This is a genomic window from Sphingomonas sp. SORGH_AS_0438 (assembly GCF_031453475.1).
Lineage (GTDB): Bacteria > Pseudomonadota > Alphaproteobacteria > Sphingomonadales > Sphingomonadaceae > Sphingomonas.
Genome location: NZ_JAVIZS010000001.1, coordinates 3,397,638 through 3,455,159 on the forward strand (window position 1 = coordinate 3,397,638; position 57,522 = coordinate 3,455,159).

Consider the following 57,522-nt stretch of genomic DNA (forward strand, 5'->3'; position numbering starts at 1 on the left):
GTCGCAATGGATGATCGGGATCGGCGTGCCCCAGTAGCGCTGGCGGCTGACGCCCCAGTCGCGCAGGCGATAGACGGTCGAGCCCTGGCCCCAGCCCTCCGCCTCGGCGCGCGCGATCACCTGGCGCTTCGCCTCCTCGATGGCGAGGCCGTCGAGGAAGTGCGAGTTGACGATCGTGCCCGCCCCGGTGAAGGCGGTGTCGCCCTCGAACAGCGCGGCGGTCGCCTCGCCATCGGCGACGACGCGCTGGACCGGCAGCGCGTATTTGCGCGCGAAATCCATGTCGCGCTGGTCGTGCGCGGGCACGCCGAACACCGCGCCGGTGCCATAGTCCATCAGCACGAAATTGGCGATGTAGACCGGCAGTTGCCAGTTCGGGTCGAGCGGATGCTGCGCGGTCAGGCCGGTGTCGAACCCCAGCTTCTCCTGCGTCTCCAGCTCGGCGGCGGTGGTGCCGCCCTGCTTGCAGCGGGCGACGAAGGCGGCGACCGCCTCATTGCCGGCCGCCAGCGCTTGCGCGATCGGATGGTCCGCCGCCACCGCGACGAAGCTGGCGCCGAAGATCGTGTCGGGGCGGGTGGTGAACACCTCCACCGACCCGCCATCGGACAGCCGGAACCGGAATTGCAGGCCCTGGCTGCGGCCGATCCAGTTCTCCTGCATCAGCTTCACCTTGTCGGGCCACTGGTCCAGGCTCTCCAGCCCCTCCAGCAGTTCGTCGGCGAAGTCGGTGATCTTCAGGAACCACTGGTTCAGCTTGCGCTTCTCGACCAGTGCGCCGGAGCGCCAGCCGCGCCCGTCGATCACCTGCTCATTGGCCAGCACGGTCATGTCGACCGGGTCCCAATTGACCGTCGACTCCTTGCGATAGACCAGGCCGGCGGCGAACAGGTCGAGGAACAGCGCCTGTTCGTGGCCGTAATAGTCCGGCTCGCAGGTGGCGAGTTCGCGGCTCCAATCGAGCGCGAAGCCCAGCCGCTTCAGCTGCGCCTTCATCGTCGCGATGTTGGCGCGGGTCCAGTTGCCCGGATGGACGCCCTTTTCCATCGCGGCATTCTCGGCCGGCATGCCGAACGCGTCCCAGCCCATCGGGTGGAGCACCTCATGCCCGGTCATCCGCCGATAGCGCGCCAGCACGTCGCCCATCGTATAGTTGCGGACATGGCCCATATGGATCTTCCCCGAGGGATAGGGGAACATCTCCAGCACATAGGCGCGCGGCTTGGTCGAGGCGGCATCGGCGGCGAAGCTCTGCCGCTCGTCCCAGACGCGCTGCCAATGGGCGTCGGCCTTCAGCGCGTTGAAGCGCGTATTGGTCATGAGGTGCGCCTTCAGCCCGCGATCGAGGTGCGGCGCAGGTCGCGGGCGCGGGTCAGGATCAAATCCTCCAGCTTCTGCGTGGTCGCGGCCTGGACGGGCGCGGCGACCCATTGGCCGCCCTGGTTCACCTGGCGCAGCGCCGCGACGCGCACCGCGTCGGCGCGCAGGTCCTGGTCCAGGATGGTGACGGTCACCTTCATCCGCTCGGTCGGCACCTGCGGGTTCACATACCAGTCGGTGACGATGACGCCGCCGTTCGAATCGGTCTGGACCAGCGGCATGAAGCTCAGCGTGTCGAGCGCGGCGCGCCACAGATAGGAATTGACGCCGATCGTCGTGACCTTGCTGGCCGCCAGGTCGCCGCTCGGCAACCCGCTCTTGCGGCCGCCGCAGGCGGTGAGCGACAGCGCGGCGGTGGCCGCGATCAAAAGGGCGGTACGGCGGAACATATACGATGAATCCTGCGCAGGAAGGGCGTGCCCTCCGGCCTGTACCGCCCGCCGCCATGCCTAGCAAGGCGCGCCCGAATCCGTCTGACCGGTCGTCCGGCGGGGGCGGGGCTGTGGGATGGATGCAACAGGCGGTATGAAATTGGTCTGACAAGGTGGCGACGCCGGATCAAACCATGCTACATAGAGTTGCCGGGCGATGGTTCGTCACGGGTCGATAAGGGAATGACATGAGGGCGGGGCGCTTCATCGTCGGGATCGCTGCGGGGGCGCTGGTCGCTCTCGGCGCCGTCGTTGCGCCCGCATTCGGCGCGTCCGAACGGACCGCGGCCAAGCCGATCAAGCGGTCGACCCTGCGCAGCGTCGGTGGCTTCACCCCCGCATCGGGCGATCCGCGACTCGCCGCGCTGCTGGCGCGCGGCGGCTTCGACCCCAACGGCTTCCACTTCACCCCCGCCGATACGCGTCGCGACACGCGCGCGGTGACGGTGGCGGTGCGGGCCCGCTCGATCCGCGCCACCGAAGGCGGGCGCACCGATCTCGCCAGCAACTCGACCGTCGTCGGCCTGGCGCCGATCGCCTATAATCTGGGCGCGGCGGTGGGCTGGAAGCGGTTCGCGCTGGCCGGCGACGTGACGCGCGTCGATCTGCAGGGCCTGCCGGGCGGGCGCGAGGGCGCGGACGTCGCGGTCAGCTATACCGGCAATCGCTGGTCCGGCCGGGTCAAGGCCGCCGCCGATCGCCCGATCGAGGGGACGCCGCGGGCGATCGCCGAGCTGCCCAGCTATTCGGTCGATCTGGGCGGGTCCTATTCGCTCACGCATAATCTCGATGTCACCGCCGGGCTGCGCTATCGCTCGGATCGCGAGCGCCTGACCCGCGTCGACGACCACCGCGACAGCCAGGCGGTCTATGTGGGCACCGCCTTCCGCTTCTGATCGGGGTTCCGGCTGGTCCGGGCGTTGGATCAAGTCTGCGAGGGTTTAGGCTTGTGGGCTGTGGCCTATGCCGCGTTCGAGTGAGATTCTCTTCAGAGCGCGCTACACCGTCCGGGCAAGGGCGGGGCCGTTGCAAAACTCGACGGTTCCCTCCCATCACGCTCCACCCCGGCGGAGGCCGAGGTCCAGTGACGGAGCCTTTCGAAAGAGTGGCCAGGCTCGCCCAACTGGATCCCGGCCTTCGCCGGGATGGCCCGGTGATGGGCTAAGGTCACGCTCTGTCCGAAGCGGAGCGTTGGCGGGGGGCGATCCTGCAAAGCTCCGGCGGCGTAAGCCAATCGCACGTCTATGGTAGATCGTCGCGGGCATGACGGCAGGACACACCGTCTGCGCCACACCAAGCGTCGCAGCGGGCAAGCCGGCCTTTCACCCCGCCGCCATCATCCCCGCGTGGCGTCGCTGACCTGTCCGGCTTCCTCGACCTGTCCGGCAAAGGCCTCGAAGTCCTTTGCCTCGCTGAAATCGCGATAGACGCTGGCGAAGCGGATATAGGCGACCGAATCCAGGCCCTTCAGCCCGTCCATCACCATCTCGCCGATCCGGGCGGAGGTCACCTCGGTATCGCCCAGCGTCTCCAGCCGGCGCTGGATGCCGGTGACCAGCTTCTCGATCCGCGCCGGCTCGATCGGCCGCTTGCGCGCGGCGATCGCGACCGAGCGCATCAGCTTCTCGCGGTCGAACGGCTCGCGCCGATCCTCGCTCTTCAGCACGGTCAGTTCGCGTAGCTGGATCCGCTCGAAGGTGGTGAAGCGCGCCGCGCAGCCCTCGCACTGCCGCCGGCGCCGGATCGCCGCCCCATCCTCGGTGGGGCGGCTGTCCTTCACCTGACTGTCGTCATGGCCGCAAAAGGGACAGCGCATTCAGGCCTTCTTCTTGTCACGTTTCCAATACGCATAGGTAGCACCGGCCACCGCGCCCAAAGGTACCGTGAATGGCAGCGGAATGGCAACCACGGCACCGATAGCCGCCCACTTCGCCATCGACTTGCCCAAGCCAGGCGTGTTCTTCACCGTTTCGGGAACCGCATTGATCTTGTCTTCGAAGCTGCTCATCCGGATCATCCTTGATAGATGGGGAAGCGTGCGCACAGCGCGCGCACACGCGTCCGAACGTCCGCCTCGACCTCCGGGTCCCCATGCTCGCCCTTCTTGGCCAGGCCGTCGAGCACGTCGGCGACCATATGGCCGATCTCGCGGAACTCGGCCGGGCCGAAGCCGCGCGTGGTGCCGGCGGGCGAGCCGACGCGGATGCCGCTGGTCTTGACCGGGGGCAGCGGATCGTTGGGGATGCCGTTCTTGTTGCAGGTGATGCCCGCCCGCTCCAGTGCCTCGTCCGCGTCGCGGCCGGTGATGCCGAGCGGACGCAGGTCGATCAGGGCCAGATGCGTGTCGGTGCCGCCCGCGATCACGTCCGCGCCGCGCTCCTTCAGCGTGGCGGCCAGCACCCGCGCATTCTCGACCACGGCGGCGATATAGCCCTTATAGTCGGGGCGCAGCGCCTCGCCGAACGCCACCGCCTTGGCGGCGATGACGTGCATCAGCGGGCCGCCCTGGAGGCCTGGGAACACCGCCGAGTTGATCTTCTTCGCCAGCGCCTCGTCATCGGTCATGATCATGCCGCCGCGCGGACCGCGCAGCGTCTTGTGCGTGGTGGTGGTGACGACATGCGCATGGCCGAACGGGGTCGGGTGCAGGCCGGCGGCGACGATGCCGGCGAAATGCGCCATGTCGACCATGAAATAGGCCCCGACCTTGTCCGCGATCTCACGGAAGCGGGCGAAGTCGATGACGCGCGGATAGGCGGAGCCGCCGGCGATGATGAGCTTGGGGCTATGCTCGACCGCCAGCGCCTCGACCTGGTCGTAATCGATCAGGTGGGTGACCGGGTCGACGCCATATTGCACGGCGTTGAACCACTTGCCCGACATCGCGGCGCGCGCGCCATGGGTCAGGTGGCCGCCCGCGTCCAGGCTCATGCCCAGGATCGTGTCGCCCGGCTTGACCAGCGCCAGCATCACCGCGCCGTTCGCCTGCGCGCCCGAATGCGGCTGGACGTTGACGAAGCCGCAGCCGAAGATCTGCTTGGCGCGGTCGATCGCCAGCTGCTCGACCACATCGGACGGGGCGCAGCCCTGGTAATAGCGCTTGCCCGGATAGCCCTCGGCATATTTGTTGGTGAAGACCGAGCCCTGCGCCTCCAGCACGGCGCGCGAGACGATGTTCTCCGAGGCGATCAGCTCGATCTGGGTCTGCTCGCGCTCCAGTTCCTGGGCGATGCCGGCGAAGACCGCCGCGTCGGCGTCCGCCAGGTCGCGGGTGAAGAAGCCCTCGGGCTGCGCGCTCACGGTATCAAGGGGCTGGCTGCTCATGCGGCATGGTCCTGTTGAGAGGGGGCGGCGAAGAGGGCGGCGCCCAGCTTCTCGACCCGGTGTTGGTGGCGACCGCCCTCGAAATCGGCGGTCAGGAAGGCGGTGATGCAGGCCTTGGCCATATCCTCGCCGGTCAGGCGCGCGCCCATGGCGATGGCGTTGGCGTCGTTGTGCTGGCGGGCGAGCGTCGCCGACAGCGGCTCGGACACCAGGGCGCAGCGACAGGCGGGATGGCGGTTGGCGGCGATCGAGATGCCGATGCCCGAGCCGCACAGCGCGACGCCGCGCTCGGCCCGGCCGTCGGCGATCGCCTCGGCCAGCGCATAGCCATAGTCGGGATAGTCGACGCGGCCGTCGCCATGCGTGCCCAGGTCGATCACCTCATGCCCCTGCTCCGCCAGCCAGGCGGCCAGCCCCGATTTGAGGGCGACGGCGGCATGATCGGCGGCGATGGCGATGCGCATGGGCGCTTCCTGGCGGCAAGGGGATGGGATGGGCGCGCCCATAGCCCGGTCGCATCCGAATGACCATAGACCTTGCCGCGCGAAGGGATGCGTCTATCGTCGCGTCTCGATGGTCCGCACCGCTTCCCCCGACGCCCGCGCATATCTCGCCGCGATGCTGATCGCCACCGGCAGTGAGGATCGCGCCGCCTTTCGCGAGGTCTATCGACTGACCTCCGCGAAGCTTTTCGGCATCTGCCTGCGTATCTGCGGCGACCGGAGCGCGGCGGAGGATGTGTTGCACGATGTCTATCTGACGATCTGGCGCCGGGCGGGCGCGTGGGAGCCGGGACGGGCCAGCCCGATCACCTGGCTGGCCACCGTCGCGCGCAACCGGGCGATCGACTGGCGCCGGGCGCAGGGCGGCCGCCAGACCCGCCCGATCGCCGAGGCGCCCGACATCGCCGATAGCGCGCCGGACGCGGAGGCGATGCTGGTCGCCGATGGCGAGCGGCACCGGCTGGTCGATTGCCTGGAGGAGCTGGAGGACCGGTCCCGCGCCGCGATCCGCACCGCCTTTTTCGACGGGCTGACCTATGCCGAGATCGCCGAGCGCGCCGCCGTGCCGCTCGGCACCGCCAAGAGCTGGATCCGCCGCGGCCTCGCCCGGCTGAAGGAGTGCCTGGACCGTGACGGATGAACCCGACCTCCAGGCCGCCGAACTGGCGCTGGGCGTGCTCGATGGTGAGGCGCGCGCGGCGGCGCTGCGCCGGGTATTGGCCGAACCGGATTTCGCGGCCGAGGTGGAGCGGTGGCGGCTCTATTTCGCGCAGCTCTTCGACCTGTGGCCCGAAGTGGAGCCACCTGAGGATCTGATCGAGCGGATCGACGCCAGCCTGGGCGGGCCCGGCCATGTCCGGACCCGCCGCGCCGCGCCCTGGCCGCTGATCGCCATCGCCTCCAGCGCGCTGGCGGCGTGCCTACTCGTCATCCTGCTGCTGCGGCCCGCGCCGGAGCCGGTCGCTCCGTCGCCGACGCCGCCCGCCCCGATCGCCAGCGCAACGCCCGCCCCGGCGAGCGGACCGACGCTGATCGCGATGCTGGGCGAGGGCAAGACGCCGATCGCCGCCGCCTATGACGGGGCGGCGGGGCGGTTGCGCGTCGCCAGCCAGCCGACGACGCCGAGCGGCCGGGTCGCGCAGCTCTGGGTGATCGGCGGCGACGCCACCCCGCATCCGCTGGGGCTGCTGGGGCCGGACGGGCTGGAGCTGGTGCTCGCCCCCGCCGACCGGGCGCGGATCGTGGCCGGCGCGACGCTCGCCATCTCGATCGAGCCGCCGGGCGGGTCGCCGACCGGCCTGCCGACCGGACCCGTGGTCGCGACGGGCGCGTTGTCCAGGGTATGAGGTCCCCTGCGTCGTCCCCCACCTTGTCCACCGTGTCGCCCGCCGCCCGGCTGCTGGGTTTCTCCGGTCTGCTGCCGCCGCTGGCGCTGCTGGGGCTGGCGCTGGTCCGGCCGGACGACGGGTGGCGGATGCTGGCCTTCGCCTATGCGGGGCTGATCTTCAGCTTCCTGGGCGGCATGTGGTGGGGCTTCGCGGTGCGGCGGCCGGCGGCGGCGCAGGCGCCGTTGCTGGTCGCCGCGGTGGTGCCGTCGCTGGTCGCCTTTGGGCTGCTGGGGGTGGGGCTGATGCTGCTCGACCTGCGCTGGCCGCTCGTCCTGCTGGGCGTGGCCATCCTGCTGACGCTGCCGGTCGACCGCCATCTGGCGACGACGGGCGATGCGCCCAAAGGCTGGATGGCCCTGCGCGTGCCGCTGTCGCTGGGCCTGGGTCTGCTGACCATCGCGATGGGCGTGGTATAGGGGAGCGCATGAACAGGCTGGCGACCCTCCCGACTCCGGAGTCGTTCAAGGCACGCTTCACTGCGTCGGAGTTCCTGCGCATGGCTGAGGCCGGCGCGTTCGAAGGAATGACGGTCGAACTGGTCGGGGGAGAATTGGAACGGATGAATCCACCGCAGACCGCCCATGCGGGGCGACAGGCGATGGTCGTGGGTCAGCTGTGGGCGATCTTCGCATCCAGTGAAATACGGGTGATGGGCGAAGTCGGATTGGAATTGGCCGACGACATGATCCTGTCCTGCGACGCGGCGCTGCTGAACGGGCCGGTCGCGGCGGGACGTCTGGCCCGGCCGGAGGAATTGCGGCTCGTCGTCGAGATCGCGGAGACGACGCGGCTGCGCGACCTGGGCATGAAACGCATCGCCTATGCCACGGCCGGCGTGCCGGTCTATTGGGTGGTGGACGGGCCGATGGCGGTGACCCATGTCCATGCCGAGCCGATGCGGGGCGATTACCGCCGCGTCGTCACTATCCCCTTTGGCGAGCCGGTGCCGGTGCCGGTGCCGGGCAGCGAGCGGACGATCGTCATCGCCTGAACGGGATGACGATCGTCCGGTACGCGATCAGGCCTCGGCGGTTTCCAGCGCCGGATAGTCGATATAGCCCTCCGGTCCCTGGCTGTACCAGGTCTTCGGATTGCTCTCGTTGAGCGGCGCGCCGGTACGCAGGCGTTCCGGCAGGTCGGGATTGGCCAGGAAGGTACGGCCGAAGCTGATCGCGTCGGCGACGCCCTCGTCCAGCTTGGCCTGTGCCGCCTCACGAGTGTCATAGTCGCTGTTCAGCACCAGCGGGCGCGAGAAGGCCTCGCGGATCTGCGGGCTGAGGGGCGGCACGTCGGTGCGGCCGAAGGTGCCGTCGGGGCCGGGCTCGCGCAATTCCAGGAAGCCGATGCCGATCGCGTCCAGCGCCTTCACCGCCGGCAGGAAGACGGCGGCCGGGTTGCTGTCGTCGACGCCCTGGCTGTCGCCATTGGGCGACAGGCGCACCGAGGTGCGGCCCTCGCCCGCCACCGCCGCGACGCGCTCGGTCACTTCGCGGAGCAGGCGGATGCGGTTTTCCGGGCTGCCGCCATAGCGGTCGTCGCGGAAATTGGCGTTGTCGCGCAGGAACTGGTCGATCAGATAACCATTGGCGGCGTGGATCTGCACGCCGTCGAAGCCGGCGGCGAGCGCGTTGCGAGTCGCGGTGGCGTAATCCTCGATGATGCCGGGAATCTCCTCCAGCGTCAGCGGACGGGCGACCTCGAAATCCTGCTTGCCGTCGAAGGTGTGGGCCTGCCCCTCGGTCCGCGTCGCGGAGCTGGAGACGGGCTGCGCGCCATAGACCGAGCTATGGCCCTGGCGACCGGTGTGCCAGAGCTGCGCGACGATACGGCCGCCGGCCTGATGGACCGCCGCGGTCACCGGCGTCCACGCCTCGACCTGCTCGTCCGACCACAGGCCCGGCGCATAGGGCCAGCCGAGACCGGTACGGCTGATCCCGGTCGCCTCGGAAATGATCAGGCCGGCGCTGGCGCGTTGCGCATAATAGTCCGCCATCATGGCGACCGGCACGCCGTCGCGGCCGGCGCGACCGCGGGTCAGCGGCGCCATCAGCAGGCGGTTGGCGGCGTGGATCGCCCCGAGATCGATGGGATCGAACAGGTTGGGCATTGGGACTCCTGACGGGATATGCATCACGAATGGCCCGGACGGGCCTGACGCGGACAAGATAGGGGGCTAGGGAGCCACATGCACCAAGCCGCTCGCCCAAGAAAAACTGAAGCCATACCAAGCTCTGGTCCGCCGCAGGCCACGGAACCGCTGGCCCTGCTGTGCGTGGCGGTGGCAAATATCGCGCTCGCCTTCGGTCCCTGGTTCGTGCGCGTCGCCGATACCGGGCCGGTCGCCTCGGCCTTCTGGCGGATCACGCTGGCCGCGCCGCTGATCTGCGTCATGGCCCTGGCCAGCGGCGCGCGGCCGCAGCGGCTGGGGGCGGGGCTGTGGATCACGCTGGCGCTGGCCGGCATCGCCTTCGCCGCCGATCTGGGCAGCTGGCATATGGGCATCCTGCGCACCACGCTGGCGAACGCGACCCTGTTCGGCAATTGCGCGGTGCTGATCTTCCCGCTCTACGGCTTCCTGGTCGCGCGGCGCTGGCCGGCGCGGGGGCAGGCCTATGCGCTGCTGCTGGCGCTGGCGGGCGGCGTGCTGCTGATGGGGCGGTCCTACGACCTCGATGCGCGCAACCTGGCGGGCGATCTGCTCTGCCTGTCCGCCGGCATCCTCTACACCGTCTATTTCATCCTGATGACCCATGCGCGCCGGGTGATGGCGCCGCTGTCGTCGCTGGCGCTGTCGACGCTCGCCAGCATCCTGCCGCTGCTCGGCTTCGCGCTGCTGCTCGGCGAGCGGGTGATGCCGCAGCATTGGACGCCGCTGATCGGGCTGGCGCTGGCCAGCCAGGTGCTGGGCCAGGGCTGCATGATCTATGCGCTGGGCCGGCTGTCGCCGCTGGTGATCGGCATCGCCCTGCTGATCCAGCCGATGGTGGCGGGCGCGATCGGCTGGATCGTCTATGGCGAGCGGCTGGGCGCACCCGACCTGATGGGTGCGGCGTTGGTGGCGGCGGCGCTGGTGATGGTCGCGCGTCGCCCGGCGGTTGCGCCGGTCGCCGCGGATGCGCATGTGCAGGGGTGAAGGAGTGGCCCAGGTGATGGCGACGGAACAGGACTTCACGCTCGAGGAGATTCGCCAGGCGCTGGCCCCGGCGATCGCGGCCAATGCCGCGTTCGACGGCTGGAGCGATCCGGCGCTGATGATGGCGGCGGAGGCGCACGGGATCGACGCGGATGTCGCGCGACTCGCCTTTGCCGGCGGCGCGGTGGCGATGATCGACGCCTGGTTCGAATCGATCGACCGGGCGATGGCCGCCGCGCTGCCCGCCGAGACGCTGGCGACGATGAAGATCCGCCAGCGGATCAGCGCGCTGATCGAGGAACGGCTGCGCCTGCTCGCCCCCGAGCGCGAATCGCTGCGCCGCGCCCGCGCGATCCTGGCGATGCCGCAGAATGTCACCACCGCGGCGCGGCTCGGCTGGCGATCAGCGGACCGGATGTGGCGGCTCGCCGGCGATACCGCCACCGACTATAACCATTATACCAAGCGGTCGCTGCTGCTCGCCATCTACACCGCCACGACGACGGTGCTGCTCGACGACGACAGCGAGGACCAGATGGAGACCCGCGCCTTCCTCCAGCGCCGGATCGACGGGCTGATGCGCTTCGAAAAGGCCAAGGCGGCGGCGCTCAAGCGGACCGAGCATCGCCCCAGCCTGTCGCGCTTCATCGGCCGGCTGCGCTACCCGGCGGTCTGAATGCGGCGGATCGGGTGGGACAATTTGTCCACCCGATCCGATCACCGTTACCGGCTTTATCCTCTTTCCCCTTGGGGTCGCGCGGATTACATCCCTGGTTATGGACAATATCGGCATTGGTTCAGAGGCGCGCGTCGACTACGCCCGGGTCTTCCATCAGGCGATCGACCGGCTCCATGCCGAGGGGCGCTACCGCGTCTTCATCGACATTCTGCGCAACAAGGGCGCCTTCCCCAATGCGCGCTGCTTCGCCGGGCATAACGGGCCGAAGCCGATCACCGTCTGGTGCTCCAACGACTATCTGGCGATGGGCCAGCATCCCAAGGTGATCGCGGCGATGGAGGAGGCGCTGCACGATGTCGGCGCCGGCTCCGGCGGCACGCGCAACATCGGCGGCAACACCCATTACCATGTCGACCTGGAGGCGGAGCTGGCCGACCTGCACGGCAAGGAAGCGGCACTGCTGTTCACGTCGGGCTATGTCTCCAACGAGGCGACGCTGGCGACGATCGCCAAGATCCTGCCGGGCTGCATCATCTTCTCCGACGAGCTGAACCACGCCTCGATGATCGCGGGTATCCGCAATGCCGGGTGCGAGAAGCGCGTGTTCCGCCACAACGACCTGGCGCATCTGGAGGAATTGCTGGCGGAGGCGGACCCCGCCGCGCCCAAGCTGATCGCGTTCGAGAGCGTCTATTCGATGGAGGGCGACATCGCCCCGATCGCCGCCATCTGCGACCTGGCGGACCGCTACAACGCGCTGACCTATCTGGACGAGGTCCATGCGGTCGGCATGTACGGCGCGCGCGGCGGCGGCATTTCGGAACGCGACGCGGTGGCGCACCGGCTGACGATCATCGAGGGGACGCTGGGCAAGGCGTTCGGCGTGATGGGCGGCTATATAGCCGCCGACCGGACGATCATCGACGTGATCCGCTCCTATGCGCCGGGCTTCATCTTCACCACCTCGCTGTCGCCGGTGCTGGTCGCGGGCGTGCTGGCGAGCGTGCGCCACCTGAAAAGCTCCACCGCCGAGCGCGAGGGACAGCAGGCCGCCGCCGCCACGCTCAAGGCGATGCTGCGCGATGCCGGCCTGCCGGTGATGCCGGGCGACACGCATATCGTGCCGGTGATGGTCGGCGATCCGGTCAAGGCCAAGAAGATCAGCGACATCCTGCTCGCCGAATATGGCGTGTACGTGCAGCCGATCAATTATCCCACGGTGCCGCGCGGCACCGAGCGGCTGCGCTTCACCCCCGGTCCCGCGCATGACGAAGCGATGATGCGCGACCTGACCCGGGCGCTGGTGGAGATCTGGGACCGGCTGGACCTGCGCATGGCGGCATGAGCCGTTATGGGCGGGGGGACGCAGTCCGGCCCGCCAAGGGATGGTGGTGAGTGAATCCGCGTCGCTCCTGACTCGCACCATCCCGGAGGAGGCGAAACCTCCACGAAAGTCGCTACCGTGCTCCTGCGAAGGCAGGAGTCCAGGGTTTTGCATGCTGTAAGGCGTTGTTTTGTTTGGCTTTAAAGCCCGATGACACGACCTTGACCTAAAATCGTCATTGCGAGCGCAGCGAAGCAATCCAGGGCGTCACGCGCGGGGCCCTGGATTGCTTCGCTGCGCTCGCAATGACGGCTTGGGTCAACTCGATGTCATCTGCTCCAGGCTCCTGCTTTCGCAGGAGCATAAGTCTGTCCGACCTGGAGCACGATCCAAGCACGATAGGCGGTCGCCGACGGCAGCCTCGAATGCTCCGCAACCCCGTATGGTATCCTATACGGTAACCATATCTTCGTACCTGATCGTCTAGCGCCTCCCCGGTTCAATCCGGGGATTCGATCAGGTGGCGCACGAACGGCAGATTTTTCACGACCCCAGCGGCCGTCGCCGTCGGTGGACGATGCTGGTCGCGGGGATGGCGGCGGCGCTGACCCTGGTCTTCGCAGTGGCGCTGACCCTGTCGCTGACCCGCACCCCGCCGCTCGCCCCCCTGCGCTTCGCCGGGGACGGCGGCGCGCCGGTCGGGCTGACGGCCCCCGTCACCCATGCACCCGTTCACGCCGCCGCCTGGCTGCCTGCCGAGCCCGCCACCGTCACCGCCCGCGCGCCCGAAGTCGTCGGCTTCTACATGGGATGGGACATGGCCTCGCGCGCCTCGCTGGAGGCGCATATCGGCTCGCTCGACTGGGTGGTGCCGGGCCTCGCCAACGTCACCGGGCCGAATCACCGCTTCACCTATGAATCGGACGCGCATCTGACCGATGTGCTGGCGCGCGCCAGCGACCGGCCCGGCGTGCTGCCGATGGTGCAGAATGCGATGGAATCGGGCGAGTGGGACGGGCGGGGCACCGCCGCGCTGCTCGCCGACCCGGCCGCGCGCACGGCGCTGCTCGACTCGATCGAGCGGATGATTCGGGCCGAGCGCGGACGCGGCGTGGTGTTCGACCTGGAGAATTTGCCCGACACCGCGCAGGCCGATTACCGGACCTTCCTGGGCGAGGCGCGCCGCCGCTTCGCGCCCAGGGGCTGGCTGGTGACGCTGGCGGTGCCGGTCGCCGATCCCGCCTGGGACCTGGCCGCCTATGCCAAGGTCGCGGACCGCATGTTCATCATGGCCTATGACCAGCATTGGCCGGGCGGCGAGCCGGGACCGATCGCCGCACAGACCTGGTTCGCGCAGACCGTCGCGGCGGCGGTGCGCGCGATGGGGCCGGGCAAGGCGATCGTGGCGCTGGGCAATTACGCCTATGACTGGCCCCGCTCCGGGCCGGGCACGACCTCCGCCGCGATCCTGACCGTGGCCGAGGCCTGGGCCCGCGCCCGCGCCGCCGGCGTCACGCCGCATTTCGACCCGGCCAGCGGCAACAGCAGCTTCGCCTACCGCGCGCAGGGCGTCGACCACCATGTGTGGATGCTCGACGCCGCCAGCGCCGCCAACGAGATGAAGGCGGTGGCCCGCACCGGCGCGACCGGCATCGCATTGTGGCGGCTGGGCAGCGAGGATCCCGGCTTCTGGACCGCGCTGACCCGCCCGGCCGGGCTCGCCGCCGTCACTGTGCCGCCGGACGCCGCGGTCGAATCGCGGGGGCTGGGCGAGATCTTGCGCCTCGACCGCCCCGCCAGCGACGGCGCGCGCAGCGTGGTCGCGGATGGCGAAGGGCTGATCCGCGCCGCGACCTGGACCAGCCTGCCGAGCCCCGCCATCGTCCGCCATGTCGGTGCCGAGCGGCGGATGGTCGCGCTGACCTTCGACGACGGGCCCGACCCGCGCTGGACGCCGCGCATCCTCGACAGCCTGCGCCGCCTCCACGCGCCCGCCACCTTCTTCGTCACCGGCACCAATGCGCTGGGCGAGCCGGACCTGCTCCGCCGCATCGTCGAGGAGGGGCATGAGCTGGGCAATCACAGCACCACCCATCCCGACCTGACCGGCCTGCCGGTCGCGGCGATGCGGCTGGAACTGCTCGCCACGCAGCGGCTGGTCGAGGCCTATACCGGCCGCTCGCTGCGCCTGTTCCGGGCGCCCTATCTGGGCGACGCCGATCCCGATACGGCGGCCGAGATCGCGCCGATCCAGACGGCGGCGGAACTGGGCTATGTCTCGGTCGGACTGCACGTCGACCCGCTCGACTGGAGCCAGCCCAAGGCGGAGCAGATCGTCCGCCGCACCATCGACCAGGTCGCGGCCGGCAGCGCGGCGCGGCCGGCGCAGATCGTGCTGCTCCACGATTCGGGCGGCAATCGCGAGGCGACGATCCGCGCGCTGCCGGGGATCGTCCAGGGCCTGCGCGCGCGCGGCTATGAGATCGTGCCCGTGTCGCGACTCGCGCATCTCCGCTCGCATGACGTGATGCCGCCGGTCCTGGGCGGGCAGGGCGCGCTGGCGCTGGTCAATCGCGGCCTGTTCCAGGGGCTGGCGGGGATGCGCAGCGGCTTCGGCCTGCTGTTCGCGCTCGCCATCGGCCTGGGCATGGCGCGCTCGATCGGGCTGACCGCGCTGGCGCTCGCCCGCCGGCCCGCCGTGCCGGACGCGCGACCGCATCTGGTGCCGCGCTTCGTCTCGGTGCTGATCCCCGCCTTCAACGAGGCGCGGGTGATCGAGGCGTCGGTGCGCCGCATCCTGGCGACCGAGGATATCCGCGTCGAGGTGATCGTGATCGACGACGGCTCGACCGACGGCACCTCCGCCGTGATCGACCGCGCCTTCGCGCTCGATCCGCGCGTGCAGCTGCTGACGCTGGAGAATGGCGGCAAGGCGCGCGCGCTGAACGAGGGGCTGAAGCTGGCCAAGGGCGCGATCGTCATCGCGCTCGACGCCGATACCCAGTTCGAGCCGCAGACGATCGCGCGGCTGGCGCGCTGGTTCGCCGATCCGGCGATCGGCGCGGTCGCCGGCAATGCCAAGATCGGCAATGCCGTGAACCTCATCACCCGCTGGCAGGCGGTGGAATATGTCACCGCCCAGAATCTGGAGCGGCGCGCGCTCGACCGGCTGGGCGCGATCACCGTGGTGCCGGGCGCGGTCGGCGCATGGCGGCGCACCGCGCTCGATTCGGTCGGCGGCTATCCCGAGGATACGCTGGCCGAGGACCAGGACCTGACGATCAGCGTCCAGCGCGCCGGCTGGCGCGTCGCCTGCGACATCGATGCGATCGCCTGGACCGAGGCGCCGGAGACGGCGCGCGCGCTCTATCGCCAGCGGCATCGCTGGGCCTATGGCACGCTCCAGGCGCTGTGGAAGCATCGCGGCCTGTTCCGCGAGCATCATGCGCGCGGGCTGGCGCGGGTCGGCCTGCCCCAGGCCTGGGCCTTCCAGATCGGCTTCACGCTGCTCGCGCCGCTGATCGACCTGGCGCTGATCGCCAGCATCGCCGGCACCGCCTTCCGCGTCGTCAATCATGGCTGGGCGGAGGCGGGCGGCGACGTGCAGTGGATGGCGCTGTTCTGGGCGCTGTTCACGGCGGTCGACCTGGCCTGTGGCTGGGTCGCCTTCCGCCTCGACCCGCGGGAGGCGCGCTTCCCGGCGCTCCGCCTGCTGGCGCAGCGCTTCGGCTATCGCCAGCTCATGTACTGGGTGGTAGTGCGGGCCTGTCTCGCCGCGATCACCGGCCCGCGCGTCACCTGGGGCAAGCTGGAACGCTCCGGCCGGGTGACCGCGCCGTCGCTGGCGGAAGCGGCGACCAGCTTCGCGGTACCGATGGCCACGCAGGAAACCGCGCCGGTCCGCCACCTGCCCGAGGCGGCGTGAGGGGGCGCTTCTAGCGCTCGGCGCGCGCCTCCAGCGCGTCGAGCCAGCGGGTGATCGCGCCGCGGCCATGCTGGCCCACCGCGCCCAGCGCGATGCCGAGCACGCCCAGCGCCGGCAGGCCGCCGCCCGCCAGCGACCAGCTCACCGCCATCACCAGCCCGATCGTGGCCAGGCTGATCGCGGTGAGCATCGTCCGCCAGCTGGCCGCATCGAGCGGGATGACGCGCGGGGCCTTCTCGTCGAACAGCGACAGGGTGCGCAGCGTCGTGCCGGGCATAGGCACGCCATCGCCCCCGGCGAGCGGCCGCAGCAACGGGGCAAGCGGCCGGATCTTCAACAATGGCAGGCCGCGCGACCGCGTCTTGGCGGCCGTGGGCGGACGGGGACGCGCATCGGCGCCGATCTTGCGCGGCACCAGCGCCGGCGGCGCGGCGGCGGGGTCGCGCCATGTGTCCACCACCTCCAGCCGCCGGCCGCGCTCGATCACGCGGTAGCGGGGCGGCGGCGGGGTCCGCATTACCGCGCCATCCGCTCGCGCAGGTCGAGCAGCGCCAGCGCCGCCTTGGCCGCCTCGCCGCCCTTGTCCTTCTCGGTCAGGCGGGCGCGGGTCAGGGCCTGCGCCTCGTTCTCGACGGTCAGGATGCCGTTGCCGATCGCCAGTCCGTCGATGGTCAGCGCCATGATGCCGCGCGCGCTCTCGCCCGCGACGATTTCGAAATGATAGGTCTCGCCCCGGATCACGACGCCGAGCGCGACATAGGCGTCGAACCGCTCGCTCTGGTCGGCCAGCGCGATCGCGGCGGGCACCTCCAGCGCGCCGGGCACGGTCAGCGTCTCGTGCGTGTGGCCGGCGGCCTCGATCGCGGCGCGCGCACCGTCGATCAGCAGGTCGTTGAGATGGTCGTAGAAGCGCGCCTCGACGATCAGCAGATGGGCCATGGGATCAATCCTCGATTCGACGCTCGCCGACGATCGACAGGCCATAGCCGTCGAGCCCGACCAGCGTGTGGTGGGTGTTGGTGAGCAGCACCATGTCGTGCACGCCCAGTTCGGCCAGGATCATCGCGCCGACGCCATAGTCGCGCAGTTCCTCCATCGGCACTTCGATATCCTCGCCGGCCTGGCGGCGGACGGCGGTGGTGAAGGCGTCGGCGCGCTGGCGGTTGATCAGGACGATGACGCCCGCGCCCTCCTCGGCGATCGCCTCCATCGAGCGTTGCAGCAGTCGGCCGCGCGCACTGTCCTCGCCGAACACGTCGGCGAAGGGCGACAGCGCGTGCATTCGCACCAGCACCGGCTGGGTCGGATCGATCCGCCCCTTGACCAAGGCGACCTGCTCGGTGCCCGTCGCGGTGTTGCGATAGGCGCGCACGCTCCATTCGCCGCCCCAGCGGCTCTGGAAGGTCGATTCCGCCTCCAGCCGGACCAGATGATCGTAGCGGCGGCGATAGGCGATCAGGTCGCGGATCGTGCCGATCTTCAGGCCGTGCAGCTGCGCGAACGACACCAGGTCGTCCATCCGCGCCATGGTGCCGTCCTCGTTCATGATCTCGCAGATCACGCCCGAGGGGTTGAGCCCGGCGAGGCGCGACACGTCGACCGCCGCCTCGGTATGGCCGGCGCGGACCAGCACGCCGCCGTCGCGCGCGACCAGCGGGAAGACATGGCCGGGAGTGACGATGTCGTCGCGGCCCTTGGTCGAATCGATCGCGGCGGCGATGGTGCAGGCGCGGTCGGCGGCGGAGATGCCGGTCGTCACCCCCTCGCGCGCCTCGATCGAGACGGTGAAGGCGGTCTCGTGGCGGGTGCCGTTGTTGCGGCTCATCAGGTCGAGCCCCAGCTCCGCGACGCGCTCGCGGGTCATCGCCAGGCAGATCAGCCCGCGCCCGTGCCGCGCCATGAAGTTGATCTTCTCCGGCGTCGCCATCTGCGCGGGGATGACCAGGTCGCCCTCATTCTCGCGATCCTCGTCATCGACCAGGATGAACATCCGGCCGTTGCGCGCCTCGTCGATGATCTCCTCGGGACTGGACAGGAAGCCACGGCGCAGCGGCGCCAGTTCAGCCAAGTCAGCGGGCACGATATTGCTCCATGCGTTGCAGGTAACGGGCGAGCACGTCGATCTCGATATTGACGCGCGCGCCCGGCGTCAGCGTGCCGATCGTCGTCACCGCCTGGGTATGCGGGATGACGTTGATGCCGAAGACGGTGCCGTCGGCCCCATCCTCCGTATCGTCGGTCACACTGTTGACGGTCAGCGACACGCCGTCGATCGTCACCGATCCCTTGGTCGCCAGATAGGGGCCGATGGCGGCGGGGACGCGGATCGCGATCCGCTTCGAATCGCCCTCGGGCGTCACCTCGGTGACATGGCCGACGCCGTCGACATGGCCGGTGACGATATGGCCGCCCAGCTCGTCGCCCAGCTTCAGCGCGCGCTCCAGGTTGAGCGGGTGGCCAGCCTGCCACTGGTCGGCGGTCTTGGCCAGCGTCTCGGCGGAGACGTCGACCGCGAACCAGCCGCCCTCGGCATCGCGGCCCTTGTCGACCACGGTCAGGCAGACGCCGGAACAGGCGATCGATGCGCCCAGGTCGATGGTGGCGGGATCATAGGCGGTGCCGATTACGACGCGCGTGTCGCCGCGCGACTCGACGCTGCGGATGGTGCCTAGATCGCTGACGATACCGGTGAACATGGATCGCGCTCGTAGACCTCCAGCCGGTCGCTGCCAAGCGCGCGCGCATCGACCAGCCGCCAGCGGCCATGCGCCGCCGCCAGCGCCGTCAGGCCGATGTCGCCAAGTGCCGGCACGCCGCCGCCGATCAGGATCGGCGCGCGGTAGAGCAGCAGCCGGTCGACCAGGTCGGCGCGCAGGAATGCGGCGGCGGTCCGCGCGCCGCCCTCGACCAACAGATGGTCGCCGGGCAGCGTCGCGATCGCCCCGGGCGTGTCGATCGCCGTCCATCCCTGCGGCGCGGGACCGGTGGTCGACAGCAGCACGCGGGCGGGGCTGCGCGCCTCCAGGCCGGGCAGCCGCACGTCGAGCGTCGGCGCGTCGGTCGCGAAGGTGCCGCGCCCGACCAGGATCGCCTCGTGCCGCGCGCGTTCGAGATGGGCGTGGGCGCGCGATTCGGGGCCGGTGATCCAGCGGCTCTCGCCATCCGCCCGGGCGATGCACCCGTCGAGCGAGGTGGCGAGCTTGAGCGTCACGGCCGGCCGGCCGAGCGCGCGGCGGGTCAGGAACCCGGCCATGGCGCGCCGCGCCGCCGCCGCGCCCGGTCCGACCGTCACGGCGATGCCGGCCTCGCGCAGCCGCGCGAACCCCTGGCCGGCGGTGCGCGGATCGGGGTCCTCGATCGCCGCGACGATGCGCGCGACGCCGCTGGCGACCAGCAGGTCGCTGCACGCCGGCCCCCGCGTCGAGCGATGCGCACAGGGTTCCAGCGTCACATAGGCGGTCGCCCCCCGCGCCCGCTCACCGGCCTGGGCCAGCGCCATCGCCTCGGCATGGGGACGGCCGCCGGGCTGCGTCCAGCCGCGCCCGACCATGCGCCCCCGGGCGACCAGCACGCAGCCGACATTGGGATTGGGCGCGGTCGCCCCCCTCGTCCGTTCGGACAGGGACAGCGCCACGCCCATCCAGCGCGCATCCTCGTCCCGCGCCATGGCGGGGATCAGAGGCCGTATCTGGTCAGCTGGTCGTCCAGCTTCTTGAACGCGGCGCGGTTCTTGGCCTCGCGCTCCTCCTGCGCCTTGATCTGGGCGGCCTTGATCGGCGCGTCGATCGCCTGTTGCGCCTTGATCTGCGCATCGGTGCGGTCGAGCGTCCATTGCTGGACATAGACGATGTCGCGCTTGTACGCCGGCTCTTCATAGCTGTCGTGCGCGAAGGCGTAGACGAAGAACCCCGTCACCAGCATCGCCAGCGCCAGGAACCCCAGTTCATAGGGTTGGCGCGTGGCGAGGAAGAGGCGCAGATCCTTGTAGGCGCGCACCGGCGACATGCGAGAAAAGAAGCCCATGGGCGTAAAATAGGGAAGCGGGGCGGCACATGCCAGCCCCGTTCCCTTCGGCACGGCCGCGGCCGGCCGGATCATTCCTGCAGCACGAAGGTGACGGTCATCACCCGCCAGGCCTCCTGCGCCACGCCGTCGCGCGTGCCGGGGGTGAAGCGCCAGCGCCGCTTCGCCTGGTCGGTGGTGGCGCGCAGGAAGGCGTCGCTGGTGGCGGAGACCGGCTCGACCTGCTTGACCCGGCCGTCGGTGCCGATCAGCACCCGCACCGTCACCTTGCCCGACCGGCCCATCCGCTGTTCGCCGGCGGGATAGAGCGGCTGGAAGTCGCCGGCATAGCGCGGGTCGATGCCCGGCGCGACGATCACCGGCGCGGCTGGGGTGGGGATGGCGCGCGGCTCCACCCCCGTGCCGGTGCCGCCCAGCATGCCGCCATCGGCGGGCAGGGCGGGGACCAGCGATTCGGGCACCGTCACCTGTCCCGCCGCCGCCGGATGCTCGACGATCGTGCGCGGCGCATCGATCGGCAGGGTCGGGCGCGGCTCGACCCGCGCCTCCGTCCGGGGCGGCGGTGTCGGTTCGGGCGGCAGGGGTTGCAGCTCGATGGCTTCGCCGATCAGCGGGGGGGGCGGCGGCTTGTGGGTGACATAGGGCGCCACCAGCATCAGCGCGGCGACGACGCCGCCATTGATCCCGATCGCAGCGACCAGACCACCCGGATTGAACCGGGACGAGCCGGTATAACGAGGCGCGTACATGCTTTCCGTCTCCTGTTCCGTCACAAAGAAACGCAAATCGGCCAAACTGCGAATCGGATGTTACATCATAACGGAAGTGGCGCAAGTCTGTTGCGTGGCCGGAATGAAGGCGAAAAGCTTGAGCGAAATCAAGGGGTCACGCCGAGCATGGCGCAGTCACCCAAAGCCCGGGGCGGCCGGTGGGATCTAGCGCGAGAACCAGTGGCGCTGGACGAAATAGATCGTCACCCCCGCCGCGATCGCCGCGCAGGCCCCCATGATCGCGTCGAACGCCCAGGGTTCCTGCGCATAGGGCAGATGCGCGACGTTCATCCCGTACAGTCCGGTGATGAAGGTGAGCGGCAGGAAGATCATCGCCACGATCGAGATGACCAGCGAGCGGCTGTCGATCTGCTCGGCGCGCAGGTCGGACAGCGTCTCGTGCATCAGCGCGGAGCGTTCGCGGATCGATTCCAGCTCCTCCGCCATGCGCGCGGCGCGATCGGCGGCGGCGGCGAGGTGGAGCCGGTCGTCGTCGCCCAGCCAGTCGCCGGGCAGCGCCGCCAGCTTCTCCAGCGCCGCACGCTGCGGCTGGAGGAAGCGGCGATAGGCGATGGCGGCGATCCGCACCCGGCTGACCGTGCGGCGCAGCTCGAAGATGCGGGAGGCGTCCAGCTGCTCCTCGCAATCGTCCAGCCGGTCGCCCAGCGTCGCGACATCGGGGTCGAGATCCTCGGTGATCGCGGTGGCGAAGGCGGTGATCAGGTCGCCGGGATCGCGCACCGCGTCCGCCTCCACCTTGGCCTGGACCAGGGCGACCGCGATCATCGGCTTGCGCGTGACCGAGAAGACCCGCCCCTTGACCGCCCAGATGCGGACCGAAGCGAGCAGGTCGCTATTGTGCAATTCCTCGCGCGAGCGGCCGCGCAGGTTGAGGAACGCGCCATGGCCCAATGCCTCGCAGCGCGGCCGCGTCTCGGTCGCGGTCAGCGCATCGACCAGATAGGGATCGAGCCCGCCCGTCTCGCGCAGCCAGTCGGCGGTCGAGTCGTCGATGCCGGCAAGATGCACCCAGACCAGGCCGCCGCCGTCCTGCATCGCCTCGGTCAGCGCGATCTTCCGCGCCGTGCCGTCCGTGATCCGATAGGCGCAGGGGTTCATGATGCGGCACCCGGCGCGATCAGGGTGACGACCAGCCCGGCCGCCTCGGCCGGTGGCGTGGCGCTGCGCCCGGCATCGGCGCGGGCGCGGGCGAGGATCGCGGGCGGGGCGTCCGGTCCCGCCACCAGCCAGTCGGCATCGGCCAGCCAGCGCGCCTCGCGCAGGGTCAGGTCGTCGGGGTCGGCGGAGCGCAGCCGGATCGTGCGGCGGCTCGCGATCACGGCCGCGCCGATCGTCGCGGCGATCCCGTCCAGATCGCCCTCCGGCAGGGCGAGCGGATCGAGCGCGCCACCTGGGGCGAGCGCGCCGCTGATCGCGCGTCGACGATCGGCCATGTCGGGGAAGCGTCGGCGCAGCGCGCCGCGCGCCGCGTTGAGCGCCTGCGCCAGCGCACCGAGCCGGGCGGGGAGCAATGTCTCCAGCCGCTGGCGCAGCGCCGCCGCCAGTCCGGCGGAGACGCCGCCGGTGCCGATCGCGACGATCACCGGATCGCGGTCGACGATCGCGGGCAGGGTGAAGTCGCATTGCGCCGGCCGGTCGACCGCATTGACCAGCACGCCACGCGCCTTGAGCCGGGCGATGGCGGCGAGCGCCTCCGCCTCGTCCTCGATCGCGACGATGGCGAGCGCGGCCTCCGCCGCCTCGCCGACCGGCACCGCGCCGGCGCGGGCGAGCAGCCGGCCCTTGGCGGCGGCGGGTTCGCCTTCGCCGAGCAGGATGACCGGGCGACCGTCCAGCCGGACGAACAGCGGCAGGCTGTGGAGCGTCATGCCGCGGCGCTTGCGCCGGAGGAGCGTCGCGCGCCCTTCCCCGACCGGCCGGTGACGACGCTGCGCGGTCGCCACCCATTCCCCGTCTCCGTGCCCCAGGGGGAACTTGGGACACCGGGCGAAACAGGTCCGTGGGACGACGCGGTCGGTGAACGAGCGGCGGCGTTCCGCAACCGGGCCCCGGCCATCGCCGGGAAACGGAGGAGGGGAAACGCCACCGGCATCGCCCTCAGCCCGCCAGCCAGTCCGGCACGCGCTCGGCGGCGATCAGCGCCTCGGCCGCGACGCGGTCGGCGACCACGGCGAAACGGTCGCCATCGACCAGCACCTCGGGCACCAGCGGGCGGCTGTTATAGGTGGAGGCCATGGTCGCGCCATAGGCCCCGGCGGTGCGGAACACCGCCAGGTCGCCCGATTCGACCCGGTCGACCTCGCGTCCCATCGCGAAGGTGTCGCCCGTCTCGCACACCGGCCCGGCGATATTGGCGATGAAATGATCGCCGCGCGGGGTCACCGCCTGGAAGTCGTGCCAGGCATCGTAGAGCGCGACGCGCGCCAGGTCGTTCATCGCCGCGTCGACGATGACATAGGGGTGGAGCACGCCCGGCTTCACCCACACCACCTCGGTCATCAGCACGCCGGCATTGCCCGCGATCACCCGGCCGGGCTCGAACATCAGCTCGACGTCCCAGTCGGCGGTGACGCGCGCGACCATCGCGCCGTAATCGGCCGGGCTCGGCGGCACGTCGGTCGCCTTGTAGGGGACGCCCAGCCCGCCGCCCAGATCGACATGGGTGATGCGGTGGCCCGCGTCGCGCAGCTCGGCGACCAGCGCGCCGATCCGCGTATAGGCGGCCTCCAGCGGGCTGAGGTCGAGCAACTGGCTGCCGATATGCGTGGCGATGCCGCGCAGGTCGAGCCCGTCGAGCGGGGCCAGCCGGTCGAACATGGCCGGGGCCTGGTCGATCGGCACGCCGAACTTGTTCTCCTTGCGGCCCGTGGAGATCTTGGCATGGGTGCGCGCATCGACGTCCGGATTGACGCGCAGCGTCGCCGGCGCGCGCAGGCCGCGCTCGGCCGCCAGCGCGGCGAGCACCACGCCCTCCTCCTCCAGCTCCAGGTTGAACTGGCCGATCCCGGCGTCGAGCGCGGCGGACAGCTCGGCGCGCGTCTTGCCGACGCCGGAGAAGACGATGTCCTTCGCCGGGATGCCGGCCGCCAGCGCGCGCTTCATCTCGCCGACCGAGACGACGTCCGCGCCATATCCTTCGTTCGCCAGCACGCGCAGCACGGCGAGGTTGGGATTGGCCTTGATCGCATAGGCGATATGCTTGCGCGGCACGCCCGCCAGCCCGTCCTTGAAGACGCGGGCATGGCGGCGCAGCGTGCCGGCCGAATAGACATAGACGGGGGTGCCGACCGCTTCGGCGATGGCGGGCAGGGGAACGTCCTCGACGTGGAGGACGCCGTCACGATAGGCGAAATAATCCATGGTGTTCAGCCCGACGGGGGGAGATCGAACTCGTCCGAGCGACGCTCGTCCGAACGGCGGAGCAGCTCGTCGCTGCGTTGCGGGCGCTCTTGGCTGGTGGGGGTCAGCAGCTCCTGCGGGGTGGGCGTCGCCGCCGCGCCCAGCGGCGCGACCGGCAGATTCGCGCCCGGCGCCGGTTTCAATCCCGCCGCCGATCCACAGCCAGCCAGCAGCAGCGGCACCAGAAGGATGGCGGGACGCCGGGTCATGCGGTCTCTCCTTCCCGCGCGGCGGCGATCGCGGCGCGGACATTGGCGGGCGCGGTGCCGCCGAAGCTGGTCCGGCTGGCGACCGAGGCATCGACCGACAGCACGTCATAGACGCGCGCGTCGATCCGCGCGTCGATCGCCTGCAACTGCGCCAGCGACAGTTCGTGCAGGCCCAGCCCGGCCTCCTCGGCGGCGGCGACGGCGCGGCCGGTGACGTGATGCGCCTCGCGGAAGGGCAGGCCCCCCTCGCGCACCAGCCAGTCGGCCAGGTCGGTCGCGGTGCTGAACCCGGCCTCCGCCACCTGGCGCATCCGCTGGGTGCGGAAGCTGGCCGATTCGACCATGCCGGTCATCGCCGCGATCGACAGGCCGAGCAGGTCGTGCGCCTCGAAGGTCGGCGGCTTGTCGTCCTGCATGTCCTTGGAATAGGCGAGCGGCAGGCCCTTCATCGTCATCATCAGCGAGACGAGCGCGCCGGTGATCCGGCCGCTATGGCCGCGCACCAGCTCGGCGGCGTCGGGGTTGCGCTTCTGCGGCATGATCGAGCTGCCGGTCGACCATTGGTCGGACAGCGCGACGAAGCCGAAGGGCTGCGACGCCCAGAGCACGAACTCCTCCGCCAGCCGCGACAGGTGCAGCGCGCATTGCGCCGCCGCCGTCAGGTAATCGAGCGCGAAGTCGCGGTCGCTGACCGAATCGAGCGAGTTGCGCGTCGGCCCGTCGAAGCCCAGCGCGGCGGCGGTCGCGTGCCGGTCGATCGGGAAGCCGGTGCCGGCCAGCGCGGCCGACCCCAGCGGGCACAGGTTCATCCGCGCCCGCGCGTCGCGGAAGCGCGACACGTCGCGCGCGATCATCTCGTAATAGGCCATCAGGTGATGGCCGAGCGTCACCGGCTGCGCCGATTGCAGATGGGTGAAGCCGGGCATGACGCTGTCGGCATGCTCCTCGGCGCGGGCGAGCAGCGCCGCCTGGAACCCGGCCAGCGCCTCCAGCACCTGGTCGATCGAGTCGCGCACCCACAGGCGGAAATCGGTCGCGACCTGGTCGTTGCGCGAGCGGGCGGTGTGGAGCCGGCCGGCGGCGGGGCCGATCGCCTCGGCCAGCCGCGCCTCGGTCAGCATGTGGATGTCTTCGAGCGACAGGTCCTCGGGCACGCCGTCCGCCTCGTAACCGGCGGCGACCCGCGCCAGACCGGCCGAAATCGCGGCGGCATCGTCGGCGGCGATGATGCCTTTTTCGCCCAGCATCGCGACATGTGCCTGCGATCCGCGAACATCCTGTTGCCACAAGCGCTTGTCGAACGGCAGCGATGCGTTAATCTCGCGCATCACGGCCGAGGGCCCGGCGGCGAAACGGCCGCCCCACATGGAATTGGAGGATGTCATGCGCTGGTTGTTCGTCCCGGTCCTGCTGACGGCCGTCCTGGCCGGTTGCGGCGATAGGACTTCGCAGGGCGCGGAGCAAGGCGCTGGCAATGCCGCCGCTGCTGCCCCGTCCGCCGATGAAGTCGCCTCGCCCGACGAGGCCGCCCCCGCCGGCGCATCCGCGCCCAAGGCCGGCGCGATCGACCGCAGCCATGCCGGCCAGCCCGCGCCGACGCTCGGCTTCGTCGACCCGACCGGCAAGGCGGTGACGCTTGCCGATTATCGCGGCAAGCCGGTGCTGCTCAACCTGTGGGCGACCTGGTGCGGGCCGTGCGTGAAGGAGCTGCCGACGCTCGATGCGCTGGCGGCGCGCGAGGCGGGCAAGCTGACGGTGATCCCGCTCAGCCAGGACATGGACCCGGCCAAGGTCGCGCCCTTCTTCGCCACGAAGAAGTTCCGCGCCCTGAAGGCGTTCACCGATCCCAAGATGGCCTGGGTGCCGGGGGTGGCCGCCAACCTGCCGACCAGCATCCTGTTCGATTCGCAAGGTCGCGAGGTGTTGCGGACGGTCGGCGACCTCGACTGGTCCGGCCCGGTCGCGGCCCAGGCGATCGCCGAGGCGCGGTAGCCGGGGGCGGAGGGCGCCTTTTGGGGAGCCGCAACGGCATCGTGGGGGAACGGGAGCGATCCCCGCGGGTGCGGGGGAGCCCTCGGTGCCGGCGGCAATAAGTCGGAAATCTACGGTCGATCCCCGCAGGTGCGGGGGAGCCGCGTGGCCGAAGAGGTGCTGCCGACCATCATGGGGTCGATCCCCGCAGGTGCGGGGGAGCCTTGCGGAGAGCGGTGAGGGCGGCTCGGGCGAGGGGTCGATCCCCGCAGGTGCGGGGGAGCCTCTTCGATGAAAGCCGTCACGGCATTGCGATCGGGTCGATCCCCGCAGGTGCGGGGGAGCCCGCGCTGACCTTGCCGCTCAGGCTCGCGACGGGGGTCGATCCCCGCAGGTGCGGGGGAGCCGAGGCGCGGCCAGAAATGATGCGGCGACCCGAGGGTCGATCCCCGCAGGTGCGGGGGAGCCGAAGAACAGCCGTCGGGGATCGGCTTCGCTCAAGGTCGATCCCCGCAGGTGCGGGGGAGCCACGATAGAGCCGAACAGGCTGTTACGCTCGGCGGGTCGATCCCCGCAGGTGCGGGGGAGCCTCTCGTAGCCCCATCCGTTGTCGGGCATACGAGGGTCGATCCCCGCAGGTGCGGGGGAGCCTTCGGCGCGCGGCCGAGGAAGGCTGTCTCTACGGGTCGATCCCCGCAGGTGCGGGGGAGCCGATCTGGTCACGCACGGCGTCCGGCTCCTCTGGGGTCGATCCCCGCAGGTGCGGGGGAGCCGAGAAACCCCGGCAGAATCTAAGTCAAACTTTGGGTCGATCCCCGCAGGTGCGGGGGAGCCCCTCGAAGGCGTCGACGATCGCCGCCAGTACAGGGTCGATCCCCGCAGGTGCGGGGGAGCCGTCCTCATGTCCCTTCATCAACTGGAAACGCAGGGTCGATCCCCGCAGGTGCGGGGGAGCCTCTGGCCGGCAGGTGCCTGAGTTCATGGACGATGTCAAAGACGCGCCGTCATGCGCCCGGTCAGGCGGGCGTGCCGGCGACCGTGCGGGAGGAGAGTGCGCGGCGGACGAGGAGGATGCCGTCATGGGCGACGACGTCCTTGGGCGGGTCGCCCAGCACCGACAGGCCCAGCCCCCCGGCGGAGGCGGGTTCGGCCCAGCACATCACGATGCTGCCCCGGCGCAGGCGGCCGTGCCATTCCTCCACCACCGCCCAGAGGCGGCCGCGCACGCCGGCGCTCATGCGGGGCTGCGCATAGACGCCGGGCGCCAGTTCCAGCATCGCCGAGCCCAGGAAGCCGCGATAGCGATCCTCCACGTCGCGGGTGATGACGACGGTCAGCGGCATCCGTTCGCCTCCCCACCCGCGATCGGCGCGACCGTGCCGGGCGATGCCGGATCACCCTCCGCCCCGGCCGCGCCGGGCATCAGCAAGGTCTTGATCCGGTCGATCATGCCCGGGATCACCGAACGCTGGCGGAAGAGCAGCGCGGCGCGCTTGCGCACCAGCCGCTCGATCGGCGCGGCGCCGCGGGCCCGCGCCTCACGCACCGCGCCGAACGCGATGTCAAGCAGCACGTCGTGGCGATACAGGTCGGCGATGTCGAGCACGAAGCTCTGCCCCGAATCCTCATGCACGAAGCCCAGTTGCGGGATCGCGCCGGTCGCCGCCACCGCCACGGCGGCGGCGGCCGTCATCGCCGAGCCGGCATGATTGATCGCCTGGTTCGCCAGGTCGCCGGCCTCCGGATTCTCGCGGTCATACCGGCGGCCGTTCCAGGCGATGCCGTGGCGCTCGGCCGCCAGCACATAGGCGCGCTTGATCCGCGCGCCCTCCTGCCCGCGCAGCACGGTGATGTCGCGCGTCCGCACGATCTCGCCGAAGCGCATCGCGTACATGGCGCGCGCCGTCTCCATCCGGAGCTTGGGATCGGCCCAGCGGCGCACCTGCGCGCGCGCCAGCGCCGAACTGTCCGGCATCAGGGGCGGCGCGGTATAGAAGCGGACCGCGCCGTCGCCGATCGCCGCCAGCGCGCAGCCATGCCGCGCCAGCAGCCGCAGCGCGTCGTGCGTGACGCTGGAGCCGGGGCCGAGCAGCACGATCGAGATCGCATGATAGGGGATCTGGTAATCCCCCGCCGCCAGCGCGCCGCCGCCCGCCGTGACGAAGCGCAGGCAGCCATCCTCCACCTCCAGCCGCCCGCGATCCAGCCAGACCAGCCCCTGCCGGTCGGCATGGGGGATGCGCGCCTTTTCCAGCCCCAGGCGGCCGGACAGCATCTAGCGCTCGCGGCCCGGCACGGGGGACGGCGGCGAGAGCAGCATCATGCCATATCCGAACGCCGCGTGACGGCCGACGCCGCGCGCCAGCGCCGTGGCGAAGGCGGCGGGATCGGTGACGGTCAGGGTGCCCGTCATCACCGCATCCGGCCCCTCGACCGGGCTGGTCCGCGCGCCCCCCGCCCCGGGGCCAGAGCCATGCGTGCTGCGCCGGGTGCGCGAGCGCCGGAACAGGCGCAGCGCCACCCGGTCGAGCGTCGCGGCCTCCTTCAGGCGGGCGGCGAGCCACTCGGCATAGACCGCCTCGCGATCGACGCTGCCGGTATCGCCATGCGTCGCGACGGCGCGCTCGCAGGCATGGACATAGGCGTCGATCTCGCCCGCCTTGGGTTGCCACGCGCCGTCGCGGTCCTGGCGCGCGGCGCGGACGCGCCCGCCGAAGCGCACCACCGGCCGCACGCGCAGGTCGAAGTCATAGCGTGCGCCTTCGCGCCACGTCTCCGGCATCGGCTGTGCCTGGGGCGGGCCGTCGAACAGGTCGCGCAGCGCATCGTCGGTCACCGGCAGCGCGGCGGCCTCCTGCATCGCCGGCCAGTCGCTGGCATAGCCGAGCAGATGCGGCCCCCGGCCGTGATCGGGCAGGAAGCGGAACGGGCGCGGCGCGGCGGCGCCGAACCGGGCGATCAGCGCGCAGTGCAGCGCATAGCCGCCATCATCGTCACCGATCCGCCGCGCCGCCGCCAAGCGGGCCAGCGCGCGCGGGTCCACCCCCAGCCGGACGAGATGCAGCGTCACGCCGCCGCCTCCACCCGCGCCAGCCGCCCCTCGACCACGCGGCGCAGGCCGGCATGGACGCCGGCGGGCCAGTGGCGTTCGTCGGTCAGCTCCGTCTCGCGGGCGCCGACGGCGAAGGGATGGCCGCTCGCCTCGCCGACCGGCCATTGCGCGCGCACCGGCGGGGCATCGGCGGCGCGCTCCGCCAGCCCCGCCACCAGCGCGTCGGGGATGCTCGCCGCCTCGACGAACCCACGGATCAGCGGGCGCGAGGGGAGGAAGGGCTTGCGGCCGATGAACAGGGGCCGCTCCGGCCGGTCGAGCGCCGCCGCCAGCCGGTCGAGATCGGGATCGTCCGCCACTGGATCGAGCCGGCAGGCAATCAGCACGCGCGCATCGGCATCCATGTCGCGATAGCGGATATGCGGCGACTTATAGGTGTCGGCCCCGCCCGCGCGGCCCTCGACCCGGCCGCGCGTGGTCCAGCCGCGATCATTCGCCTCCAGCTTGGCGGTCTGGAATTCCTGCTGGCGCTGCCCCTCGGCGAGGCGCGCCGACCCCATCACCAGCCGGGCCTGGAGCGCCGCGTGCAAGTCGACGTCATGGCGCTCCCAGCCGAGTGCATTGGCGAACAGGCCGGCCAGCATCGACTTGGCCGGGAAGTCGCGCACCACGCCATAGGCGTCGACCAGGTCGCCGCCGAAGCTCATCAGCGGCGCGTCGAGATCCAGCAGCAGGTGCCTCACGGTTGCGCCCGCGCATCGCGGACCAGCGCGCCCGCCCAACCCGCGAGTTCGCGCAGGCTGGCATCACCGATTCCGTCTAGCTTCAGATTGCCCATGGCGGCCTGGCGACGGACCTCGCCGGTTTCGTACACCCGGTCCATCTCGGCCAGGTGACCGTGCAGCGCCGCGGCGGTGCGATGGCTGAGCGACTCGTTGGATTGGCGGTCGGTGAGCGCCACCGCCTCGCGGAACGCATTGGCCAGCGTGCGCGGCTGGCGGTCGCCCGCCTCGACCAGCACCAGTTCGGCGCGGCCATAGGGGGCGGTCGAGCCCTTCTTCGCGCCGGGCGAAACCTCGGCGATCAGATGGACCAGATGCTCGACCACCTGCGCGGCCAGCGCCCGGTCGTGATCCCCCGCCCAGTCGGCCCGCGCGCAGCCGGTCAGGTTCGACACCAAGAGCGGCACGTCGACCACGACATAGCCATAATAGAGGCCGGAGGTCAGCTCGGTGTCGAACACGCCGGCCGCACCGGCATCGTCGCCCTGTTCGCGGTCGCGCAGGTCGTCGACGACGGTGAAGTAATCGAGTTCGGCTTCTTCCGAATGCACGGTGAAGGCATGGGCGACATGGATGGCGGCATCGCGATTGGCGCGCGTGTCGCTGGTCACCATCCGCCCGAACAGCGCCGCCTCCAGCGAGGCGGCGAGCACGCTCTGGTCGCGCAACTGGTTGAGATTGGCCTTGTCGGTCTTGAACCAGGCCTCCGCCGCCGCCTTCACGGCCTTGGCATCGGCCTGATCGGAGAGCAGGCGCTCGGCCTGTTCCCGCATCCAGGCGATTTCGGGATGGCCGAACAGCAGGGCCTGGCGCTGCTGCTTGTCCTTGGCGTTCTTGCCGTAGAATTTGGCGAGGAACGCCTCTTCGACCGCATCGACCATGTCGTCGGGAAAGCGGCCGCGCAACGGCTTGGTCACCTGACGTTCGATCGTGATCTTGGAACGGACGCCCTCGACGCCGTTCCGCTTCGCCAGTGCATGCAGCGCACGGGGATCGTCGGCCATACGCCAGTGGCGCTTGAGGCATTGCGAGGAGATGCGGGTGCGCGTCGCCCCGCCGAAGGGCAGCCGCTTGGCAAGCCCGGCATCGTCGCGATTGAGCAGCGCACCGGGCCAGGCGGCGAGGAAATGGATCTGGATGAACTTCGGCGTCACGCCGCCAGCCGCGTCAGTCGTCACTGGAAACCCCCTTATCGGACCGCGCTTGGGCGGCATAATAGTCATGGGCGATGCGGAGGCGCGCGGCCTCCGCCGTGTCGGGATCGTCGCCGGTCAGGTCGAACAGCGTGTGCAGGTTGACCGGCACCGCGCCCCGCTGCGCCACCATCCGCATCGCGCGGATCAGCTGCGCCTCCAGCCCCGCCCCGCGCGCGGCGGTGAGGCGCAGCAGGCGATTCTCGGACAGCCCCGCCTCGTGCAGCGCCGCCCCCAGCCGCCGCCCGGCGGCATGGGGCTGGAGCTCGCCGGTGCCCGACAGCAGCGCCGCGCAATGCGCCAGCAACCGCCACCGCGCGAAGGCCCGCAGGTCTGTCGGTACGGTGACGCCCGCGCGGTGCATCAGGCCGATCACGACCCCGTCGGCCTCATGCCGTCCGGTCAGGTACAGGCCGCAACTGCGCCCGGTCGCCGCTGGACAGATGCGCGATCTGCCCGGCGATCGACTCGACCGGAGTCTTGGACCTGATCGGGGGTGCGGCGACCGTTCCGCCGCTCGGGTTACTCGCCATGGCGCACCTCCTGCATCCACTTCCCCATCTGTCCGTCGAAGAAAGCGCGGGCGCGAACCCTGGCGCGGATGCGTCGGATTTCGGTGCGCGGCGCGGCCTCCGCCGCCGTCTCGAACACATCGCTGGCGGTGGCGCGCAACCAGGTCCGCCACGCGACGCGGTGATCGCCCGAGGGGGCCGCCACTTCCGCCCAGAAGGATGTGTCGAAGAACGCGGCGTCCACCGTCCGATCGAACGCATTGAGCCAGCGATTGGTTTTCTTCTTGGCGGCATCGTCGTCCAGTCGCGCCGTCTCCGGCCCGCCTCGTTCGCCTCGCCCGCCCGGACCCCGGCGACCGCGCCGATCCGGTCGAGCGGCACCTGGTCGCCGAACGCGTCCTCCACCTGCCGGCTGATCGCCACGGCGCGGCGGTGCAGCCCTTCGGTCTTGCCCTGTCCCCGCACCAGCGCCGCCGCCACGATCGACAGGCCGGTCGCGGCGTCATCGCCATGCGGCACGGCGAGCAGGGGCAGGGTGATCTTCGCGGGATCGAGCAAGGTCGCCATCTGGCGATAGCCGAAGCCCGCGCCCGTCGGCGTGTGGCTGGACGATCCGTCCGCCTTCAGCGGGGCCCAGGGATCGTCCGTCCGTCCCTTGATCTCGCCGGCGGCGACGCGCGCGGCCTTGGAGCCGGCCGCCAGCGCTGCGATGGCGCCGCCCTCGTCGCGGCGCAGCCGGATGCGACGGCAGATCTCGACATAGAGTTCGTCCAGCTCGTTGAAGTCGAGCGACCGCGTACCGTCCCACGGCACCGTCCATAGCAGCGCGGTGCCGGTGCGCCGGTCGGTCCGCGCCCGCGCATTCGCAACCAGACGTGGCACGTCCCGGCGGAAACCGGACGCCGCCCCGCCACTGTCCGGCCGAACGCCCAGGCTCATCCGGCTGGCGAAGCCGCCGTTCATCCGGGAAATCCCGTAATTACCGGCGCCTAGAAAGCCTTCGCTGGTCTGGAGCGTCACCAGCGCGAACAGCCAGTCCTCGTCGCCGGCTCCGATCATCCGCTCCTGCTTCAGATCGTGATTCTTCGCTGTCACCAGCATGTCGAGCGCATCGGGCGTGCCCAGCCGGTTCTTGTACGCGGCCTTGTCCCCCGGCGCGACGATCGGCGGCTGGAGCAATGCCGGCCTGGTCCAGTCGTCGACCACCAGTTGCCATGCCTCAGGCTGTCCGGGCGTCAGGCCGAGCAGCAGGTCGCGCCACGCCGCCTCGTTTTCCGGCAACGTATCGACCCCCGCGCGGATCAGCGCCAGCGCCGCCACCTGCACGGTGAAGGCGTGCCACGGCTCGCGCTGGTGCGGGCGCAGCGCCGGGAAGCTCCATGCCGCGCCCCGCGCCAGTGCCGCGAAGGCCGCGAACAGCGAGCCGCGATGCACTTGGTCGGTCTCGTCACGCCATCCGATCATTCACCCCTCCCGCTGTCCAAGAGAACGGCAGGACAAGTTTGGGTCAAGGCGAATGCGGGGCTTGCGTCCATCATGGTGCAATCTTCTGTCCGGTCGCGGGAACCAGCGTCACCCGAACAACGCCGCATCCCCCGCCAGCACGGTCGGCACCGCCAGCGCGCGGTCGAGATACAGGTTGCGCGCCTCGCAACTCGTCTCCGCGACCAGCAGGCAATGGTGGCAGGCCGCGCCGCTCAGCGCGCGTTCGTCGCCATGGGCGGCGGGGTCGTGTTCGGCGCAGATCGGGTCGCCGCTGCACAGGGCCAGCCGGTCGAGCGCACGCTCGGCGATCGCGCCCAGTCGGGGCAGCACCGCGACCAGCCCGCCCAGCGTCCCCTGCGCCCCGGTCGAGGCAGTGTAGAGGAGCAGGCCGAACCGCTCGCCCTCGTCGTCCACGATCGCATAGAGCCGCTCCTTCAACGCCGTGGCGGGATAGCCGCAGTCGAGCGCGATCTCGTTCATCAGCGCGTGCGAGAAGCTGTGCAGCGCATAATAGGCCAGCCGGGGAAAGCGCAGCCGGTCGGCATAGGCTTGGGCCGTGCGCCACCGCTCCCAGCCGCTGAGCAGCGCCTCGCCCCGCGCCTGCACCGCCGGGCGGACCAGCCAGTCGTGGAGCGCCTGCGGGTCGAAGCGCAGGAACAGCCCCTCGCCGCGCTGCTCCACCGCCGGCAGCCAGTCGAGCTCGGTCGCCAGCGCCGCGCCCTCCACCGCCAGATGGAGGTCCTCCAGATCGCCGTCGATCGCGGTCGGCGCGGCTTCGAACCGGGTGAAGCCATAGAGGCAGGCGACCTCGCGCAGCCGATGCACCGCCACCGCCGATGCGATCGACGACAGGCGGGGGCGCTCGCCGTCCCACTGGTCGCGGGTCAGGGTCCGGGCATGGAGCCGCGCATCGGGTGCGTCGGAACCGATCTCGGCATCGCCGCACGCCAGCAGGTCGAACTCGGCGACCTTGGGCGCCTTGGCCAGCGTCTGGTGACCGGTGCGGCGCAGCTGCGCGATGCGGGCGACGATCTCGGCATCGCTCCATCCCGCCAGCGTCGCGCGCAGCGCCGGATTGGCGCGCCGCGCCATCGCCATCTCCGCCTCCGTCGTCACCCAGTCGATCGCGTCCAGATGCGCTTCGACCAGCCGCGACAGCTCGTCCTCGGCGGCGGGGAGCGAGATCACGGTCAGCACCTGCGGGAAATAGGCGTTGGTCGCGGTGCGGGTAAGGAAGCGGAGCTGTTCGCCGCAATCGCCCGGCTCGTTGGTGCGCAGCCAGGGGCGGCGGCCCAGGCATCTGCCGAACCGCCCGTCCGCCTGCGCGTCGCGCAGCGACAGCGCCCGCGCCGCAGCCGCACACCACCCGCGTCGAGGCGGGATCGCCCGACGTCCCGCGCTCCTCCAGCCAGAGCGGCTGCGCGCAGCGGTTGGCGGGCGGAGCATGATGGTCGCGGACATGGACGACATTGTGCCAGTCGATATCCTGCAAATGCCCCTTGCGGCATCCCGCGACGAAGCGGATCGGCGTCACCGCGACGCGGCGGCCGTCATCGTCGACGAACTCGGCGCGACCGCGCGGATTGAGGTCGCGCCAGCGGACCAGCCGGCGACGGCGCAGGTCGCCCGTCTCCTCCGCGTCGCGCGTGACGAACCAGGCGGGGAAGATCCGCGCCTCCACCCCCGGCAGCTCGCCCGCGCCCGTGGCGACGCGGTTCTCGTCATCGGCGGGCGGGGTGCGCAGGGTCAGCCTGGCATCCTCCGCCAGCCGGCCATTGCCGCGCAGCAGCGTCTCCAGCACCGCCACCGCGCGCGGTTCGTGGACCGGCCGCCAGCTGCCCCGCTCGCGCATGTGCCACAGGTCGAGCCCGCCGATCACCACCGATCGTGTCGGCAGGTCGACCATCGCGCCGGGGCCGAAGCCCAGCACCAGTTGCGATTGGCGCAGCGTGATGCGCTTGCCCGTCATGCCCCCATCCTCACATCAGGTCTCCCGCGCCCGCGACCCGTTCGCCATCCGGCCCGCGCGGCTTGATCAGCACGCCCGGCTCGACGTCCCGCATGCTCCACCCCGCCTGGAAGCGGGCATGGCCGGGCCGCAACTGGTCGAGCGCCGGGTTGAGCGGCGGATGCAGCAAGCGGTGCGGCCGGTCCGCATAGGTGAAGCGGCCGCCGGTCGCGCCCTGTTCGTCGGCCGTGGCGGTCCAGTCGTCGAGCAGCGTCGCGATCGTCGCGGCCAGCCGGTCGCGCCCGCCCTCGATATCGGGCGGCGCGCGCTCGACCAGATGGCGGACCACCTCGGCACGGGTGTCGGGCGCGTCGCGCAAGCGCGCGACCGCGTCGGCGGGCGTCAGCGCCGGGTCGAGATGCCGCGCGATCGCGACCACCACCGCCGCCAGCGACCGATCGAGCGCGGGCGGTGACCAGGGGGTGACGCTGGTCGCCTCCACCGCGCGGTAGAAGGTGTCGTGGAACGGCCCGAACTGCTCGAAATGCATCCGGTCGCGGGGGCGGTGGACGTTGAGCACCACCACGACCAGTCCGGGCCGGGCCGGATTGCGGCCGACGCGGCTGGTCGCCTGGATATATTCGGCCGCCGTCTTGGGCTGGCCCTGGACCAGCATCAGCCCCAGCCGGTCGATGTCGAGCCCGACCGAGATCATGTTGGTGGCCAGCGCCACATCGACCGGCGCATCGCCGCCCGGCTGGTCGAACCGCGCCTCCAGCCGCCGCTTCGCCGCCGCGACCTGATCGGTCGAGACGCGCGAGGTCAGCTCGACCGGTTCGGTGAGGAGGCGGTCGCCGAACGGCCGGTCCACCGGCTCCAGCCGCCGCCGGCGCGCGCCATAATGGGCCAGCCGCGCCGCCACCTCGTCCTCGACGATCCGGCGCGCGCCGCCCAGTTCGCGCAGCGCGTTGAAATAGCAGAGCGCGGTGCGATAGGCGTCGGCCTCGCCGCCGTGTTCCGCCAGCCCCTGCGCCGCGCCGAGCAGCGTCACCAGCGCCTGGAGGAACACCAGTTTCGGCCCGCGCCCGGCCGCCGCGATGCCGACATACCAGCGCGCCGGGTTCGCGGCGCTTTCCACTTCGGTCCGCGCGAAGAAGCTGTCGCGCGGGGACAGGCCGGGCGGCGGGAAGATGCGCGTCTCGTCCCGGTCGAACAGCGCGCGGATCTGGTCGCGCGCGCGCCGCACCGTGGCGGTCGAGGCGATGATCTTGGGCCGCACCCGCTGCCCGCCGACGATGCGCGTCGCCAGCCGGTCGATCGCCGCCTCGTACAGGGCGGCGACGGTGCCGAGCGGGCCGGAGATCAGGTGCAGCTCGTCCTGCACCACCAGGTCGGGCGGCGCGAGCCGATGGCCGCCGCCGAGCGCGCGGCCCTGGCCCGGCTCGCTCGCGCCGTAGAAGCCGGCCTCGTCCGCCCGGTCGACATGCCCGAAAAAGGCGCCCGCCGGTCCGTTCCAGGGCAGGGCGGCGAACTTGTCGATCGTCGCGATCAGAAAGGCGGGCAGGCGGCGGTAGATCGCCTCGTCCACCGTCACCACCGGCAGCGCGCGGTCGCCGGTGAAGGGGCAGGCGTGGTTGACGCAGCGCAGCTCCAGATTGGTCGGCGCATCGGCGTTGGGCACGCAGCGGAAGCTGTGCGACGTGAAGGCGGTGTCGCACCACGGGCACGCCTTGATCGGGGCCGGCGCGCGGGGATCGCGGCCGGTGGCATAGGCGCGGACGCGCTTGACGGCACTGCCCTCGCTCCTGTCGCCCTTGCCGCCCAGGCGGTTGGGGCTGGCGTCGGAGCCGACCCATAATCCGATCTCGATCGGCCAGGTGCCGAGCCGCGGCCGGCCCCCTTCGTCGCGATAGTCCGGCCCGGTGCGCAGCAGCTCCAGCGCGCAGACCAGCCCGGCGGCGCGATCCAGCTGGTCGAGCGTCAGCAGCCGCAGCGTGTAGCGCATGATCACCGCCACGCCCGCGCCCAGCAGTCCGTCCGCCCCCAGCCGGCGCAGCGCGATGGTGAAGGCGGCGAGGCCCAGATAGGCCTCGGTCTTGCCGCCGCCGGTCGGGAAGAAGAGCAGGTCGGCCGTGTCGCGATCGGGATGGCGCGGATCGGCCATGGCGGCCAGGTTGAGCAGTAGGAAGGCGAGCTGGAACGGCCGCCAGGCCGGGGCGGTGTCGGCGGGCCGGCGCGCGCGGGTGGCATCGGCGACCGCGCGATTGGCGATGGCGAAGGCGGTGCGGACGCGCGCGTCGTCCGCCAGCAGGGCCAGCCCCTCGGCGATGCGGGCGCGCGCCTCGTCCTGCGCGGCGAGCAGGGCGGCGGCGGTGCGGACCCGCTGCGCCGCCCCGGCGATGTCGGGCGCGGCGGCGGCGGCATGCTGCGCGACCGACCAGTCCGCATAGGCCGCAACCAGCGGGGCGAGCGCGGCGTGCAGCGCATGCCCATCGCCGCCCGCCAGTTCGGCCAGCCGGTCCATCCCGAAGGTGACGCCCGCCACCGGGGCGGCGACGGTGCGCTCGACGGCGGCGCGGGGCAGGTGGGTGGTATGGACCCGGCGCACCACCCCGTCCGCGTCCGTTTCATGCGCGGCGGCGCAACCCAGGCCGGCGGCATAGGCGGCGCTGTTGCGATAATGGAGGTCGGCGAGCTGGTCGTCCCAATCGTCGCGGGCAATGCGCGACAGGTCGCCCTGCGCGACGAAGCCCGCCGCGCAGTCCAGCGTGAGGCGCACCTGATAGGCATAGGCCAGGTCGCGGTAGCGCGAGGCCGGCTCCTGCCGCTTGTTGACCAGGAAGAGCGTGACGACCTGCACCGCGCGCGTGCCCCCCGTCGCCAGCGGCAGGGCGAAGGGGCGGGCGCGCACCGCCAGTTCCAGCCCGCCGCCGGGCCGGGCGGTCGCGCCCGTGCCGGGCAGCGCGTGATAGGCGATCCCCGCCTCCCGGGGCAGCGCCAGGGTGAGGCGGTGGCGACAGGCGACGCGCCGCCAGCCGATCGGGGCGCCGCGCGGTTCGCCACCGCTGTCGAGCAGGTCGATCGGCAGCGGCGGCTCGGGCACATAGTCGCCCCAGTCGATCGTCACGTCCAGCGCCTGCACCATGGCCCCGACCATGGTCGACAGGCCGATCGCGCTCGGCAGGAAGCGGCGGCGGGCGGGTGGCGGTTCGGGATCGTCGTCCAGTTCGCCGGCCGCGCCGCCCGCGCCGAAGCCGGGGTCGAGGATCGGGTCCACCTCGTCCCAGTCGCCGTCCGCGATCGGATCGGCCTCAATGGTGGGTTCGCCCGACGGCGCGATGAAGCCGGCCAGATACCAGCGCGACGGACTCTCCCCCTCGGGCAGGCGTTCGGCGGCGAGGTCGTGATCCTCCGGCTCGCTCGGGCCGATCAGGTTGCAGCGCAACCGCCGCACCAGCTCGGCGCGGACGCCGCTCGCGTCCATGCTCACAACATGCGCTCCATCCGTGCCCGATCCTCGTTCAGCCTGAGCAGGCGCGCCAGCACCGCGTCGCGGAACGGCGCGGGCCAGAACAGCCGGCCCTGGTAGCGATGGTCGTCCTCGCTCTCGGCATCGAGGAAGACGGGGGCGGCGGCCTCGGCCAGATCGTCCCAGCCATAGGCCGACAGCACGGCGCGATCCATCGCGTGGTGGAGCGCGCGCAGGCGTTCGATATCCTCGGCCATGTCGGTCGCGCGGTGGAAGCGGTTATAGGTCGGCGTCATTCCCTGATCGCGCGCGATCATCAGCGCGGCGCGGTGGTCGTGATAGGCGCATCCCGCCGCTTCCAGCACGGGCGCGTCGTCATGGCCGGGCGGCAGGGGGAAGGTCTCGAAAACCTGCGTGGGATTATAGGTCGGTGCGTCGCCGAAGGTGCTGCCGAAGGTGCGGTTCCATATCTCATGCAGTCGGGATTGCAGGATCGCAAAATGCGACAGACGGGGCAGCGCGAACACGATCAGCTTATGCGAATAGATCAGGTTTGCCGGCAGGCGGGCAAAGGCATGGTGCGCCAGTGCCGCGGCCCCGATGGCCAAGACATGATCGCACGGCGCAATACTGCGGTAGAGGTCGACACGACGCTCCGCATATTGCCACCAACGTTGCCGATAGACGGCCCTGTTGTCCTGTGCACGAACTGGCTTCACCAGCCGCTCGATGATCGAGAGCGCTTCTGGCCAGTCCTGTGCGACAGGATCGGGGTAGTCCCGTGCCACGATGCCGCGACGTAGCTGGTCGGCGCGTTGGACTGCGGTCAGTGCCTGCCACGACTCTCCGCTCGCGCGACGCTCAAGCGGGAAATCCCGAAAGTTGATGGAATAGCGGCTATGAGCATGACGAGGTGAATTGTTGATCTCATCAGCGCCGAGGAAGGGGAAGATTACCTGATCAGTTGCGGGACTCTCCGCCATCAAGGTATTCAGATCGGCAAGGCTGGATGATTTTCCTTTCGCCGCGTTTCCATCATCGAAGGTGAAACCCATGCCTAGCAGGATGGAACCCTGGAACGCCTTCCCCGCATTCGCCCGCAACACCGCCGGCGACCCGTCCAGATCCCCCTCCATCAGATAGGCGGAGATGCGCCGCACCGGGCGGCCGTCCAGCATCGCCGGCGGCGGGGCGTCCGCGCCGGGCTTGTGCACGAACACCTGCGCCACCACCACCGCCGCCTCGCCCTCCCAGGGCTGGCGGCTGATCGCATGATAGATGGTGCCGCCGTCCCGCAGGATGCGGGTCAGGCCGGTGTCGCGCGTATCGCCCTGGCGGATGGTGTTGGTCGCGATCAGCCCGAACGCGCCGCCCGGCCGCAGCAGGTCGAAGGCGCGGCGGAAGAAATGCGCGGCGAGATCGGCATTGCCGTGCGCGCCGTCGTGCAGCGTTTTCAGCCAGTCGGGATAGGCGGGCGGATGGCCCGCCGCGATCGTGTTCTTGCCGGCATAGGGCGGATTGCCGATGATCACGTCGAAGCCGGGGCGGGACCGGCTGAACACGTCGTCGAATTCCAGCTCCCAGTGGAAGCAGGTGATGCCGATCGGCGCAGCGTGCAGTTCAGCGCGCCATGCCGCCAGCCGCGCCCAGCTGTCCGCGCCCCCGGCCAGGACGCAGTGCTGCACCTCCGCCAGCCGCGTCGCCCGGTCGCGCGCGCCGCTGCCCGACAGATAGGCCCAGATCACCGCATCGGCGACCAGATGCGCGTGTTGCAGACGCTCGGTCGCGGCACGGTGGCGCGCCTCCTGCACGGCATAGGACGCGATCTCCGCCTCGGCGCGGATCAGCCGGCGCAGATGCGCGGCCGCCTCGATCCCCTCGCGCACGATCGTCCCGACGAAACCGTGCTGCCCGGAGACCTGGCCCCAGGTGACGGCGGCGATCTTGGGATTGGGCAGGCCGACCAGGCTGTCGCCACAGCGCAGCACATCGTCGAGGAAGGTGAACTCATGTTTGCTCGCCAGCGTCTCCAGCCACAGCGACAGCTTGGCGATGTCGATCGCCAGCGGGTTGCGGTCGACGCCGTGCAGGCAATGCTGCGCCACCAGCCGCTTGGCGTGGAGCAGTTCGTCCTCGTCGGCGGGAATGGTCGGGCGCTCGGCGGGCCAGCGGGTCCAGGCCGCGACCAGCCGCTCGGCGAGCTGGCGACATGCCTCGACCAGCAGTGCGCCCGATCCGGCGGCGGGATCGCACAGCTTCAGGTCCAGCACCGCCGCCGGCCGCGCCGCCGCGCCGATCCGTGCGAGCGCGGGGGCGAGCGCATGGGCGACGATCGGGCGCGAGATGGCGGGCGGGGTATAGTGGCTGCCGGTGCGCCGCCGCTCGTCGGTCGGTTGCAGGATCGGCGTGCCCGCCGCGACCGGCTGGCCGAGCGGGCAGGCGCGCAGATCCGCCACCGGGGCCAGCGCCGCCGCCAGCGTATCAGCATCGATCGCGGCGCGAAGCGCGCGTGTGACGGCGACCGGGAAGGTGCCGCGCCCCGTCTCCGCCTTCAGCCATTTCTCGCGATCGCTGCCCCTGGTCGCGGCGAGCGCAGCTAGGTCGACCCAGACCGGCACCCGATTGCCCTTGCCCGCGCGGATCGCCAGCATCGGCCCGCGCGCGCATTGGACGGTGAAGCCCATCACGGTCTCATAGACCGAGCCGATCTGCTCGACGCTGAGCGCGCGATAGGCGATGCGCTCGCCCTTCAGCATCAACAGCTTGTCGAGCACGCGCCGCACGCAGCCATCGCCGACCGCCAGCACCCGCTCCGGATCGTCGGACGTGTCGCGGCCGAGCAGGAAGGGGAACCGGCGCTCGTCGAACAGCTTGCCGCCGCGCTTCTGCATGAAGCCGGAGGGGTGGCCCTGATCGACCAGCCGGAACAGCGCCATCAACCGGCCCCAGGCCCCGCGCCGCTCGTCCATCGTGTCCGGATAGAGCGCGGCATCGTCGCACAGCCGCAGATGCAGGCCGCCCAGGGCGAAGCCCTGTTCGTAGAGCGTCACCGCCGCCGCATCCGTTTGCGACGGCATCAGCCCGCGATCCTCCGCATAGAGGATGAAGACTAGCCGCAGCAGCACGGTCAGCACACCTTCGTACAGATGCTGCGGATCGCGTGCGGCCAGCGCCCGGATGCGGGGGCGATTGGCCGCGTCCAGCCCGCGCAGCAATTCGTGCAGGCTGGCCAGCACCTGCCCCGCCAGCCGGCTCGACACGTCCGCCTGCGCGGCGCGGCTTTCCGCCAGCATGGTGGACAGACGGTGCGAGGGCGGGCCGGTGAACAGCGCATGATCGTCGAGCAGCAGCTTCAGCCCCGCCAGCATCGCCCGTGCGGGGACGTGGGGGAGGGCGTCGAGCGGCCAGCTCATATGGCCCGACGCGGCGCCGCGCGGCGCGACGACCAGCCGCAATATCGGCTCGGTCACGGGGCCGTCGCGTCGCCCCGTTTCGCGCGCGCCGACGATCACCCCGGCGGCGATGCCGGTTTCGCGGAGCAGCCGCTCGAACCGTTGCTGCGCGGTCGCCTCCCAGCCGTCCAGCGTGCCGCGTCGGTCGAGCACCAGCCCGTCCGCCTCGATCCGCACCAGCAGCTGGATCGATCCGTCGGGGGCCAGCACGGCCCAGTCCGGCGCCAGCACCACATCCTGTTCGGGAAGGGCGAAGCGGGTGTCCGGGGGCAGCGGCGGCCCGCCCGGCGCGCCCGCCACCCGTTCCGCGGGCCAGCCCAGCACGTCGCGGAAGAACGGCCAGGGATCGCTGGCCAGCATCTCCAGCGCCCGCGCCACCACCGCGCCGTCCGCCGCGCCCTGCGGTGACGGCCACAGCCCGATCCGTGCCAGCGCCGCGGGGGCGACGACCAGCCCGACCGGCTGGAGATAGCCGATCCAGTCCTGCTGCCCGCCGGGGATCGGGCCGCTCATGCGGCGGGCCAGAGATAGACGAGGCCGATCGGTTCCAGCCGCTGCGCCTGGACGCGCGCGGCGGCGCGCAGCCGTTCGGGTTCGCGCACCAGCTCGTCGTCCAGCCGGGTCGCGGCCCGGTCCCAGGAGCGGCGGTCGGCGGCGCGCTGGCGGGCCTCCAGCGGATCGAGCAGCAAGGCGAGCTGCCCGTCGTCCGCGCCGCGCTCGCGCCGGATGCGGGCGATCCGCTGTTCGAGCAACTGCTCCAGGCTTCGCGCCTCGGCGGCGGCGCGACGGGTGAGTTCGGCCTGCACCTTGTCCAGGCGCTGCGCCGCGCGCGCCTCCAGCACCGGGCGCAGGTCGGCCACGTCCGCCGCCGCCGCCGCCGTCGCGCGGCGGGCGGTGTCGGGATCGGCATCCCGGGCGGTCTTCAGGGCGGCGATCAGGTCGTCGAGCACGCGCGCCTCCGCCTCGCGACCCTCGGCCAGCGCGCGCAACGGACCCTCGCCCCGAGCCCGGTCGCGCCAGTCGGCGGCGACGCCCAGCACTTCCTCATGCAGGCGCGCCGCCTGTTCGCCGTAAAGCGCCAGCCGGCCGAGCAGCACGACGCGCGGCGCGCTGGTGGCGTCGGTGCGGATCACGCAGGCGCGCTCCAACCCCTCGCGGAAGCCGGCGGAGAGGAAGCGGCCGAGCAGCCGCCGCACCAGCCGATGCTCCAGATGCAGTTGCACCACGTCGCCGGCATCGCGGCCATCGGGCAGGATGGCGGGCGCGAAGCTGACGCGGCGGACGGCGGCGTCGGCGCTGGCGCGCCATTCGCCGGGCCGCTCGCCCGGTCGGGCGGGGCGGGCGCGCAGGTCGTCGAGCAGGGGCTGCCAGCTCGGATCACCCGCCAGACTGGCCTGGTCGAGCGCGAAGACCGGCGTGTCGCCGACCGCCGCCGGGTCCTGCCACGCAGCCCCCGCGCGGGCCAGCGCCAGCCCGACCACCGATTGCAGCTCGCCCGGATCGACCCCGACCCGCGCCCGTGCCCTGGCCAGCGTCGCGGCGAGATCGGCCTGTTCGCGGCGCAGCCGGGCAAGCCGGGCCGCCATGCCGTCATCCAGGTCGCGGATCGCCGTGCGGACCCGCTCGTCCGCCGCCTCGTCGGTGATCCGCGCCGCCAGGTCGCGGGCGGCGGCCCGGTCGATGCCGGCACCCAGCCGATCGGCGATACGCGCGCCCAGCACCTGTCCCGCCGACCCCAGCTGGCGGCGGATCAGCTCCGTCTTCCGCACCAGCGCGTCGAGCACCATGTCCTCGGGCCGGTCGGCATGGACGAAATAGCGGCAGGTGACGGTGGCGCTGGGTTGCAGCTTGCGATCGATCCGGCCGTTGCGCTGCTCCAGCCGCGACGGGTTCCAGGGCAGGTCGACATGGATCAGGTCATGGCATTGCGCCTGCAGGTTGATCCCCTCGCGCGCGGCATCGGTGCAGATCAGGATGCGCAGCGGGTCGCCCGGATCGTTGAACGCGCGCTTGATATCCTCGCGCCGCTCGGTCGAGGTCAGGCCGGTGAAGCTGTCGATCCGCCGCGCCTCGTGTGGGTCGGCGGGGTCGAGCAGCACCGACAGCTGGCGCTGGAGCCAGCGGCGCGTATCCTCATATTCGGTGAACAGGATCAGCCGCTGGTCCCGCCAATGGCCGGCGGCATCCAGCAGATGCGCGCGCGCCCAGTTGAGCAGCCAGCGCACCCGCGCATCGGGCAGGCTGCGCGCCGCCTCCGCCACCGCCAGCATCTCGGCGGCGAGCGTGCGTTCGGTAGCGAGCTGTGCGTGCGGCGATCCCGCCGCGCCGGCCATCGCCGCTGCCTCGGCGCGGGCGGCTTCGGCCTGGCGATGCCGGTCGAGCGCCGCCGCTTCCTCCTCGGCGCGCTCCGGCGCCTGCACCATGCCGTCCGGCAGCATGGCGGGCGGTTCGCCCGCGATCGCGCGGTCCAGCCCGGCCAGATGCACGCGCAGCGTCCGGGCGAAGGCGGGGATGGACGACAGCAGCCGCTGTTGCAGCCCGACGAACGCCAGCCGCGCGCGGGCCGCTGCCCCGCCCGGCAGCGTCGCGATCCGCGTCTCGCGCAAGCGGCGATAGCGCGCCAGCATCGCCGCCAGCACCAGTTCGGGCGAATCGGGGGGCAGGTCGGCGATCACGATCGGTTCGACCACGCGTTCGGGAAAGCGTTCGCCGAGCGCGCGCAGGTCGCTTTTCAACCGGCGCACCATCACCGGTTCCAGATCGGCGGGGCGGACCGGCACGCCGCGCGTGAAGCGTTGCGGGTCGAGCAGCTCCAGCAGCGTCGCGAAGCTGTTGGCATGGCCGTTATGCGGCGTGGCGGACAGGAACAGGCGATGTTCGAACCGGTCCGACAGGTCGCGCACGCTCCGTGTGAACTGGCTTTCCACCGCATAGCGGCCGCCGCCCGCCGGCGCGGCATGATGCGCTTCGTCCAGGATCAGCAGCGACCGCGCGCGGAAGTCCTCCAGCACGTCGCGCAGGCCGGCGACATAGGTCTCGTCGCCCAGCAGCCGGTGCGATAGGATGAAGCGCGACCCCGCCGCCCAGGGATTGGCGCCATAGCCGCGCCGTCGCCGCAACGTCTCCAGATGGCGCGCATCGACGATCTCGAAGCCCAGGCCGAACTTGCTCTGCAACTCGTCGCGCCATTGCCCGGTCATCGCCGCCGGCGCGATCACCACGGTATAGTCGACCCGGCGGCGCAGCAGCAGTTCGCGCAGCACCAGCCCCGCCTCCACCGTCTTGCCCAGCCCGACATCGTCGGCGATCAGCAGGTTGACGCGCGGCAGCCGCAACGCCTTGCGCAGGGGCAGCAACTGATAGGGATCGAGCCGGATGCCGGCGCGGAACGGCGCCTGGAACAGGTCGCGCTCGGCCGCGGTCGCGGTGCGCCAGCGGACCGTGCGCAGATAGGCCGAGAAGCTCGCCGCGTCGCCGCCGACCGGACTGCCCTGCGCGCCGAGCGTCTCCCACGCCTCTTCATCGTGCAGGCGGGCGTCGATCTCCGCGCTCCACAAGATGCGGGCGTCCTCGCCGCTGGCATCGTCGTCGATACAGGCGAGGCGATGGTCGCCCAAAGGTCCATCCGGTTCCGCCTCGACCATCCATAGACGGCCGCGCAACGAGACGAATTGACCGATGCCCGGTATCTTGCCGCGATAGGATACGGTCTCGGTCATGCGAAGACTTGTCCTCCCCGGTGCCAGACTGTGAGAGGATCAGGGCATATCCAATCTCGGTTGGGGCCGTTCCCGAGGCGTTGGTTTGCTTTTGCCTCCGCTACGGATCAGGTTTGCGGATGCAATCGGACTTGAAATAGGTAAGAGGTATCTAGAAATGGTATAATGATGCAAATCAACGAGGCTTGGGCAAAGCTGCAACGGGATGCGGATGACAAGATCATCGCATCCCTGCCGCTGGTCGATCATTGTCTGGATGTCGGCGCCGCGCTGACGGCGATCTTGCCGAGCTGGGCGCCGTATCTGGAAGCGGCGGCGGGACGCCCCCTGACCGAACAGGACCGGGCCCGGTTGATCGTGCTCGCCGTGCTGCACGATCTCGGCAAGGCCAATCGCGGGTTCCAGGCCCGGACGGACCGTAGCCGGCCCCCGATCGGCCATACCGGGCCGGTCGCGGCGCTGCTGCGCGACCCGGTGCTGAAACAGGGCGCGGCGGCGGGGTTGCTGCGCGCGATCATCGCCGATTGGGGCGTGGTCGACCATTTCGCCGCGGTGATGGCGCATCATGGCAAGCCGCTGCCCGAATTCGGCCCGCCGCCGATGATGGGGGTGCCGCCCTGGCAGGACCATGTCCGCCACTGGATCGCCGTCGACGGCCATGATCCCGGCCGGGCGGTCGTCGATCTGGTGGAGGCGGTGCACGCGCGCTGGCCTCTCGCCTGGGCGGCGGGGCCGGGGCTGCCCGACGCGCCGCGCTTCGTCGCGCTGTTCGCGGGGCTGGTGACGCTGGCCGACTGGCTCGGCTCCGATACGGGGCGGTTTCCCATCGCTGGTCCGCATGGCGCGGCGCGGGACGGGATGCGGCATGAACAGGCGCAGGCGGCGGCGCAGGCCCGCGGGCTGCTGCCGCTGGAGACGCCGTCGGCGATCAGCTTCGCCGATGCCTTCATCCATGCGCCACGCGGCTTCCAAACGGCGGCGGCCGATCCCGCACTGGGGCCGGTCGCGCTGATCGAGGCGGAGACCGGGTCGGGCAAGACCGAGGCGGCGCTCTGGCGCTGGCTGGAGCTGCGGCGGCAGGCGATGGTCGACGGACTGTTCTTCGCGCTGCCGACGCGGTCGGCGGCGGTGCATCTGCACGGCCGCGTCAACGATATGCTGAAGCGCGTCTGGGGCGCGGACGCGCCGGAAGCCGTGCTGGCGGTGCCCGGCTATTGGCAATCGGGCGACGCGCGGGGACAGGCCCTGCCCGGCTATGCGGTCCGCTGGGATGGGGGGGAGCCGGGCGGCGCGGAGGATTCGCGCTGGGCGGCGGAGCGCGCCAATCGCTTCCTGGCGGCGCGGGTCGCGGTCGGCACGATCGACCAGGCGCTGCTCGGCACGTTGCCGGTGAAACATGCGCTGTTCCGCGCGAGCGTGCTGGCGCGCAGCCTGTTGGTGGTGGACGAGGTCCATGCCTCCGACGCCTATATGACCGGGCTGCTCGACCGGCTGCTCGACCATCATGTCGGGGTCGGCGGGCAGGCGCTGCTGCTGTCGGCGACGCTGGGCGCGGCGGCGCGGGCGACGCTGTTGAAGACGCCGTGCCCCTGCCGGGACGAGGCGATGGCGCAGCCCTATCCGGCGCTGTCTGGTCGCGGCGCCGCCCCGCACGCCGTGGCGGGAGCCGGGGCGGGCAAGCGGGTGCGGATCGCTGCGGAGGGGCTGATCCACGACCCCGCCGCGATCGCCGCCCGCGCGGTCGAAGCGGCGCGGGCCGGCGCGGCGGTGCTGGTCGTGCGCAACAGCGTGGCCGACGCCGTTGCGGTGGCGCAAGCGGTCGCGGCGCTGGCCGACGATCTGGCGTTCAAGGTGAACGACGTGGCGACGCTCCATCACGGCCGCTTCGCGCCTGACGATCGGAAGGCGCTCGACCAGGCGGTCGAGGCGGCGTTCGGCAAACAGCGGATAGCGGGCGGTCGCGTGCTGGTCGGCACCCAGACGCTGGAACAGTCGCTCGATATCGATGCCGACTATCTCATCACCGATCTGGCGCCGATCGACGTGTTGCTCCAGCGCATCGGCCGGTTGCACCGGCATGCCCGCGCCGATCGCGGTGCCCATGGCGAGGCGCGTGTCCTGGTGCTGCGTCCGTCCGCGCGCGACCTGACGCCATTGCTCGGCAAGGGGGGCGGGGGCCATGGCCTGGGCATCGTCTATCCCAATCTGGTCCAGATCGAATCGACGCTCCGCCAGATCGAGGCGAATCCCGAGATCGTCCTCCCGCGCGACAATCGCCGGCTGGTCGAAGGCGCGCTCCATCCCGAGGCGCTGGCCGGCGTGGCGCGGGAAGGCGGCACCGCCTGGATCAATCATGCGGCGGAGCGCGCGGGCGGGACGCTGGCGGAGGGGCAGGCGGCGACGCGGATCGCGCTCGACCTGTCGCAGCGCTTCACGACCCTGGTGTTCGGCGAGGCGGGCGAGGCGGCGGCGACGCGGCTGGGCGCGCGCGACCTGCTGCTCGACCTCGAGACACCGCTCGCCGGGCCGTTCGGGAGGGCGATCACCCGCATCGCCCTGCCGGCCTGGATGGTCGGTCGAGTCGCCCCGGGCGAGGCACCCGTCAGGCTGGACGATCATCGCTTCCAACTGGGCGAGCGGCGCTATGTCTATGATCAATGGGGGCTTCGGCGGGAGGGCTGACGGTCGCCTTCCGGCTGCGGGATATTTGCGCTTGAACGGGTCGCCAAGCGCTGCCATCGGGCGCGCGTCGACCGGCTGGTCCGGCCCGACATCAGCACAGGACGACCATGTCTCGATCCAACCCCTCATCCGGCGAGGGCGACAGTAGGCGCTGCGGCGTCCGCTGTCCCGATCGCCACCGCAGGTCTGAAGCGGCCGCTTTGTGACAGCCTGAGGCTGGATCGGGCGGCGCCACCGGGCCTGGGGCTTCCCCATCCGATGGAGCTGTCATGACCCGTTTCCCGCTTGGCGCGACCGTGCGCGCCCTTTGCCGTTCCGCCATCCCCGCCTGCCTGGTCGGCACGGCGATCCCCGCCACCGCGCAGATCGCCGCCCCCCCGCCGGTGGCGCAGGACTGGGCGATCCATGGCCAGGCCACGCTAGTGGTGCAGGGCGTCGGCGGCTTCGACAGTCCCTATGCCGGCGCGAACAGCCTGACGCCGCATCAGCTGCGCGAGACGATCGACGCCACCGCCTTTATCGGCGCCCGCCCCTGGGCGGGCGCGGAGCTGTGGATCAATCCGGAGATCGACCAAGGCTTCGGCCTGTCCAACACGCTGGGCGTCGCCGGATTTCCGAGTGCCGAGGCCTATAAGGTCGGGCGCAGCGCCCCCTATCTGCGCTGGCAGCGCGCCTTTCTGCGCCAGACCATCGGCCTGGGCGGCCCGCGCGAGACGGTGGCCGCCGCCGCCAACCAGCTCGCCGGCCAGCGCGACGCGGACCGGATCGTGGTGACGGCGGGCAAATTCGGCGTCGGCGACGTGTTCGACACCAATGCCTATGCCCATGATCCGCGCGGCGACTTCCTCAACTGGTCAGCGGTGGATACGGGCAGCTTCGACTATGCGGCCGATGCCTGGGGCTATGCGACCGGCATCGCGGTGGAGGCCTATCGCGGGGCATGGACGCTGCGCGGCGGGCTGTTCAACCTGTCCACCGTCCCCAATGGCGAGACGCTGGAACGCGGCTTCGGCCAATATCAGCTCGATGCCGAGCTGGAGCATCGCCATGCGGTGGCCGGCCGGCCGGGGGCGGGTGCGGCTGACCGTCTTCCGCAATCGCGGGCGGTTCAGCCGCTTCGACGACGCGCTGGCCTATGCGCGGGCCCATGGGAAACCGATCGACCCGGCGGCGACGCGGCGGCGGATGACGCGGCTCGGCGTCCATATGAACCTGGAGCAGTCGCTGACCAATACACTCGGCCTGTTCGCGCGCGCCGGCCTCGCCGATGGCGCGATCGAGCCTTATGACTTCACCGATATCGACCGGACGGCGCAGCTCGGCCTATCGCTGGCGGGCGGGGGCTGGCACCGGCCCGCCGACCGGCTGGGGCTGATCGGGATCGTCAACGGCATCTCGGCCGCGCATCGCCGCTATCTGGACGAAGGCGGTCTGGGCGTGCTGGTCGGCGACGGGCGCCTGCCGCATCCGGGAGCGGAGCGGATCGTCGAGCTCTATTATGCCGCGCAGGTCACCAAAGGCTTCGATCTCAGCCTGGACGGGCAGCATGTCGTGGCCCCCGGCTACAATCGTGATCGCGGGCCGGCCAATATTATTGCCCTTCGCCTACACGACAATTTCTAGAATGTTCGAGCAGGGTGATGAACTTGTTAATGATTTTGCAAATCAAGCAAGTTGTTAACCATTAAGAATCCCGTAACGGATCATTAACCGAAACCGTCTGACCTTGTTCGATCGCGCTATTCTCTCGATAGCGAGCGCAGAAGATCGCTGTCACCCGCGATCGAACAGGGGGCTATGTCATGAAGAATTTCGCACTTGCCACGCTCTGTGCCGCTGCCGTTGTCGCGCCGGTGCAGCAGGCCGCAGCCGCCACTACGGTGCAGTCGGCGACCGCCGCCAATTTCGACAGCTACAGCCAGTGGCGGTCGGACGAACTGGGGGCGATCGCCCTGGCCAAGGGCACCAATCTGATCAGCAGCCTGACCAGCACCGCGACCGTCTGGGACCAGGGTTGGGGTGGACAGACCGATGACAACGGCCTGCGCCTTGCGTTGGTCGTGGGGACCTCGCGCGTCTGGCAAGCCACCGTCGCCAGCGCCCGCCATGGTGCCCAGACGATTGCTTTCACCGCCGACGTCGACCAGCTCGCCAGCCTGAACAGCGCGCTGGCGGCGATCGACTGGTCGACGGCATCGAACGTCCGCATGGGCATGTTCGCCAACGCCTATGGCTGGGGTGGCTGGGAACTGCACAGCCGCAATGCCAGCTTCTCGGTTGCCTCGACCGCTGCCGCGGTGCCGGAGCCGGCGACCTGGGCGCTGATGGCGGTCGGCTTCGGCCTGCTCGGCGCGACGATGCGCCGTCGCAAGACGGTGGTGCGCTACGCCGCCTGATCCTTCGGGTCCGGACAGGATAGGGGCGCGCGCGGCGATGGTCGCGAGCGCCCCTTTGCTTATTTGGGCAGCGGTGCGGAGGCCTTGGCGTCGAAGGTCGCCGACCGGACGGGAACGCCGGTGCCCGGCTGGCCCGATCCGACGCTGACCGTGTAGCGGCCGGCCATCACCTGGCGCACGCCCTCGGGCGTCACCCCGCTCAGGTCGCGCGGCGACAGGTCGAAGCGGACCTCCGCCGCCTGCCCCGGCTGGAGCGCCAGCCGGCGGAAGCCGCGCAGCGCGATGCGCGGCGCACCGGGCGCGTCGGGGAAGCCGAGATAGAGCTGCGCCACCTCGTCGCCCGCGCGGCCGCCGACATTCTTCACCTGGGTGACGACCCGCAGGCCCGCCGCCGCGCCGCCCGCCGCCGGGGTCACCCGCAACGGGCCATAGGCGAAGCGCGTATAGCTGAGGCCATGGCCGAACGGGTAGACGGGCGTGCCGGTGAAATAGCGATAGGTGCGCCCGGCCATGCGATAATCGTCGAAGGGCGGCAGGTCGGCGACGCTGCGATAGAAGGTCAGCGGCAGCCGCCCGGCCGGGTTGCTCCGCCCGGTCAGCACATCGGCGACCGCCTGCCCGCCCGACTGGCCGGGATACCAGGCCTCCAGGATCGCGGCGCCGCGCGCCTTGGCCTGGGACAGGTCGATGGCGCTGCCGTTCATCGCCACCACCACCACCGGCTTGCCGGTCGCATAGGCGGCGTCGAGCATCGCGCGCTGGTCGGCGGGCAGGTCGAGCGCGGTGCGGTCGCCGCCGGCAAAGCCCTCGACCTTCACCGGCATCTCCTCGCCCTCCAGGTCGGCGGTCAGGCCGACCACGGCGACGACCACATCCGCCTGTTTCGCCGCCATGGCCATGTCCTGCATCGCGGTGGCGGCAATGCGCTTCCAGAACACGCCGGGCTGGCCGCTATTGCCGGCCTCCATCTGGAGACGCAGGGGATAGCGCCGGCCCTTGACCAGCTGCACCTCGGTCAGCTTCAGCGGTTCGGCCCAGCGGCTATAGGCGGTGGCGGTGACGGGGCTGCCGCCGGCGATGTCGATCTGTCCCTTCACCCCGGTCAGCGCCAGCCGATAGGTGCCGGTTTCCGGTGCGACCAGGGCGCCCGTCCAGACCAGCTTGTGCCGCTCGCCGACCTGCGTCAACGCGCTGGCGGCGGAGCGCAGGCCGGCTTCGGTCCGGGTCACCACCGGCCGGTCGGGATAGGCGGGGGTGCCGGTGGCCGCGGTCGCGTTGTAATAGTCGGCGCGCAGGCCTGGCTGCCCGTCCGGGGTGACGAAGGCGCTGTCGGGCACCGGGTCGCCATCGGTGATCGAGGCGGTGAACGGCACCTGCGTCACCCGGTCCGCGCCCATCGCCTGGACCAGCCCGTCACGCACCGAGACGGGCGGCGCGCTCTGCGTCGAGGAATAATTGCCGCGCAGCACGCGCGTCGCATCCGCCAGCGGCCCGACCAGCGCGATCCGCGCGCCGGGCTTCAAGGGCAGCACGCCGTCATTCTTGAGCAGCACCAGGCTTTCGGTCGCCATCTTCAGCGCCAGCGCGCGGTGCGCGGGCGAGTCGATCGCCGAGGCCGGCACCGGATCGGCGGGGCGTATCCCGGCCAGGTCGCCGGTGCGATAGCGCGCGGAGAACAGCCGGACGAGCGCGCGGTCCATATCGGCCTCGCCGATCAGCCCGCGCCGCAGCGCCTCGCGATAACGGTCGCCCAGGCCCGGCGTGCGCGACAGGGTGGCGTTGTTGCACTCATTGTCGACGCCCGCCTTCAGCGCCACCGCCACGCCCGATGCGGGGTCGGGCGCATAATGGTGATGGTCGGAGATATCGACCACCGCGTCGCAGTCCGACACGACATAGCCGCGAAAGCCCCAGGCCCCGCGCAGGTGATCGGTCAGCAGCATCGTGCTGCCACAGGCGGGCTGGCCGTCGACGCGGTTATAGGCGCACATCACCGATCCCGCCTGCCCCTCGACGATCGCGGCGCGGAAGGCGGGGAGGTAGGTGTCCTCCAGGTCGTGCGGCGAGACCTGGATGTCGACGGTGTGGCGGGTCGGCTCCGGCCCGCTATGCACGGCGAAATGCTTCGGGGTGGCGATCACCCGCGGCCGGGCGGCGTCCGGCCCCTGCACGCCGCGCACATAGGCGACGCCCATCGTCGCGGTCAGATAGGGGTCCTCGCCATAGGTTTCCTGGCCGCGCCCCCAGCGCGGGTCGCGGAAGATGTTGATATTGGGCGACCAGGTGTTCAGCGCGCTGCCCATCGTGCCGATATGGCCGGTGGCGCGGCCCATCGTGTGGAGCGCGCGCACCTCGGTCCCGATCGCGCCCGCCACCTCGTGGAGCAGCGGCGCATCGAAGCTGGCGGCCAGGCCGATGGGCTCGGGGAAGTTGGTCGTCGGCACCGGGCCCAGCGCGCCGTGCAGCGACTCGGTCCACCAGTTATAGGCCGGGACGTTCAGGCGCGGGATTGCCGGCGCGGCGTTGAGCAACTGGTCGATCTTCTCCGCGACCGTCAGCTTCGCGACCAGCGCCGTGGCGGCGCGGTCGGCGGCGGCGACCGTGGCATCCGGCGCGGGGCCCTGCGCCATCACCGGCGCGCCCGCCAGCAGCATCGCCGCCAGCACCAATCCGCGCCGGGTCCGAATCTCGTTGCGCATGATCGCCGTTCCTCTCTCTTATGACCCGCCTTTTGCGGGGGTGCCCCTGGCCGTCATGGCGCGCGTGGCGACTCCATGACGATGGGGATGGATGCGATGTCGTGTCCGCCGTCCCGATCCTTCAGGTCCGGGATCAGGGCAGCGCGATCTCAAAGGGGCCGAGCGGCAGCGCGGCGTCGTCGAACACATTGACGACCGGGCTGTCCGCCCAGGCATAGCGGATGCGCGTCACCGGCTTGCCGTCACCCGCCAGCGTCACCGCCGTACCGTCCGCCACGGCGCTGGCATAGCGGCAGCTGCCGGGCGCCGCGCCGCACAGTTCGAAGCCGATCGCCTGGCCCGAGGAGCGCATGTGCAGCGCGCCCGTCACGCCGTCGATGCGCAGGCGCGCGCCGCCATCGGCGGTCCGCGCGGCCGCGCCGATCGCGGGTCCCATCGAATCGGGCGAGCGATAGGCGAGCGACCGCATCACCCGCGCCAGTCGCTGCCCGACCTCATGCTTCTCGCCCGGATGGATGTCGATCGGGTCGCCCAGGTCGATCGCCACCGCGACGCCGGCATGGCCGTCGCGCGCCGCCATCCGCCGCTGGTCCTCGCGCACCGTCGCCCAGCCGCTGTCGCCGGGGCGGGTGGCGGGCTTGCCGTAATCGGCGAGCTGCACGATCGCGAGCGGCAGGTCGGCGCGGCCGAACTGCGCGCGCCACGCCGCCATCATCGCGGTTAGCCGCGCCTCATAGCCGGGCAGTCCGGTGTCCGACTCGCCCTGGTACCAGGCGACGCCGGCCAGTCCGATCGGCCCCAGCGGCGCGATCATGCCGTTGTAGAGCGTACCCGCGCCGTTGATATCGTCCCAGGGCACGCGCGGCGCATCGCCCTCGACCTTGCGCGCCACCGCATAGCGCCAGCCGGTGCCGAGCGGGATGCGGGTCCCGTCCGCCAGGGTCAGCGCCATCGCCTCGACCGGGCCGGTCATGCCGCCCAGCGCATAGACATCGTCGTCATTGACGGTGACGACATTGCGTCCCGCCTTCAGCGTCCCGGCGGGCAGGGCATAGATGCGGGGCTGCGACGCCAGGCTGCTGCCGCCGACGCCGACGCCGTTGACCCAGGTGCGATCCGCATCGTCGACCGCGCCGATCGCCAGCGTCGCGACCCCGCGCGCCTGTTCGGGAGTCAGCATGATCTCGCGGCCGTACCAGATCATGCCGTTATAGTCGGCGAGTTCGGGAACGCCCCATTTTTCGAAATTGCCGATCGCCGGCACCGGCTTCCAGTCGAGCGCGGCGTCCGGCTGCCAGGGTTCGCGACCGGCTGCGTCGCCGCTCTTCTGCCGCCACCAATTCTCCCAGACGGTCGAGGCGCGCGTTTGCGCGGCGGCGGGATCGCGGGCGTGGAGCGCAAGCAGGTCGGCCTCCGCCGCCATGCCGGCGCGGCGCAGCCCCGCGCCGTCCAGCCACGCGCTGATCCGCGACCCGCCCCAGCTCGACGCGATCGCGCCGATCGGCACGTCCTGGCTGCGGCGCAGCGCCTGCACCATGTAGAAACAGGCGGCGGAGAAGGCGCGCGCCGTTTCCGGCCCCGCAACCTTCCATTGCGGGCTCTGCGCGAAGCGGGTGAGCGGCGTGTCGCTGGCGACCTTGTCGATCGTCACCAGCCGCAACTTGTCGTCGACCGGCGGCCGGGCGTCGGCGATCCATTGCTGCGCGGCGTCGACCGGCATCTCCATGTTGCTCTGTCCCGAGCAGAGGAAGACGTCGCCGATCAGCAGGTCGCGGATCATGCCGGCCCCGCTCGGCGCGGCGATGGTCAGGTCATAGGGGCCACCGGCGGGCAGGGCGGGGAGGCGCGCCTCGAACCGGCCGTCGCGATCTGCCTTGGCGGTGACGCTGCGCCCGGCCAGCCCGATCATCACCGTCTCGCCCGGCGCCGCCGTGCCGCGCAGCCGGATCGGCTGGTCGCGTTGCAGCACGGCATGGTCGCCGATCGCCCCGTCCAGCCGCGGCGCGGCGATGGCGGGCGCGGCGGCGAACAGCGCGGCGGTGGCGAGCAGGGCGGCGCAATGGCGGGTCATAGGGTCGGCATCCCGTGCTGATGGATCTTGCGGATCAGGTCGCGATGGCGGGGCAGGCCGGCGAGCATCCGCTCGGTCTGGCTGCGATTCTCGCGCCAGGCGCGGCTGGCCTGCACCGCCTCCGCGTCCAGGCTGCCCGGCGTCACCGCGCTGCGATGGCCCATGCCGTAGAGGACATATTGATAGCTGGCCGCCGGGAACACCTCGTCGGCGCGATCGAACTCGTCGTGCATCCAGGGGGCGTTCCAGCGCCACAGCTCCATCAGCCCGCGCAACCGGTCGGGGATCGTCTCCGGGCGGACATTGTCGCGCCAGAAGTCGGTGTCGCGCCGCTGGGTCAGCGCATAATGGAGCTTGAGGAAATCGATGATCCGGCCCCAACGATACTGCGTCGTCGCGTTGAAGCGCGCGGCGATGGTGCCCATCACCTCGCGGCACGCCGGCATCTGTTCGGCGATCAGCTTGGCGGACAGTTCGATCAGCACGATGGCCGAGGCTTCCAGCGGCTCCAGGAACCCCGCCGCCAGTCCGACCGCGACGCAATTGCCCTTCCAGAAGGTCTCGCGATGCCCGGCGCGGATCTTGAGCGTGCGCATCGGCAGGTCGCGCGCGCCTTCGCCCAGATAGGCGCGGAGTTCGCGTTCGGCCTCGTCCACGCTGATGTGGCTGCTGGAGAAGACATGGCCGACGCCGCGCCGGGTCGGCAGGCCGATATCCCAGATCCAGCCCGCCGATTGCGCGGTGGACTTGGTGTGCGAGGCGATGGGGGCGTCCTCATCCGCATATGGCATCTGGATGGCGAGCGCGGTGTCGCAGAACAGGGTATCGGCGCAGCTGCGGAACGGCACGCCCATCGCCTCGCCGATCAGCCTGGCGGCGAAGCCGGTGCAGTCGACGAACAGGTCGCCGGCGATCTCCCCGGCCTGTTCGGTGCGGACCGCGGCTATGTCGCCGCCCTCGGTCATCCGCACCTCGCGCACATCGGCCAGCACATGGCGCACGCCGAGATTTTCGGTGCAATGACGTTGCAGGAAGGCGGAGAACTTCCCCGCGTCGAGGTGATAGGCGTAGTTGGCCGGCCCCTCATATTCGGGCGTGGCGATCGTCTTGGGCGCCAGCCCCGCATCGCAGATCCGGCCCTGCGGCGTCACGCTGTCGCAGAAATTCGCCGCCGCCGGATCGGCCAGCCAGTGTTGCGCCAGGTTGAGCTGCCCGAAGCCCTGCGGCAGCATCAGCGGGTGGTAATAGGCGTCGTCCGCCGCGCCAGTGGTCCAGCCGGCGAACAGCGCGCCCTGCTTGAACGCAGCGTCGCACTGGCGGAAGAATTCGGTCTCCGACACACCCATGCGGCGCAGCGTGGTGCGCAGCGTCGGCCAGGTGCCCTCGCCGACGCCGATGATCGGCACATTGGGCGATTCGACCAGGGTGACGGTGAAGCCATGGGCCATGCGGCCCTTGTGCCGCGCGGCGATGGTCCCGGCGGTCAGCCAGCCGGCGGTCCCGCCGCCGACGATGACGATGTGGTTGATCGGTTGCACGACACCAAGCCCATGAAAAAAACGCGGGGATGTCAACCGTTAGG

46 protein-coding genes, 1 pseudogene and 1 CRISPR repeat array (1 of these 48 cut by a window edge) are annotated in these 57,522 nt (G+C 71.1%); of the genes and pseudogenes, 14 read left to right on the forward strand and 33 right to left on the reverse strand.

Features of this window, described 5'->3' with window-relative positions; genetic code table 11:
* A protein-coding gene (leuS, locus tag QE452_RS16045) for a leucine--tRNA ligase (protein ID WP_309659276.1) crosses the window boundary here: on the reverse strand, positions 1-1,320 show its 5' portion. Its footprint begins 1,182 nt before the window's first position; the window shows 1,320 of its 2,502 coding nt (coding positions 1-1,320); the start codon lies at positions 1,318-1,320; its stop codon lies off the left edge, out of view.
* Between the two features lie 11 nt (positions 1,321-1,331).
* Positions 1,332-1,769 carry a DUF3576 domain-containing protein gene (locus tag QE452_RS16050; RefSeq protein ID WP_125994422.1) on the reverse strand — a complete coding sequence of 146 codons (438 nt, stop codon included), beginning with the start codon at positions 1,767-1,769 and terminating at the stop codon, positions 1,332-1,334.
* A 230-nt stretch (positions 1,770-1,999) separates the two neighbouring features.
* On the opposite strand from QE452_RS16050, the gene QE452_RS16055 reads away from it, so the two are divergent.
* A complete protein-coding gene (locus tag QE452_RS16055; RefSeq protein WP_206433160.1) occupies positions 2,000-2,707 on the forward strand; it encodes a hypothetical protein in 708 nt (235 codons plus the stop codon).
* 440 nt (positions 2,708-3,147) lie between these two features.
* Here QE452_RS16055 and nrdR read toward each other — a convergent pair whose 3' ends face one another.
* From nrdR to rpiB, 4 genes are read right to left on the reverse strand one after another with little or no spacing between them, the layout of a single operon-like run.
* Positions 3,148-3,627 carry a transcriptional regulator NrdR gene (gene nrdR, locus QE452_RS16060; RefSeq protein ID WP_125994423.1) on the reverse strand — a complete coding sequence of 160 codons (480 nt, stop codon included), beginning with the start codon at positions 3,625-3,627 and terminating at the stop codon, positions 3,148-3,150.
* On the reverse strand, positions 3,628-3,819 hold the full coding sequence (locus tag QE452_RS16065) for a hypothetical protein (RefSeq protein ID WP_125994424.1): 192 nt from the start codon (positions 3,817-3,819) through the stop codon (positions 3,628-3,630). It lies immediately after the preceding gene.
* A gap of 5 nt (positions 3,820-3,824) precedes the next feature.
* A complete protein-coding gene (gene glyA / locus QE452_RS16070) occupies positions 3,825-5,135 on the reverse strand; it encodes a serine hydroxymethyltransferase (RefSeq protein WP_309659275.1) in 1,311 nt (436 codons plus the stop codon).
* Positions 5,132-5,599 (reverse strand): ribose 5-phosphate isomerase B, encoded by a 468-nt coding sequence (gene rpiB / locus QE452_RS16075; RefSeq protein ID WP_309659274.1) that lies wholly within the window; start codon positions 5,597-5,599, stop codon positions 5,132-5,134. Before rpiB ends, glyA begins: the two co-directional genes overlap by 4 nt.
* A 109-nt stretch (positions 5,600-5,708) precedes the next feature.
* Between rpiB and QE452_RS16080 the strand changes: the two genes are divergently transcribed.
* Genes QE452_RS16080 through QE452_RS16095 form a run of 4 tightly spaced genes read left to right on the forward strand, consistent with a single transcriptional unit; the run spans position 5,709 to position 8,017 of the window.
* The gene (locus QE452_RS16080) at positions 5,709-6,278 is read left to right on the forward strand and encodes a sigma-70 family RNA polymerase sigma factor (RefSeq protein ID WP_309659273.1); all 570 of its coding nucleotides are present in this window, start codon (positions 5,709-5,711) and stop codon (positions 6,276-6,278) included.
* Entirely contained in the window at positions 6,268-6,984 is a 717-nt protein-coding gene (locus QE452_RS16085; protein WP_309659272.1) for an anti-sigma factor domain-containing protein, read from the forward strand. Before QE452_RS16080 ends, QE452_RS16085 begins: the two co-directional genes overlap by 11 nt.
* Positions 6,985-7,016: 32 nt before the next feature.
* Entirely contained in the window at positions 7,017-7,442 is a 426-nt protein-coding gene (locus QE452_RS16090) for a DUF3429 domain-containing protein (protein WP_309730555.1), read from the forward strand.
* Positions 7,443-7,450: 8 nt separating this feature from the next.
* Positions 7,451-8,017, forward strand: a complete 567-nt coding sequence (locus QE452_RS16095; protein WP_309659270.1) for a Uma2 family endonuclease — start codon at positions 7,451-7,453, stop codon at positions 8,015-8,017.
* Between the two features lie 27 nt (positions 8,018-8,044).
* On the opposite strand, the gene QE452_RS16100 is transcribed toward QE452_RS16095, so the two are convergent.
* Positions 8,045-9,133, reverse strand: coding sequence for an alkene reductase (locus QE452_RS16100; RefSeq protein ID WP_309659269.1), 1,089 nt, complete (start codon positions 9,131-9,133; stop codon positions 8,045-8,047).
* A 78-nt stretch (positions 9,134-9,211) separates the two neighbouring features.
* Here QE452_RS16100 and QE452_RS16105 point away from each other — a divergent pair, with 78 nt between their 5' ends.
* The 4 genes from QE452_RS16105 to QE452_RS16120 all read left to right on the forward strand — a co-directional run bounded on the left by QE452_RS16105 (position 9,212) and on the right by QE452_RS16120 (position 16,087).
* Positions 9,212-10,159, forward strand: coding sequence for a DMT family transporter (locus QE452_RS16105; protein WP_405052776.1), 948 nt, complete (start codon positions 9,212-9,214; stop codon positions 10,157-10,159).
* Between the two features lie 16 nt (positions 10,160-10,175).
* Complete coding sequence (locus QE452_RS16110) at positions 10,176-10,835, forward strand: COQ9 family protein (RefSeq protein ID WP_309659268.1); 660 nt, start codon at positions 10,176-10,178, stop codon at positions 10,833-10,835.
* A gap of 100 nt (positions 10,836-10,935) precedes the next feature.
* Positions 10,936-12,183, forward strand: coding sequence for a 5-aminolevulinate synthase (gene hemA, locus QE452_RS16115; protein WP_309659267.1), 1,248 nt, complete (start codon positions 10,936-10,938; stop codon positions 12,181-12,183).
* A gap of 556 nt (positions 12,184-12,739) precedes the next feature.
* Positions 12,740-16,087, forward strand: a complete 3,348-nt coding sequence (locus tag QE452_RS16120; protein ID WP_405052809.1) for a glycosyltransferase — start codon at positions 12,740-12,742, stop codon at positions 16,085-16,087.
* Positions 16,088-16,097: 10 nt separating this feature from the next.
* Here the strand turns inward: QE452_RS16120 and QE452_RS16125 are convergent, their stop codons facing one another.
* From QE452_RS16125 to argH, 12 genes are all read right to left on the reverse strand, one after another.
* On the reverse strand, positions 16,098-16,604 hold the full coding sequence (locus QE452_RS16125) for a hypothetical protein (RefSeq protein ID WP_309659265.1): 507 nt from the start codon (positions 16,602-16,604) through the stop codon (positions 16,098-16,100).
* Complete coding sequence (ribH, locus tag QE452_RS16130) at positions 16,604-17,026, reverse strand: 6,7-dimethyl-8-ribityllumazine synthase (protein ID WP_309730371.1); 423 nt, start codon at positions 17,024-17,026, stop codon at positions 16,604-16,606. Before ribH ends, QE452_RS16125 begins: the two co-directional genes overlap by 1 nt.
* Positions 17,027-17,030: 4 nt before the next feature.
* Positions 17,031-18,167, reverse strand: coding sequence for a 3,4-dihydroxy-2-butanone-4-phosphate synthase (gene ribB, locus QE452_RS16135; RefSeq protein ID WP_164523568.1), 1,137 nt, complete (start codon positions 18,165-18,167; stop codon positions 17,031-17,033).
* Positions 18,157-18,783, reverse strand: a complete 627-nt coding sequence (locus tag QE452_RS16140) for a riboflavin synthase (protein WP_309659264.1) — start codon at positions 18,781-18,783, stop codon at positions 18,157-18,159. Before QE452_RS16140 ends, ribB begins: the two co-directional genes overlap by 11 nt.
* Positions 18,756-19,754, reverse strand: coding sequence for a bifunctional diaminohydroxyphosphoribosylaminopyrimidine deaminase/5-amino-6-(5-phosphoribosylamino)uracil reductase RibD (gene ribD, locus QE452_RS16145; protein WP_309659263.1), 999 nt, complete (start codon positions 19,752-19,754; stop codon positions 18,756-18,758). Before ribD ends, QE452_RS16140 begins: the two co-directional genes overlap by 28 nt.
* An 8-nt stretch (positions 19,755-19,762) precedes the next feature.
* Complete coding sequence (locus QE452_RS16150; RefSeq protein WP_309659262.1) at positions 19,763-20,110, reverse strand: hypothetical protein; 348 nt, start codon at positions 20,108-20,110, stop codon at positions 19,763-19,765.
* A 71-nt stretch (positions 20,111-20,181) separates the two neighbouring features.
* Positions 20,182-20,859: a TonB family protein gene (locus QE452_RS16155; protein WP_309659261.1), complete on the reverse strand. Its 678-nt coding sequence runs from the start codon at positions 20,857-20,859 to the stop codon at positions 20,182-20,184.
* Positions 20,860-21,045: 186 nt separating this feature from the next.
* The gene (locus QE452_RS16160) at positions 21,046-21,999 is read right to left on the reverse strand and encodes a zinc transporter ZntB (protein WP_309659260.1); all 954 of its coding nucleotides are present in this window, start codon (positions 21,997-21,999) and stop codon (positions 21,046-21,048) included.
* Positions 21,996-22,769 carry an NAD(P)-dependent oxidoreductase gene (locus tag QE452_RS16165; RefSeq protein ID WP_309659418.1) on the reverse strand — a complete coding sequence of 258 codons (774 nt, stop codon included), beginning with the start codon at positions 22,767-22,769 and terminating at the stop codon, positions 21,996-21,998. The genes QE452_RS16160 and QE452_RS16165 overlap by 4 nt, the downstream gene beginning before the upstream one ends.
* Before the next feature lie 229 nt (positions 22,770-22,998).
* Positions 22,999-24,261: a diaminopimelate decarboxylase gene (lysA, locus tag QE452_RS16170; RefSeq protein WP_309659259.1), complete on the reverse strand. Its 1,263-nt coding sequence runs from the start codon at positions 24,259-24,261 to the stop codon at positions 22,999-23,001.
* A 5-nt stretch (positions 24,262-24,266) separates the two neighbouring features.
* Positions 24,267-24,509 carry a hypothetical protein gene (locus QE452_RS16175; RefSeq protein WP_309659258.1) on the reverse strand — a complete coding sequence of 81 codons (243 nt, stop codon included), beginning with the start codon at positions 24,507-24,509 and terminating at the stop codon, positions 24,267-24,269.
* Positions 24,506-25,876, reverse strand: coding sequence for an argininosuccinate lyase (argH, locus tag QE452_RS16180; RefSeq protein ID WP_309659417.1), 1,371 nt, complete (start codon positions 25,874-25,876; stop codon positions 24,506-24,508). Before argH ends, QE452_RS16175 begins: the two co-directional genes overlap by 4 nt.
* Before the next feature lie 16 nt (positions 25,877-25,892).
* Between argH and QE452_RS16185 the strand changes: the two genes are divergently transcribed.
* Positions 25,893-26,501, forward strand: a complete 609-nt coding sequence (locus QE452_RS16185; RefSeq protein WP_309659257.1) for a TlpA disulfide reductase family protein — start codon at positions 25,893-25,895, stop codon at positions 26,499-26,501.
* A gap of 52 nt (positions 26,502-26,553) precedes the next feature.
* A CRISPR array of direct repeats spans positions 26,554-27,436; the repeat unit is 29 nt; unit sequence GGGTCGATCCCCGCAGGTGCGGGGGAGCC.
* A 60-nt stretch (positions 27,437-27,496) separates the two neighbouring features.
* Here QE452_RS16185 and cas2e read toward each other — a convergent pair.
* From cas2e to QE452_RS16225, 8 genes are all read right to left on the reverse strand, one after another.
* Positions 27,497-27,823, reverse strand: coding sequence for a type I-E CRISPR-associated endoribonuclease Cas2e (gene cas2e, locus QE452_RS16190; protein ID WP_309659256.1), 327 nt, complete (start codon positions 27,821-27,823; stop codon positions 27,497-27,499).
* The gene (gene cas1e, locus QE452_RS16195) at positions 27,814-28,755 is read right to left on the reverse strand and encodes a type I-E CRISPR-associated endonuclease Cas1e (protein ID WP_309659255.1); all 942 of its coding nucleotides are present in this window, start codon (positions 28,753-28,755) and stop codon (positions 27,814-27,816) included. The genes cas2e and cas1e overlap by 10 nt, the downstream gene beginning before the upstream one ends.
* Positions 28,756-29,550 carry a type I-E CRISPR-associated protein Cas6/Cse3/CasE gene (locus QE452_RS16200; RefSeq protein ID WP_309659254.1) on the reverse strand — a complete coding sequence of 265 codons (795 nt, stop codon included), beginning with the start codon at positions 29,548-29,550 and terminating at the stop codon, positions 28,756-28,758. It abuts the gene before it with no gap.
* Positions 29,547-30,275: a type I-E CRISPR-associated protein Cas5/CasD gene (cas5e, locus tag QE452_RS16205; RefSeq protein WP_309659253.1), complete on the reverse strand. Its 729-nt coding sequence runs from the start codon at positions 30,273-30,275 to the stop codon at positions 29,547-29,549. The genes QE452_RS16200 and cas5e overlap by 4 nt, the downstream gene beginning before the upstream one ends.
* Positions 30,272-31,492: a type I-E CRISPR-associated protein Cas7/Cse4/CasC gene (cas7e, locus tag QE452_RS16210; protein WP_309659252.1), complete on the reverse strand. Its 1,221-nt coding sequence runs from the start codon at positions 31,490-31,492 to the stop codon at positions 30,272-30,274. The genes cas5e and cas7e overlap by 4 nt, the downstream gene beginning before the upstream one ends.
* Positions 31,482-31,883: a type I-E CRISPR-associated protein Cse2/CasB gene (casB, locus tag QE452_RS16215; RefSeq protein WP_309659251.1), complete on the reverse strand. Its 402-nt coding sequence runs from the start codon at positions 31,881-31,883 to the stop codon at positions 31,482-31,484. The genes cas7e and casB overlap by 11 nt, the downstream gene beginning before the upstream one ends.
* 13 nt (positions 31,884-31,896) lie before the next feature.
* Positions 31,897-33,483 carry a hypothetical protein gene (locus tag QE452_RS16220; protein ID WP_309659250.1) on the reverse strand — a complete coding sequence of 529 codons (1,587 nt, stop codon included), beginning with the start codon at positions 33,481-33,483 and terminating at the stop codon, positions 31,897-31,899.
* Between the two features lie 108 nt (positions 33,484-33,591).
* Positions 33,592-34,974: a DUF1998 domain-containing protein gene (locus tag QE452_RS16225; RefSeq protein WP_309730374.1), complete on the reverse strand. Its 1,383-nt coding sequence runs from the start codon at positions 34,972-34,974 to the stop codon at positions 33,592-33,594.
* Between QE452_RS16225 and QE452_RS16230 the strand changes: the two genes are divergently transcribed.
* Positions 34,964-35,539, forward strand: coding sequence for a hypothetical protein (locus tag QE452_RS16230; protein WP_309730377.1), 576 nt, complete (start codon positions 34,964-34,966; stop codon positions 35,537-35,539). The two genes, QE452_RS16225 and QE452_RS16230, sit on opposite strands and share 11 nt — an antisense overlap.
* Here the strand turns inward: QE452_RS16230 and drmA are convergent.
* The 3 genes from drmA to drmD are packed head-to-tail and all read right to left on the reverse strand — an operon-like array spanning position 35,484 to position 46,092.
* The gene (gene drmA, locus QE452_RS16235; RefSeq protein WP_309730558.1) at positions 35,484-38,936 is read right to left on the reverse strand and encodes a DISARM system helicase DrmA; all 3,453 of its coding nucleotides are present in this window, start codon (positions 38,934-38,936) and stop codon (positions 35,484-35,486) included. The genes QE452_RS16230 and drmA overlap by 56 nt on opposite strands.
* 2 nt (positions 38,937-38,938) lie before the next feature.
* Entirely contained in the window at positions 38,939-42,886 is a 3,948-nt protein-coding gene (locus tag QE452_RS16240; RefSeq protein WP_309730380.1) for an Eco57I restriction-modification methylase domain-containing protein, read from the reverse strand.
* A complete protein-coding gene (gene drmD / locus QE452_RS16245; protein ID WP_309659247.1) occupies positions 42,883-46,092 on the reverse strand; it encodes a DISARM system SNF2-like helicase DrmD in 3,210 nt (1,069 codons plus the stop codon). Before drmD ends, QE452_RS16240 begins: the two co-directional genes overlap by 4 nt.
* Before the next feature lie 165 nt (positions 46,093-46,257).
* On the opposite strand from drmD, the gene cas3 reads away from it, so the two are divergent.
* From cas3 to QE452_RS16260, 3 genes and pseudogenes are all read left to right on the forward strand, one after another.
* Positions 46,258-48,774, forward strand: a complete 2,517-nt coding sequence (cas3, locus tag QE452_RS16250) for a CRISPR-associated helicase Cas3' (protein WP_309730383.1) — start codon at positions 46,258-46,260, stop codon at positions 48,772-48,774.
* A 269-nt stretch (positions 48,775-49,043) separates the two neighbouring features.
* A pseudogene (locus QE452_RS16255) lies at positions 49,044-50,397 on the forward strand (carbohydrate porin).
* 179 nt (positions 50,398-50,576) lie between these two features.
* Positions 50,577-51,170, forward strand: coding sequence for a PEPxxWA-CTERM sorting domain-containing protein (locus QE452_RS16260; RefSeq protein WP_309659244.1), 594 nt, complete (start codon positions 50,577-50,579; stop codon positions 51,168-51,170).
* 59 nt (positions 51,171-51,229) lie between these two features.
* On the opposite strand, the gene QE452_RS16265 is transcribed toward QE452_RS16260, so the two are convergent.
* The 3 genes from QE452_RS16265 to QE452_RS16275 all read right to left on the reverse strand — a co-directional run bounded on the left by QE452_RS16265 (position 51,230) and on the right by QE452_RS16275 (position 57,478).
* On the reverse strand, positions 51,230-53,869 hold the full coding sequence (locus tag QE452_RS16265; RefSeq protein ID WP_405052777.1) for a glycoside hydrolase family 3 C-terminal domain-containing protein: 2,640 nt from the start codon (positions 53,867-53,869) through the stop codon (positions 51,230-51,232).
* Positions 53,870-54,002: 133 nt separating this feature from the next.
* Positions 54,003-55,940, reverse strand: a complete 1,938-nt coding sequence (locus QE452_RS16270; protein WP_309659243.1) for a sialate O-acetylesterase — start codon at positions 55,938-55,940, stop codon at positions 54,003-54,005.
* Positions 55,937-57,478, reverse strand: coding sequence for a tryptophan 7-halogenase (locus QE452_RS16275; RefSeq protein WP_309659242.1), 1,542 nt, complete (start codon positions 57,476-57,478; stop codon positions 55,937-55,939). The genes QE452_RS16270 and QE452_RS16275 overlap by 4 nt, the downstream gene beginning before the upstream one ends.
* Positions 57,479-57,522: the final 44 nt, after the last annotated feature.

Bases quoted from the DNA above. Each gene is read 5' to 3' on its own strand.
- QE452_RS16110 (WP_309659268.1), top strand. From the start codon at position 10,176: ATGGCGACGGAACAGGACTTCACGCTCGAGGAGATTCGCCAGGCGCTG.
- QE452_RS16150 (WP_309659262.1), bottom strand. From the start codon at position 20,110: ATGGGCTTCTTTTCTCGCATGTCGCCGGTGCGCGCCTACAAGGATCTG.
- cas1e (WP_309659255.1), bottom strand. From the start codon at position 28,755: ATGCTGTCCGGCCGCCTGGGGCTGGAAAAGGCGCGCATCCCCCATGCC.
- QE452_RS16175 (WP_309659258.1), bottom strand. From the start codon at position 24,509: ATGACCCGGCGTCCCGCCATCCTTCTGGTGCCGCTGCTGCTGGCTGGC.
- QE452_RS16155 (WP_309659261.1), bottom strand. From the start codon at position 20,859: ATGTACGCGCCTCGTTATACCGGCTCGTCCCGGTTCAATCCGGGTGGT.
- QE452_RS16105 (WP_405052776.1), top strand. From the start codon at position 9,212: ATGCACCAAGCCGCTCGCCCAAGAAAAACTGAAGCCATACCAAGCTCT.
- QE452_RS16055 (WP_206433160.1), top strand. From the start codon at position 2,000: ATGAGGGCGGGGCGCTTCATCGTCGGGATCGCTGCGGGGGCGCTGGTC.
- cas2e (WP_309659256.1), bottom strand. From the start codon at position 27,823: ATGCCGCTGACCGTCGTCATCACCCGCGACGTGGAGGATCGCTATCGC.
- drmA (WP_309730558.1), bottom strand. From the start codon at position 38,936: ATGGACGCGAGCGGCGTCCGCGCCGAGCTGGTGCGGCGGTTGCGCTGC.
- drmD (WP_309659247.1), bottom strand. From the start codon at position 46,092: ATGACCGAGACCGTATCCTATCGCGGCAAGATACCGGGCATCGGTCAA.
- QE452_RS16225 (WP_309730374.1), bottom strand. From the start codon at position 34,974: ATGTCGTCCATGTCCGCGACCATCATGCTCCGCCCGCCAACCGCTGCG.
- glyA (WP_309659275.1), bottom strand. From the start codon at position 5,135: ATGAGCAGCCAGCCCCTTGATACCGTGAGCGCGCAGCCCGAGGGCTTC.
- QE452_RS16220 (WP_309659250.1), bottom strand. From the start codon at position 33,483: ATGATCGGATGGCGTGACGAGACCGACCAAGTGCATCGCGGCTCGCTG.
- QE452_RS16165 (WP_309659418.1), bottom strand. From the start codon at position 22,769: ATGACGCTCCACAGCCTGCCGCTGTTCGTCCGGCTGGACGGTCGCCCG.
- QE452_RS16125 (WP_309659265.1), bottom strand. From the start codon at position 16,604: ATGCGGACCCCGCCGCCGCCCCGCTACCGCGTGATCGAGCGCGGCCGG.
- QE452_RS16120 (WP_405052809.1), top strand. From the start codon at position 12,740: ATGCTGGTCGCGGGGATGGCGGCGGCGCTGACCCTGGTCTTCGCAGTG.
- QE452_RS16095 (WP_309659270.1), top strand. From the start codon at position 7,451: ATGAACAGGCTGGCGACCCTCCCGACTCCGGAGTCGTTCAAGGCACGC.
- QE452_RS16230 (WP_309730377.1), top strand. From the start codon at position 34,964: ATGGACGACATTGTGCCAGTCGATATCCTGCAAATGCCCCTTGCGGCA.
- QE452_RS16080 (WP_309659273.1), top strand. From the start codon at position 5,709: ATGGTCCGCACCGCTTCCCCCGACGCCCGCGCATATCTCGCCGCGATG.
- QE452_RS16100 (WP_309659269.1), bottom strand. From the start codon at position 9,133: ATGCCCAACCTGTTCGATCCCATCGATCTCGGGGCGATCCACGCCGCC.
- rpiB (WP_309659274.1), bottom strand. From the start codon at position 5,599: ATGCGCATCGCCATCGCCGCCGATCATGCCGCCGTCGCCCTCAAATCG.
- QE452_RS16160 (WP_309659260.1), bottom strand. From the start codon at position 21,999: ATGAACCCCTGCGCCTATCGGATCACGGACGGCACGGCGCGGAAGATC.
- cas3 (WP_309730383.1), top strand. From the start codon at position 46,258: ATGATGCAAATCAACGAGGCTTGGGCAAAGCTGCAACGGGATGCGGAT.
- QE452_RS16185 (WP_309659257.1), top strand. From the start codon at position 25,893: ATGCGCTGGTTGTTCGTCCCGGTCCTGCTGACGGCCGTCCTGGCCGGT.
- QE452_RS16260 (WP_309659244.1), top strand. From the start codon at position 50,577: ATGAAGAATTTCGCACTTGCCACGCTCTGTGCCGCTGCCGTTGTCGCG.
- QE452_RS16065 (WP_125994424.1), bottom strand. From the start codon at position 3,819: ATGAGCAGCTTCGAAGACAAGATCAATGCGGTTCCCGAAACGGTGAAG.
- QE452_RS16270 (WP_309659243.1), bottom strand. From the start codon at position 55,940: ATGACCCGCCATTGCGCCGCCCTGCTCGCCACCGCCGCGCTGTTCGCC.
- QE452_RS16265 (WP_405052777.1), bottom strand. From the start codon at position 53,869: ATGCGCAACGAGATTCGGACCCGGCGCGGATTGGTGCTGGCGGCGATG.
- QE452_RS16240 (WP_309730380.1), bottom strand. From the start codon at position 42,886: ATGAGCGGCCCGATCCCCGGCGGGCAGCAGGACTGGATCGGCTATCTC.
- ribD (WP_309659263.1), bottom strand. From the start codon at position 19,754: ATGGCGCGGGACGAGGATGCGCGCTGGATGGGCGTGGCGCTGTCCCTG.
- argH (WP_309659417.1), bottom strand. From the start codon at position 25,876: ATGTGGGGCGGCCGTTTCGCCGCCGGGCCCTCGGCCGTGATGCGCGAG.
- QE452_RS16050 (WP_125994422.1), bottom strand. From the start codon at position 1,769: ATGTTCCGCCGTACCGCCCTTTTGATCGCGGCCACCGCCGCGCTGTCG.
- ribH (WP_309730371.1), bottom strand. From the start codon at position 17,026: ATGGCCCATCTGCTGATCGTCGAGGCGCGCTTCTACGACCATCTCAAC.
- QE452_RS16140 (WP_309659264.1), bottom strand. From the start codon at position 18,783: ATGTTCACCGGTATCGTCAGCGATCTAGGCACCATCCGCAGCGTCGAG.
- lysA (WP_309659259.1), bottom strand. From the start codon at position 24,261: ATGGATTATTTCGCCTATCGTGACGGCGTCCTCCACGTCGAGGACGTT.
- hemA (WP_309659267.1), top strand. From the start codon at position 10,936: ATGGACAATATCGGCATTGGTTCAGAGGCGCGCGTCGACTACGCCCGG.
- nrdR (WP_125994423.1), bottom strand. From the start codon at position 3,627: ATGCGCTGTCCCTTTTGCGGCCATGACGACAGTCAGGTGAAGGACAGC.